Genomic DNA, 57671 nt, shown 5'->3' with positions numbered 1-57671 from the left:
AGACTGTTTCTCCTGATTCTGTTGTGTTTGGGCGTCCAGTCACTACGGGCGCAGACAGTTACAAAGGTCTTTAAAAATGAGCCGCTGAAGGCGGTATTGAAAGAAGTTGAGCGGCAGACGAAGTACTCCATTATCTATAAAACGGACGAAGTTAATGAAAATAAGAAGATAACGGCTTCCTTTCAGCAGGCAACTGTTAATAATGTACTTGCTGCTGTTTTGGATAAAGATGTAGAGTACAAACTACAGAACCGGATGATTATCATCACAAAGAAAACAGCACGCAATACTGCTGCCGTACCGTCGCAGTCTTTACACCGGGTTACGGGGAAGGTGGTTGATGTGAACGGTGACCCGGTAATCGGTGCCAGCGTGCAGGTGACGGGGCAGTCTATGGGAACGATTACGAATTTGGATGGTGAATTTACGTTGTCGGCAGTTTCGGTTAATGCAGTAGTTGTAGTGTCCTATATTGGATTTGAAAAGAAAGAAATCAAAGTCTCCGAGTTGCAGAAATCTCCGAGAGTGATGTTGCGGGAAGATACGGCTACGCTGGAAGAAGTAGTGGTGGTAGGCTATGGTACTCAAAAGAAAATAAACCTGACGGGAGCCGTTGCGGTAGTAGACAGTAAAGCGATGGAAGACAGACCCGTGCCGAGAGCTTCACAGATGCTGCAAGGAACGGTACCCAACATGAATGTGACTTTCGGGTCGGGATATCCGGGAGCTTCGGCAACTATCAATATCCGTGGTGTGAACTCTATCAGCGGCAATGCGTCGCCATTAGTACTGATTGACGGAATAGAAGGAGATATCGACCGCTTGAATCCGAATGACATCGCTTCCATCTCCGTATTGAAAGATGCTTCTTCGGCCGCTATTTACGGGGCTCGTGCTTCTTATGGTGTTATCCTCGTGACTACCAAGGAAGGTTCTGCCCGCAAGACTACCGTTTCGTATGATGGAAGATATTCGTGGAGCAATCAGACGACTTCCACTGATTTTGAAACCAGGGGATATTATTCGGCAGGTATCAACGATCTGTTTTATACCAATTACAACGGAAAGCCTTATACCAACTATACGGAAGAAGACTACCGCCAGCTTTGGTTGAGGCGGAATGATAAAACGGAGAATCCTGAACGCCCCTGGGTGGTCACTGACCAACGCGACGGAAGGGATACATACGTCTATTACGGCAACTTCGACTGGTATAATTATCTTTACCGTAAAAACAGGCCGATGTGGGAGCACAATATCAGTGTCAGCGGGGGAAATGAGAAGCTGAACTATTATTTATCAGGAAATACAGTCGATCAAACAGGTATCTTCAGACAAAACCCTGATAAATATAAGGTGTATAATTTCAGAAGTAAAATCTCGGCAAAAATTACCCCGCGGCTGACAATCAGCAATAACACGAAGTATCACTATAACAGCTATTCTTATCCGGGATTATCGGGTATTAATAACAACTTCAATACTGCGGTTAACCATGCGTTGGCAAGCTTCGTACCTGTCAATCCGGATGGCAGTGCTGTTTATCTGACTTCATTGAGTAATTCCAGCGTCCTGGATGGTATGGGAGCTATCCTTGCCTATGGCAAGCATAAGAATGAAGACCAGCGGTATGAGTTCTCCACAACTTTTGAAGCAAGTTTCAATGTGATGAAGAACCTGAATATCCGTGCAAATTACAGTTACCTGCACTATAACTATCAGACCATGAACAGAACGGTAAATGTGCCGTATTCCAAATATCCGGGTGAGATATCCTATCTGACTACCGGAAGCGGTGTGAATCAGTTGAAGGAAACACAGACCAACCATTGGTACCAGGCTTTCAATGTCTATGGTGACTATATGTTGGATATTGCCGACCATCAGATAAAAATCATGGCGGGTTACAACTATGAAACCAAGCGTTTGAAAGATATCAAAGTCTCCCGCCAGGGCTTGCTCTCCGATGACCTGAATGACTTGAACCTGGCTGTAGGAGATGCGATGACTATGTCTGGCGGACAGAATGAATACGCGCTTCTCGGAGCATTCTATCGTCTTAATTACTCCTACAAAGGCGGTCGTTATTTATTTGAGACGAGCGGCCGTTATGACGGAAGTTCCCGTTTCAGAAGCGGACATCGTTTCGGTTTCTTCCCCTCGGCTTCCGTAGGATGGAGAATCAGTGAAGAACCGTTTTTCGGAAACTTAAAGAAGAATATTGATAATGTGAAATTACGCCTATCATACGGTTCGTTGGGAAATCAGCAGGTAGGATATTACGATTATATCCAAACCATTAATACCAACGGCACGATGAACTACATCTTTGGCGACCAGAAGAAAGGCTCTTATGCAAGTGTCTCCGACCCGAATTCCGCCGACCTGACCTGGGAAACCGTTTCGACCTGGAACGTGGGACTGGACCTCGGATTCCTGAACAACCGCCTGAACTTGACCGCCGATGCCTATATCCGCGATACTAAAGGTATGCAAACTTCCGGTAAAAAGCTCCCCGGTGCTTATGGAGCTAATGAACCCAAGCAAAATGCAGCCAACCTGCGTACCAAAGGCTGGGAATTGATGCTGACCTGGAATGATGCGTTCAAACTGGCAAACAAACCTTTCCGCTATAACCTATCCGTAGGGCTGGCGGACAATACATCGGAAATAACGAAGTTCGATAATCCTTCGAAGATATTGAGTGATTACTATGTCGGTCAGAAGTTGGGTGATATTTGGGGATATGTAGTGGACGGACTTTTCAGGACAGACGAAGAAGCGGCAAGCTATAACGTCGACCAGACAGCAGTCAATTTCGTTATCAATACAGCACAGGTGAATCCGGGACTTCATGCCGGTGATATGAAATTTGTTGATTTGAACGGCGACCATAAAATCTCTTCCGGCTCGAACACAGCAGATGACCCGGGCGACCGTAAAATAATCGGAAACTCATTGCCTCGCTATACATACAGTATTCAAGGTGGTTTCGACTGGTATGGATTCGACTTCTCCATTTATCTTCAGGGAGTAGGACGCCAGGATTGGTATCCGGGCACTAACTCCGTATTCTTTTGGGGACCATACGCCCGTCCGTACTCGTCGTTCATTCCGCGCGATTTCTTGAGTCAGGTATGGAGCCCGGAAAATCCCGATGCTTATTTCCCGCGTCCGATAGGATATCTTGCCCTCGGCAATAACCGTTCTTTGGGAGTGGTGAACGACCGCTATTTGCAGAACCTGGCTTATTGCAGAGTGAAGAATATTACAGTAGGCTATACGATTCCCGCTGCATGGACGAAGAAAGTAAAGATAGAACGCCTGCATATCTATTTCAGTGGTGAGAACCTGTTTACCTTCTCTCCGCTAAAGAGTGATTACATTGACCCGGAACAGGCTTCGGCTGAGAATTCCATTCAATCGGCAAATGGTAACGCAAAACTGTATCCCTGGTCAAAGACCTATTCTTTTGGAGTGAACGTAACTTTTTAAACTAACTAATATTTGAATTATGAAACCTGTTTATATAGTATCTTGGTTGTTCGCATTGGCGGTATCTTTCGCATCTTGCGACGATTGGTTGGATAAGACCCCCAAAGACCGCCTGTATCCGGATGTATATTTCAAGACTGAAGATGAGTTGCGGTTATTTACGAATCAGTTTTATAACAATCTGGTTCCTTCTGCCGTCGATATTTATTCCGAGTCGTCCGATTTGATTGTCAAGTCCGACTTAATGCTTGAAATGTCAGGACAGCGCATCATACCCGATGAAGGAAACGGCTGGAACTTTACGGCACTCCGCGATATTAATTTCTATTTGCAGCATTCCCACAACTGCACGGAGGCGAATGCCCGTAACCGTTACGATGGTGTTGCCCGTTTTTTCAGAGCCTATTTCTACTTTGAGAAGGTGAAGAGATATGGTGATATTCCCTGGTATGACAAAGCACTCGATTCAGACGACCCCGATTTGTATAAAGCCCGTGACTCACGTGAATTTGTCATGCAGAAAATGTTGGAAGACCTGGATTTTGCGATTACCAATCTTCCGAAAACGAAGAATGCGTATATACTGACCCGGTGGACGGCATTAGCCCTGAAATCCCGTGTCTGCCTGTTTGAGGGTACTTTCCGCAAATATCACGGACTGGAAGATTATGAAAAATACCTGAATGCCTGCGTCTCGGCTTCCGAAACCTTTATGAACGAAAGCGGATATACGCTCTATAAATCGGGCAGCGCACCTTACAGGGATTTATTCGCTTCCATAAATCTACAGGCGGATGAAGTGATTTTCGGTCGTGACTACGAAGCTTCTCTTTCTGTTCTCCACAATGTGCAGAATTATGAGAACTCCACCACGATGGGACGTCCGGGAATGAACAAGAAGATTGTGAATTCTTATCTGATGGCAGACGGAAGCCGTTTCACGGATAAGGCCGGTTATGAAACGATGACATTCGACCAGGAATGTCAGAACCGGGACCCGCGACTGGCACAGACCATCCGTACCCCCGGATATACGAGAATAGGAAGCACAAAGAAAGAAGCCCCGAACTTGGCTTATACCATGACCGGATATCACCTGATAAAATATTCGATGACGGCCAACTACGATGAATACAATAAATCGTGCAACGATATTCCTTTGTTCCGCACGGCAGAAGTGTATCTGAACTTTGCCGAAGCGAAAGCCGAGCTGGGTATTTTGAAGCAAGCCGACATCAATAAATCCATCAAACTGCTTAGAGACAGGGTAGGTATGACTAACCTCGATATGGAACTGGCAAACTCAAAACCCGACCCGTATTTGATGAGTGCCGCCACAGGTTATCCGAATGTGAAAGGGGCCAATCAGGGAGTCATCCTTGAAATCCGTCGCGAACGAACCATCGAACTGGCAATGGAAGGTTTCCGCTATTACGACATCATGCGTTGGAAAGAAGGCAAACTATTCGAGAATGACCTGCTGGGAATCTATATTCCCGGTCCCGGCACCTACGATTTGGATAAAGACGGCACGGATGATGTCTGCTTCTATGTAGGAACAAAACCTGCCGGAAATGTACCTCTATATTTGGAGATTGGTGAACAGATTCGCTTGTCGAATGGTCAGAACGGCTATATTCTCAGTCATAGTCTGATTACCCGGAAGTGGAATGAAGACAGAGATTATCTATACCCTGTTCCTATCAATGAACGTACTTTGTCCAATGGTGTGGTAACACAGAACCCCGGTTGGAATGACGGATTGAACTTTAATTAATTAGATTCAGAAATATAAATTCTTATGAAAAATATGATTCCTTATATATGTCTTTTGGCAACCATGTTTGCCAACCTGTCCTGTGCTGACGACCTGGACAACTCCAAATTCGATAATATGATACCCTACGGTAAACAGGAAGTTTCCTACACTTATCCCAAAACAGAAGGTAACCTTAGGGTACTGACCTTTAATATAAGACATTGTGCCGGCAATGATGGCGTGATTAATTATGACAGGACAGCCGCTGTTATCAATGGAATGGAGCCTGATGTCGTTTGTTTGCAGGAAGTGGATTATATGACTACCCGCAGTAATAAAGTCGACCAACTGAAAACCCTGGCGGATAAAACAGGCATGAACCACTACTTCAGTAAGTCGATAGCCTATCAGGGTGGTGAATACGGCAACGGACTTTTATTCAAAGGAATACCAATCAGTACACGGACTTACCCCCTTCCCGGTACCGAACTCCGTTCTGCTGCCATAGCCGAATTTGAGAACTATGTCGTTATCTCCACCCACTTGGCTTTGGAAGAGAATAATAGAGTTGAATCTGCGAAACTGCTCACAGACCTTGCTAAAGAATATAATAAAGTGGTCTATATGGCGGGTGACTTTAACGAGGACTTGATGAATGGCACATTCTTTACGGAACTGAAGAAAGAATGGGAGGTTGTCAGTTCCACAGAGAACACTTTCCCTACCGGACAAGCGACCAAACGAATTGATTTTGTAGTTACTTTGAAAACTCCGCCTACCAGTGTGGTGAAATCGAATGTGATATACAACCTGGACGGTGTCAACGTAAGCATAACTTCCGACCATTATCCGCTTTATTGTGATTTTAAAAAACCGACCGGACTTGAGGAATATCCGAAAGCAGAAACTGACTTGCGCATAGGTAACTATTTCCTCACCTATTGTAAAGGAACGGATGGAGTGATTGATTACGACCGGGTAGGACGTATTGTCACCAAAATGAATGCGGATATTGTATGCTTGCAGGGACTGGATAAGGAAACGGAACGTTCGGAAGGCATCGACCAGTTGAACGTGCTGGCACAGAAATCGAATATGCATGATTACTTTGCCAAAGCTATCGACTACAAAGGCGGCGAATTCGGTGTCGGCATACTGACAAAAGAAGAACCTGTCAGTGTGGACAGATATCAAATGGCGGGAAAGAGTGAGATGCGTGCAGCTATGGTAGTGGAATATGAAAAGTTTGTCGTAGCCAGCACCAACTTCGATACGGATATGGCAAAACGTATAGAAGCCCTTCAAACGTTAGAAACAAAACTGTCTGCCTATAATAAACCGGCATTCCTGTTGGGATACTTCAATGAAGGGGATTTGGAAAGCGAGTTCTTCGAAATGGTGAAGAGTAACTGGAATCTTCTTAGCGCTGATAAATCCACTGAAGTCAGTGGTAAGAAACGTCGCCTTGATTTTATTATATCTTTGAAGAGTCATAATGTAAATGTGACACAAACCGACGTGATAGAGAGCCTGTCGGGGGTAGACGTGACCGTTGCTTCTACACATTATCCTCTTTTCTGTGATTTCTCCGGTTTAAAATAAAAACGTAGGGTAACAATGATTTTCTCCCGTCTTCTTGTCCGTTAGGACTGGAAGACGGGAATTTTTTTTGTCTTTATTCTTTATCTTCTCTCAAATTTACTTATATTTGTCCGCCCCTTCATTCCAAAAACTCAGCGAATGGATAAAAAGACAGACGACATGGATGCCCGTTTTGAGCAGTTTTATGCCGCCAATTTCCCAAGAGTCAAGAACTTTGCGAGGTTGTTGACCAAGTCGGAAGAGGATGCAGAAGATATTGCCCAAAACATATTTCTCAAATTATGGACTCGTCCTGAATTATGGGCGGGGGAAGAATCTATGAATAGCTATCTGTACACTGTCACCCGGAATGAAATCTTCAATCTGTTCAAACATCAGAAGATAGAACAGGAATATGAGAATAAGATTATCAAGGCACAACTGATTGGCGAGTTATGCGATGAAGATACCACCCTTTTAGAGGAAATCTATTACAAGGAAGCATTGATGCTCGTAGAACTGGCACTCACCCAATTGCCGCCGCGCCGGAAAGAAGTGTTCGAAATGAGCCGTCTTGAAGGACTTTCCCATAAAGAAATAGCAGAGAAACTGCAAATCCCCCTTCGTACGGTAGAAGACCACATCTATAAAACCTTGACAGAACTCCGAAAAGTGTTAATGTTTGTTATCCTTCACCTGATTCTTCCGTAGTTCGTCTTTCTGAATAGTGGTATTTATGTAAGCGTTTTTAAGAAACCAATAAATACTTTTATGAAGAATTATATTCACGACATTATCGACCGTTACATCAAGCACGACTATCCGAAAGAAGTCGACAGGGATTTCCGTGTTTGGCTGACCGACCAGGAACATGCAGATGAGAAAGAGAATCAACTGAACAAACTTTGGGAATCTACAGAATCAGTAAGCACGCCCGGTTATGACCGCTCGCTGGAACGGATGCACGAATTTACCGGAATGGGAGCAAGACGCAAGATGCGTGCTTTGCGTAGCCGCTTGATTATTTGGAGAGTAGCAGCTACCTTATTAATCGCTTTGTCTTCTGTCTCTATATATTTGGCTTTGCAGAACCGCCAAGCGCCGGACTTGTTGCAGGCTTATATTCCTACTGCCGAAACACGGAATATTACTTTGCCGGACGGCACACAAGTGATGATAAACTCACAGAGCACGCTGCTATATCCACAGCAATTTACGGGTGACACACGTTGTGTCTATTTGGTTGGCGAAGCCGATTTCAAAGTAAAGCGGGACGCGAAACATCCGTTCATCGTGAAAACTTCTGATTTTCAAGTTACTGCCTTAGGAACGGAATTTAATGTGACAGCCTATCCGAATGAGGAGGAAGTGACGGCAACACTGATTTCAGGGAGCGTATTGGTAGAATATAATAATCAGCAGGAACAAAAAATGCTGGAACCGAACGAACAGTTGGCTTACAATAAAAGTACCTGTTCCGGCAACGTGCTTCGTCCGGATATGCAGGATGTGACAGCTTGGCAACGGGGAGAAATTGTATTCCGTAGCATGACGATGGAAGAGATATTCACCCGTCTCGAACGAAAATATCCATATACATTCGTTTACAGCTTCCGTAGCTTGAAGAAAGACCGTTTCAATCTTAGCTTCGACCCGAATGCTTCGATAGAAGATATAATGGATATCATTGCCCGTGTGACGGGAACGATAGATTATAAAATCGTGGAAGATAAATGTTATCTAACCCATCGGTGAAAAGAAGAAATCTGTCGGATATATTCGGGATGAAAGTCTCATCCCAACCTTCTCCCAGTGAGAGAAGATAAGAAATATTATATATAAGTATTTAACCTTGAAAACCGAAAAGCCTATGTAGAAAAAATATCCGGAAGAAGGTTGCAGCTTCTCCCGGATGTGAAATCGAAATTCTTACTATTAGCGTTGGACAGACGCTACTAAATTCGAGAATCTAACTTTATCTGTATAAACTAATACTAAGAAGATGCAGCAAATTTATGAAAATCTAGCCAATAAGCAGGCAATGAGCCGAGTATTTATGCTTTTTTTGTGCTGCCTGCTCTATTCGACACCTCTTTTCTCACAAAGCAGCAATGCCCGGATAACGATTCATCAGAAGAATATTTCGGTCATCGAAGCTCTGAAAGAAGTAGAGAAGCAGACGAAATTATCCGTCGGCTACAATGAATCGCAGCTAATCAGCAAGCCTTCCCTCAATCTCGCCCTGGAGAAGGCAACGTTGGCAACCTCTCTCAATGAGATTCTGAAAGGTACGGGCTATACCTACCAACTGAAAGGAAAATATATAATCATCGTCCCGCAGGAAAAGAAAGAAGCGGAAACGTCTCCTGCCAAACGTATCACCGGACGTGTGCTGGACGAACAGGGAGAACCCCTGATTGGTGTAAACGTTCTTGTGAAAGGCACGACTATTGGTTCCATTACCGATATGGACGGTAACTTCGCGCTTGAAGCTCCTGCTGGCAGTACGTTGAGTATCACCTATGTGGGATACACATCGCAGACAATACAGGTAACTGCCCAAAATAACTATCATGTGCAGCTAGCTTCGGATGCAAAGCTGTTGAGCGAGGTAGTAGTAACCGCACTCGGTATCAAGCGTGAACAAAAGGCATTGAGCTACAACGTGCAACAAGTGAAATCCGACGAACTGACACAAATCAAGGATGCCAATTTCGTGAACAGCCTGAACGGTAAAGTGGCGGGTGTTACTATCAATACCAGTTCTTCTGGAGTCGGCGGCGCGAGTAGGGTAGTGATGCGTGGAACGAAATCCATCGAGCAGAGCAGTAACGCCTTGTACGTAATAGATGGTATTCCCATGTACAACTTCGGTGGTGGAGGCGATACGGAATTTGGCTCGAAAGGAGCTTCTGAAGCGATTGCCGATATAAACCCTGAAGATATTGAAAGCATTTCCGTATTGACGGGAGCGGCTGCCGCTGCCCTTTATGGTAGTAACGCTGCCAACGGAGCGATTGTGATTACCACCAAGAAAGGAGAAACAGGAAAACTGCAAGTAGGCGTATCCAGTGGCTTCGAATGGCTGAAACCTTTTAAAATGGCCGACTTCCAGGGACGTTACGGCACGGGAAGCAATGGTAAAACAGGAAACTCCAGTATTTACAGTTGGGGTCCGAAGCTGAACTCTGCCGCGCAGACAGGCTACGAGCCTTCCGATTTCTTCGATACGGGCGCTGTATATACCAACTCTGTCACGCTGTCCACAGGTACGGACAAGAATCAGACTTTCTTTTCGGCGGCTGCCGTCAATTCGGCGGGAATGGTTCCAAATAACAGATACAACAGATATAACTTTACTTTCCGCAACACAACCAGTTTCCTGAACGATAAAATGAGACTGGACGTAAGTGCCAGCTATATCCTTCAGAACGACCGGAATATGACAAACCAGGGACAATATTCCAATCCGTTGGTTTCCGCCTATCTTTTCCCGAGAGGGGACGATTTCTCTTTGATAAAGAACTTCGAGCGTTGGGATGAGGCACGTAAGATCAGTGTTCAGTTCTGGCCGCAGGGAGAAGGTGACCTTCGTATGCAGAATCCTTACTGGATTGCTTACCGCAATCTCCGGCTCAACAATAAGAAACGCTATATGGCATCGGCAGGATTGAGCTATCAAATCCTCGACTGGCTGAACGTAGCGGGACGTGTACGCATTGACAATACGAATAGCGAATATGAAGGCAAACTATATGCGAGTACCAGCAGTACGCTGACCGACGGTAGTTCACAAGGACACTATACCGTCAACAACGGACAGTACTCGCAGACCTATGCCGACGTACTGGTGAATATCAACAAACGTATTCAGGACTTTACGATTGTCGCCAATATCGGAGCCAGTTATAGCGGAGTGACGAGTAAGGAACTGGGCTACGCAGGGCCGATACGTGACACCGGCATTCCTAACCTGTTCAATGTCTATGACTTGGATAACGCTAAGAAACGGGCTACGCAAGTCGGCTGGCGCGAAGCGACGGAATCCGTTTTCGCCAGTGTGGAAGTCGGATGGAAGAGTATGCTCTACCTCACTCTGACGGGGCGTAACGACTGGGCTTCCCAGTTAACCCATTCCCCGCAGGCTTCTTTCTTCTATCCTTCCGTAGGACTTTCGGCGGTTATCTCCGAAATGGTGAAACTGCCGTCGTGGGTGGATTATCTGAAGGTACGCGGCTCTTTCAGCTCGGTAGGTACGCCCTATCCGCGTTTCCTCACTTACCCCACGTATGCCTATGACCCTACCAAGCAGGACTGGAAGTCACAGACGCATTATCCTATCGGAAAATTATATCCGGAGCGCACTGACTCCTGGGAAATCGGTCTGGACGCTACCCTGTTCAAAGACTTCAAGTTGAGCGGCTCGTTCTACTACGCCAATACGTACAATCAGACCTTCGACCCTCAACTCCCCGTATCGTCAGGATATGACAAGCTCTATGTGCAAACCGGATACGTGCGCAACTATGGTTTCGAAGCAATGCTCTCCTACGGGCATCGTTGGGGTGACTTCGGTTGGGACAGCAGTTTCACATTCTCAACCAATAAGAATGAAATCGTAGAACTGGTAAAAGACTACATCCATCCGGAAAGCGGAAAAACCTACAATGTCGATAAACTCGAACTGAAAACGTCCGATGGACGCGGTTTCGGTAAAGCGAAATTCATCCTGAAAGAAGGCGGCACACTGGGCGACCTCTACACGCACGCCGACTTGAAGCGTGACATCAACGGTAAAATACTGATTGACGACAACGGAAGCGTAACAGCTATTGACAACGCCGGCGACATAAAACTAGGCAGCGTATTGCCGAAAGCCAACCTGGCGTGGAACAACAGCTTCTCCTATAAAGGTATCCATGCAGGCTTCCTGCTGACAGCGCGTTTGGGCGGCATCGTCTATTCCGCCACGCAAGCCTACCTCGATTTATACGGAGTATCCGAAACTTCCGCCGCCGCACGTGATGCCGGAGGAGTATTGGTAAACGGACGCAGCCACGTCAACCCGCAACGATTCTATGAAGTGGTCGCCTCGCAAAGCGGATTGCCCACCTATTACACATACAGTGCCACTAACCTGCGCTTGCAGGAAGCACATATCGGATACACGATTCCCCGGCGTTGGTTGGGCAATGTGTGTGATGTTAATGTATCCCTTGTCGGGAGAAATCTTTGGATGCTCTACTGCAAGGCTCCTTTCGACCCGGAAGCGGTAGCTACTACGAACAACTATTACCAGGGAATCGACTACTTTATGATGCCGAGTTCCCGGAATATAGGATTCAACATTAAGATTAACTTCTAAATACTATGATGGACATGAAACGAATATACTACCTTCAACTAATGCTCCTTTCGGTATTTCTGCTACCCCTAAGCAGTTGTTTCGACAGTGACATCAACCGCAGCATGTACGAAGCGGACGCCGGAGAGATGCAGCGTGAAAATCATATTGTCGGCGCTACGTTAAGAGGAATGCAAGGTTTGGTTATCCCCACGCGCGAACACCTTTACCAATTTATGGACGCCATGGCAGGAGGAGCCTACGGCGGTTACCTGGAAGGTATCGTAGACACCTGGGTAATGAAATTCTCAACCTTCAACCCCGAACAGGGCTGGCTCAAATCACCCTTTGCCGACCCCATCACCGAGATGTATCCGCAATACCGTGATATGCTCAACAAAACGGAAGACCCCGTAGCATTGGCTTTCGGGAAAATACTCCGTGTATGCATCATGCACCGTGTGACCGATATGTACGGCCCTATCCCTTACTCCAAAATGATGAGTGGCGATAATACGGGAGAAGACCTGGCCGTACCCTACGACTCACAGGAACAAGTGTACACCCAAATGCTGAAAGAGCTCGAAGAAGCCGACCGGGTACTGGAAGAAAACAAAGACCTTTCATCCGAAGCCTTCCGCAAACTGGAAGACCTATATTACGGCAATATCTCCAAATGGCGCAAATTCGTACATTCCATGCAACTACGTATCGCCATGCGGATGAGCTACGTGCAACCGACCGAAGCGAAACGTGTCGCCGAAGCCGCTGTTGCAGCCGGAGTCATCGAGTCGAATGAAGACAACGCACTGCTGCACGTAGCAGAGAACCGTTCCGAACTTTTGTTCAACAACTGGAGTGACTACCGCATCAGTGCCGACCTTGTCTCCGTAATGAAAGGATATGACGACCCCCGCCTGGATAAAATGCTGGTCAAAGGTATGCAGACAGTAGACCAGAACGGTGAAAAAGTAGACGTATATGATTACTATGGAGTACGTATCGGCATCTTCACCAAAAAGAAAGATGACATGATAAACCTCTTTTCCAAGCAAGTAATCAGCAGTACCGACCCTTATCTTTGGATGAATGCTGCCGAAGTGGCTTTCCTTCGTGCCGAAGGCGCGTTGCGTGGCTGGACAATGGGAGGAGACGCACAAGCTTTGTATGAGAAAGCCATCGCTCTGTCATTTGATGAACGCAAAGCATCGGGAGCCGACGCCTACGCGAAGGATTCAAAAAAAGTGCCTGCCGACTACGTAGACCCGATGGGTGAATATAGCCATCCCGCCATAAGTACGATTACTATCGCCTGGGAACCGGGAGCAGAGAACTTCGAGAAGAACCTGGAACGAATCATCACCCAAAAGTGGATTGCCATCTTCCCGCTGGGTATCGAAGCCTGGGCAGAACATCGCCGCACGGGTTATCCCAAATTGCTGCCTGCCGTGGAAAATAAAGACCCCAACAATAGTGTCAACGTGAATATCGGTCCCCGCCGCCTGCCTTATCCGGCCGACGAGTACAACACGAATCCGGTCTATATCGGACAGGCCGTACAAATGCTGAATGGCCCCGATGTTGCCGGAACCAAGCTTTGGTGGGATGTAAAGAACCATACCAACTAATGAAGAACTTTATAGACTATCTTAAATCAATGAGATTATGAAATATCAATCCATATTCAATTTATGTCTGCTGACTGTTTTTCTGTTAGTCGTCTCCGCTGGTTGCAGCGACTGGACGGACATGGAAATTCATGACAGCGAGGTGAAAGAGGCAAAAGAACAGAACCCGGCGCAGTATGCCGCCTATACGCAAAATCTCCGCGCTTATAAAGCAACGAAGCACGCATTGGTCTATGCCCGGTTCGATAATGCTCCCGAAACGTATGTCAGTGAGAAAAATTACCTGCGTTCCCTGCCGGATAGTGTAGACATAGTGACGATGTGCAATGCAAGCCGCCTTTCCGACTACGACCGGGAAGATATGAAACTGGTACGTACAGACTATGGTACCCGAATACTATACGAAGTAAATGCCGATGCAGGTGAAGAGGCTATGGCAGCTGCCGTAATAGCAGTTAAAAATGGAGAATTTGACGGAATAACATTGACAGCACAGACCTCTGTCAATGAATCTTCTATCGCATTTCTCCATAATGCTTTGGGACAGGTGGACTGCCTGATGATATTCAATGGAAAAGTAGGATTCGTTCCCGCGACATTCCGTAGCTTGTTCGACTATTACGTGACCGAAATCCCTGCGGAAGCCGATGAATTTGATGTAGAAACAGCTTTGATGTATGCCCAAAGTTTTGGAATCAGTGACCGCTTGTTGCTGGCAGTCGAGCCACAGTATACGATAACCGATAAGACGCAGAAAACTTTCGATGCAATGGGATGGATAGCCGCTTATCTGCATAATTATGTCGCTTCGCCCGGTGGAATCGCTGTACACAATATTTCTGCTGATTACTACAATACAGAGATTATTTATAAACAGACCCGTGGGGTGATACAGATACTCAACCCCGCTTCGGGCAACTAAAAACTTGGAGTGCTATGAAAAGAATATATAACTTATGGATGGTAATTGCGGCTTTAGCATTGGCAAGCTGTGATAACACCGATTATAGTAATCGTTCTCCGTTCGATAACTCCGCTTATCTTAGTGTGGCAGAAGTGAAAAATGTGGAAGGTTTTACTTTCAATCGCTTGGTGACTAAACAGGATAAGAAATTCAACGTGAAATTATCCTATCCGTCGGGAAGTGATGTTGCAGTGAATATAAAGGTAGACCCGTCATTGACATCCGCTTACAATATGAAGAATGACACTGATTATCTGCCATTGGATGCCCGACATTATGAATTTTCCACTACTTCAGTGGTGATTCCTGCGGGAAAGACCACCTCCGAAGAGGTCGTTATCCATTTTTCCAAACTGGATGAACTGGAGATTGACGCAACCTATGTCTGTCCGCTTGCTATTGAAGCTGATAAGGTGGGAGTGATGAACGGCTCGCATGTCATGTATTATTTGGTGAAAAGGTCGAGTGCCATTACCACAGCGGCAAATCTACAGAAAGTTTACGTGGCCGTACCGGGATTTGACAAGGGGAGTCCTACGGCCGATGTAGTGAATAATCTGACAGCGTTAACGATGGAAGCTATCATACGTATCAACCAGTTTGATGCAGAAACCAACATTACCACTATTATGGGCATTGAACAATATCTCTGTGTACGTTTGGGAGATGTAGGTTACCCACGTCAGCAGTTGCAAGTCCAGACACCTGTCGGAAAATTCCCCGGCAACAGTGACAACAATCTGCAACTTCAGGTCGGAGAATGGTATCACATCGCACTGACATGGGACATTGAAACACAGGTTATCGCTTTCTATGTGAACGGAAAACTGCAAAGGCGTGAAAGCGGTCATGGAAGTAGTGAACTTACAGCCATTAACCTGGGAGATAAATTGGCAGATGATGAAGTAGGCAATGGAGGTGATTTCAATTTCTATTTCGGGCGTTCATACGGTCAGTCTAACGATATATCTCGTCAGTTGAACGGAGAAATTTGTGAGGGGCGTATATGGAGCGTAGCTCGTACCGAACAACAGATTTTCGAGAATATGTATAATATCCTTGAACCTGCTGCGGAACCGAACCTGCGTGCTTACTGGAAATTTGACGAAGGAACCGGAATGACCATCACAGACCAGACTGGCAACCGGAATGATGCAAAGGTTATTCCATACTGGACAGACGCTACGTATACACAGCCACGTGATAAAACGGATGCAGAACTGTGGCCTGCCGGTATTGAAGTTCCTATATTGAATAAATAAGCGGGTGATTAATTAACTTAAAACGAATGATAATATGAGACAAATATTAAAATATACCGGACTTTGTTTCTTGCTCTTGCTGGCAGTAACTGCTTGCGAGGAAGATGCTGCCGTGCTGAATCCCGATGTCTCGCACGATAAATCGACAGAATTAAATATAGGTGAACTGCCGAAAAGATTGTGCAGCGATTTGGAAAAGAACAATCAGCAAGTGTTTCTTGTTGTGACCGACCAGGAAGATGCAGTAGTGACCGACCAAGTATCCATAGTACTGAAGGAAGCTGCTACCGAAACTCAGAATCTGACTGTAACCGTAGATGAAGAATTTGATGTGGAAGCTTTTCAGTTGGAGTATACAAACTCGAACTATCTATTGTTGCCGGCTTACGCTTACGAGATAGCAAACGGAGGAAAAATAACCTTGGCAGCCGGAGCTACACAGTCAGGCAAAGCAGCATTGACCCTTAAAGGATGGCTTTTACCAAAAGCTGAGAATGATATGGGCTCTCAAAAAGATACGCAATATCTGCTTCCTCTCATTTTAAAAGATGAGAGTGGATACCAAAGCCTGCTTTATCGTATCAACTGGACAAATGGTAAAATGCGTTTGACAGCTCCCGATAAAGGGCATACCTGTATTGGCTATGTCGATACGGAGAAAATGAGTCCTTTGGTATCTTCCGTATATTGGTTTCAGGATAGTTATATGACTCCGGGTTATGAGTCCTCACAATTATTTGATGTCGTTAATTTATTGCGGGCCACTGTGAGTACAGGTGGTGAATTGAAACTGAATTCTGATATTTCTTATGTACTGAAACATGCGGATAAATATATCCGTCCGTTACAGTTGATGGGAATAAAAGTGTGCCTTACCATAAAGAGCAGTCCGGCAGTTGGCTTTTGCCATTTAGCTGAGGGAGACATTGAAAACTTTGTAATGCTGGCAAAGACAGTGGTGGAACTTTATAAACTGGATGGTATTGACCTTTGGGATGATGGAGATGAATATGGCGTAGAAGGTGTGAAGAATATGACTGTTTATCCCAAACTCATAAAAGCGCTACGTGAAGCACTGCCTAAAGAGAAAATGCTGACAGTAGCCGATAAGGGGGATGCTACTTCTTATTTTTCAGATAAAGAGAAGTGTGGCGGCATCGAAGTGGGTAAATATATTGATTATGCATACAATGGCTATCTGAATAAATACTCACTTCCACACTGGACAGCTTTTCAGATACCTGGAGCTGAATGGATGGTAAGCGGGCGGAAACCTTTTGCCGGATTAGAGAAAGAAAGGTTTGTATGCTTCTCATTCGATTTTACAGAAAGTATGTCTGAAATTTGGGGAGATGATATGGACTTTCTCTATTTTATACTGGACATGGATGGAACGGGTGAAGATCCGAATGGGGTAATTGCTTTCCAAGAGAGCTCCAAAGCTTATATTGCTTATGATATACCGGATAATGTGCGGGGAAGAGAAATGCTAACAACAGCTCCCATGAATGAGATGCAATTTTTCTATGACCCGTTTTATGAAAGTCAGGTTATGCTGGCTCCACACCAGGCCGGAGTAGTTGGCAATGACCCGAATAATACTTATTTCAGGAAAGACTGGTAAGATTCATTACCTTGGCAGACTGGCTGTCGGTTCTTTGAAGTCAGATGTACCATAGGAGTCGGAATACGTGACTTTTGTTCTACTGCTATGGTACTTCTGCCATTCTGCCAAACTGCTTTTTATAAGTAGGAGGGAGGACAGGTAGAATATCAAATTCTATTTAAGGTACTATATATATTAGCGCAATTTTTGTTTAAGGTACTAATTTATTTGTAACTTTGTCCTCATCGAAAGAAAAACAGATATTATGGCAAGAATAACCATTCCTTATGCAGTAGCTGACTTCGCAGATCTTCGCGAACGTGGCTTTTATTATGTTGATAAGACAGATTATATTCCGGGACTTGAAGATTATAATGCTCCTGTCTTTCTTCGTCCCCGTCGTTTTGGGAAAAGCCTGTTAATATCTATGTTGGCTCATTATTACGACCGTACAAAAGCAAGCCGTTTTGAAGAACTTTTCGGTGGTACATGGATTGGTGAACATCCAACGCAAGAACATAACCGATATCTGGTTATCCGCTATGACTTCTCCGCAATGGTGATGGCGAATGATATGAAAGGGTTATCGCAAAACTTCGATGACTTGAATTGTGGTCCTGTAGAGTTAATGGTGGAGCATAATCGAGATTTGTTTGGTGACTTTCAATTTATAGCTCGGGGAAGCGCAGCTAAAATGCTTGAAGAAGCTCTTCTTTATGCCCGTTCTCACGGACTTCCTAAAGCCTACATTTTGATTGATGAATACGATAACTTCACCAACCAACTGCTTACCTCCTATAACGATCCGCTTTATGAAAAAGTGACCACCAGCGATAGTTTCCTTCGTACCTTTTTCAAAGTAATAAAGAAAGGTATAGGTGAAGGCAGTATTCGTACCTGCTTCTGTACGGGCGTATTACCTGTCACCATGGACGATCTGACCAGCGGATACAACATAGCGGAAATTCTTACATTAGAACCGGCTTTCTTGAATATGCTTGGCTTCACCTACGAAGAAGCGAAAATATATCTGAGCTATGTTCTCGATAAATATACTCCTGATGAGGGACAGGAACGTTTTGAAGAAATCTGGCAGCTTATAGTGAGCAACTATGACGGCTACCGTTTCAGTCCCACCGGTCAACATCTTTTCAATTCGACCATTCTGACTTATTTCCTCAAGAAATTTGCGGCTAATGCCGGGAGTATTCCGTCTGAACTGATTGATGAGAATCTGCGTACGGACATCAACTGGATTCGTCGACTGACTCTTACACTAAACAATGCCAAAGAAATGCTGGACGCTTTGGTTATAGACGACGAACTGTCCTACAACGTAACAGACTTGTCCAGTAAGTTCAACAAGAAAAAGTTTTTTGAAAAGGAATTCTACCCGGTCAGTCTGTTCTATTTAGGAATGACAACCTTAAAGAATGCTTATCGTATGGTTCTACCTAATATGACTATGCGGAGCATTTACATGGACTACTACAACCAATTGAACAATATTGAAGGCAACGCCAGCCGATATGTTCCGGTTTACGAACTTTATGATGCCAATCGTAGTCTCGAACCTCTGGTACAGAACTATTTTGAACAATATCTGGGGCAATTCCCCGCTCAAGTATTCGATAAAATCAACGAGAATTTCATCCGCTGTTCTTTCTACGAACTTGTATCCCGCTATTTAAGCCATTGCTATACCTTTGCCATCGAACAGAATAACTCCGCAGGGCGTTCGGATTTTGAGATGACAGGTATTCCCGGCACGGATTATTACACGGACGATCGCGTTGTGGAATTCAAATACTATCATGCCAAAGAAGCCGACCGGATACTATCACTTACCGAACCGCTTGCTGAACACGTAGAGCAGGTGAAAGGGTATGCTGAAGATACGAAAAGGAAATTTCCCAATTACAATGTCCGTTCGTATGTGGTATATATCTGTGCCAATAAAGGATGGAAGTGCTGGGAGGTATAATGGACTTTTTTCCCTCTTCATGCGGTCAATGAGAAATAATCGTGTAACTTTGTAAGCTGTTAGTATAAAAACAAGAAGAGTAAAAATGATAGTTTGCATAGCCGAAAAGCCATCTGTAGCACGCGATATAGCCGAAGTACTCGGCGCTCATACAAGAAAAGAAGGATATATAGAAGGGAACGGATACCAGGTGACCTGGACATTCGGGCATCTCTGTACCCTGAAAGAGCCGCATGAATACACGCCCAACTGGAAGTCATGGAGTCTGAGCAGTCTGCCGATGATTCCACCCCGTTTCGGTATCAAGCTGATTGAAAACCCTACCTACGAAAAGCAATTCCATACAATCGAATGGCTGATGCAGAATGCAGACGAGATTATCAACTGCGGTGATGCCGGCCAGGAAGGAGAATTGATTCAGCGTTGGGTAATGCAGAAAGCAGGCGCACGCTGTCCGGTGAAACGTCTATGGATTTCTTCATTGACCGAAGAAGCCATCCGCGAAGGATTTGCCAAACTGAAAGACCAATCGGACTTTCAGTCATTATACGAAGCAGGACTCTCCCGTGCCATGGGCGACTGGTTGCTGGGTATGAATGCCACCCGTCTTTATACGATTAAATACGGTCAGAATAAGCAAGTACTCTCCATCGGACGTGTGCAAACGCCTACCTTGGCATTGATTGTCAACCGCCAACTGGAAATAGCCAACTTCCAGCCCAAGCAATACTGGGAGCTGAAAACCAACTATCGTGATACCACATTCTCCGCCCTTATCCGCAAAAGTGATGAAGAAATCGCCGCGGAAGAAGAAAAGAACGGTGGAAAAAAGAAAATAGATAATCCGGGCATCGACCCCATTGCCAATCGGGAAGAGGGCGAAGCACTGGTAGAACGTATCAAAGACCTGCCGCTTATAGTCACCAGCGTCGGGAAGAAAGACGGAAAGGAATACGCTCCGCGTTTGTTCGACTTGACTTCCCTTCAGGTAGAATGTAATAAGAAATTCGCCTACTCTGCCGATGAGACACTGAAACTTATCCAGTCTCTTTATGAAAAGAAAGTAACCACTTATCCGCGTGTCGATACTACTTTCCTGAGCGATGATATTTATCCGAAATGTCCCGGCATATTGAAAGGACTCCGTGACTACGAAGTACTGACTGCCCCTTTGAACGGCTCTACACTGCCTAAATCGAAGAAAGTATTCGATAACTCGAAAGTGACGGACCACCATGCCATCATCCCTACCGGAGTATACGCTCAAAACCTGACCGATATGGAACGTCGTGTCTACGACCTGATAGCGCGTCGTTTTATAGCCGTATTCTACCCTGACTGTAAGATTTCTACCACCACCGTGATGGGTGAAGTAGACAAAATAGAATTTAAAGTAACCGGTAAGCAAATCTTAGAACCGGGCTGGCGTGTCGTATTCGCCAAAGACGTGAAGGACTCCACCGAAGAGAAAGAGGACGAGGACGAAAATGTTCTTCCTGCCTTTGTGAAAGGGGAGAGCGGTCCTCACATCCCTGACTTGAACGAGAAATGGACGCAACCGCCAAGACCTTTCACGGAAGCAACCCTGCTTCGTGCGATGGAAACCGCCGGAAAACTGGTGGATAATGACGAACTCCGCGATGCCTTGAAAGAGAACGGTATCGGCCGACCGTCTACCCGTGCCGCTATCATCGAAACTCTGTTCAAACGGAATTATATCCGTAAGGAAAGAAAGAACCTGATTGCCACGCCGACAGGAGTGGAACTGGTGCAAATTATCCACGAAGAACTTTTGAAATCTGCCGAACTGACAGGTATTTGGGAAAAGAAGCTCCGCGAAATAGAAAAGAAAACCTACGATGCCCGTCAGTTCCTGGAAGAGCTGAAGCAAATGGTTTCGGAAGTAGTAATGAGTGTATTGTCGGATAATACAAACCGCCGTATCACTATTCAGGACGCAGTAGCCGCCCAAGCCGAAGAAAAAGCGAAGAAAGAAACGAAGAAGCGCGAACGGAAACCGAGTGCCCCAAAAGAAAAGAAGCCAAGTGCCCCGAAAGATAGTAAACCGAAGGCTACACCTACTGCAATCCCTTCAGTAGCGGATAACGCGGATGCACTTGTCGGACAACCCTGCCCGCTTTGTGGCAAAGGAACCATCATCAAAGGCAAGACAGCTTACGGATGTTCGGAATGGAGAAACGGATGTGCTTACCGGAAGAATTTTGAATAAAATTCCTTTGTTCCTTTCTCGGCTATTCTTATCCATGTGTTTAAATATCAATCTCTTATAGTTTCCTGTAATTTCCATTGCAGGAAACGCCCGTTTCTCGCCGTAGAAACTCCAGTTTCCCTACGAGGACACTGCAGTTTCCTGCCTTGGATACTGGCGTTTCCCTATGGGGAAACTGTGCTATCATCAGGGCTTCCTGAAATTAAGTCTTTATCTCGAACGTATTGGCAGAAATGAACGGGGTGGAGCAATCGTAGGACCGCCGCTGTAATCCCCACCACCGTGTTTGTCAAAGAAGACATTGCGTAGAACTTCGTACAGGACTCCGCCTACATCAAAACCCAGTTTGAAATTATTGTTGAAGCGATAGGTGGGAATTACAACAGGAACTGTCTCCCAGCGTCCTCTCATAGCATCGTAATAACGTTGTACCCCCATCTCCATATTGAAGCGATCGGACATATCAATGGACATGGTAGCTCCATAACTGTGAGTACTCATTCCGTAAGAATTGCCCATGTCATAGGAACCGAATACCTTGAAAGCAACGCGGTCCGAAGCATGATAGAGCAAAGCACCCGAAGTGCTGAACGTATGTCCGGTGGAATGCATCATATTTATTTTCATAGCGTTAGCCTGAAGCTGTAATTCAAACCTGTCATTGAAAATGTGCTGATAACCCAGCGAAGCATTATTGAAAAGTCCGATGCCCGGCACACTCGTTTGCTTGCCTGAACCGAATACTGCTCCGTGAGGAAATTGCATTAATATACCGCTTGTGCTGTAATCACCTTTGAAGAGTGGAGAAGGATTAACTTGATAAGGCAGATAGATTTCTCCTTTATGTGAAAAATCGGGTGGAAAGTAAAATAACTGTTTGGACAAATTCGGAGAAGGAATATCCTTGAACTTTGAAGGCGGGAACAAATCAGGCGTGGCATACTGAAACAAATCAGGTGTAGCATGTTGAAACAATATACCTTCCGGTTGTTTTAGCAAATCATTACGAACAATGCGGGGACTGTCAATCCCTTCCTGTGCAGAGAGCAACTGCGGAATGGAAGACAGCAGAAGGAGCAAACCCAGGAAAATTGGAAACCGTGAAATGCTAATCTTTTGTTTCATACGCATTTGTCCTCTCCTTATAGTTTAGTAAATTCTTCTACCCACAAAAATAACGAAAGGAGAGTGGAATAACAAATAGTAAACAGCATTTCCTTTCAACGACAAGTTTTTTTAACTTGATGAACCTTGGAATAACCAAAGAAGTCCTCGGATAAATCCTTTATTTTCATTAAATTCGTCTTTCTTTCAGGCAATATTCACCAGGCAGTTGTTATTTATAGATAAGAGTATCAATTATTTAAACCGAAAAGAAAAATGAAGAAAAATCTAGCGGGAGTTGTATTATTGTTGGCTGCTGTCTCTTTAGGGAGCATGCAGCAGGTAGAAGCGTGTACACGTGCAGTGTATATCGGACCGGACCAAATGGTGGTAACCGGTCGTACGATGGACTGGAAGGAAGACCTCCACTCGAATCTCTATGTATTTCCACGTGGCATTCAGCGCACGGGACACAATAAGGAGAAAACGCTGAACTGGACATCCAAGTATGGAAGTGTCATTGCAGCAGGTTATGATATAGGAACTTGTGATGGAATGAATGAGAAAGGACTGGTAGCAAGTCTGCTGTTCCTGCCTGAAACAATTTATTCACTGCCGGGAGATACCCGTCCTGCGATGGGAATAAGTATTTGGACTCAGTATGTGCTTGATAATTTTGCAACAGTGCGTGAAGCTGTGGACGAACTGAAAAAGGAAACCTTCCGTATCGACGCTCCCCGTCTGCCGAATGGTTCGGAATCGACTCTTCACCTTGCTATTACCGATGAAACGGGAAATACTGCCATATTGGAATATTTAGATGGAAAACTAAGCATCCATGAAGGGAAAGAATATCAAGTAATGACAAACTCTCCCCGCTATGAATACCAGTTGGCTATCAACGACTACTGGAAAGAAGTAGGCGGCCTGCAAATGCTTCCGGGCACAAACCGTTCCACCGACCGCTTTGTACGTGCTTCTTTCTATATTCATGCCATTCCCCAAACCTCGGATGCAAAAATCGCCATCCCAAGTGTATTGAGTGTAATGCGTAATGTCTCCGTTCCGTTCGGAATCTCTACTCCCGATAAACCTCATATTTCTTCTACCCGTTGGCGTACCGTCTCCGACCAAAAGAATAAGGTCTATTATTTTGAATCGACTTTAACTCCGAATTTGTTTTGGCTGGATTTGAAGAAGATTGATTTCAGCCCGAAAGCAAGTATCAAGAAATTGTCTTTGGCGAATGGTGAGATTTATGCAGGTGACGCTGTGAAGGATTTGAAAGACAGCAAGTCGTTTACTTTCCTTTTTCAGACTCCGGTGATGTGATTTATCTAGGGTGGTTGAGCATCGCACACTGAAAAAGACTCGATGCATACCATATTTAAACAATTAATTATATAGAAAAGGCAAGCACTGGCTTGCCTTTTCTATATAATTAATTATCTGCACTTAATAACAATTACTGCAAGAATATAATTGACATCTGTTGACGATATGGATAATGAATATAAAATGAATTTTGTAGAAATAGATTCTCGTTCGATTTATACCACTAAGTTCCAATAGAACTTAGCGCTTGAAATGTAGCAAACATACTTTCCTTCTTCTTTTCCAGCCAGTCGCACAGACTTACAGTTTTCCGATAAAACTCAATAAATCGGCAGCAAATATACTAATAAATTCAAAATTACCTACATATAAACTAATTTATTTAGAATAAAACTGCATGAAACAAAATTATATTCTTTTCTATACCTACCGAAAACAGGTAGAAAATAGGTACGTATATACGCTTATTCTTCCGGAAAAATAGACTTTTCACACTAGCTAATTCATCTGTTGACGATAATTCTTCCTCATTTAAGTTCTATTGGAACTAAACCTATAATTTTTCTTTTTTTGAAACATTAAATCAGCACAGTTCAGCACACAAGAGAACAAGAGTTTTTAATTAATCAATTTAATGCCTATGAGAAAGAAATGAATTATTATTACTCCTAAAGTATCAAAAGTATCAGTAGATACTTTTTACTTGCTTTTTACACCTTTTTTACCTTTAATAAAACTATTATCAATTATGAAAAAATGCCTTGAGTTAACATCGTGCTTGTTAGCGTGCTTATGCATTACCGGGTGTGTAGAAGATGTTGATAACGGACGTTCCGTCGGAATGTTTTCAGCATCACAAAACGGGTTTACCACCCTTGAAGTTTATGATTTGGGTTCTCTCAACAAGATAGAGTTGTCTGTTGCCAAAGCCGGGCTGCAAGATGCCGGCGGAACAGTGACTTTCTCGGTAGAGCAATCTTTGTTGGATTCTTTGAATAATGCTGATGGAACTGATTATCAGTTATTACCTTCCGAATGTTACACTATTGAAAACGCAACCTATGCGGTTACTTCCGGTGGCGACAGATATGTAAAAGGAAGCAACCTGGTTTATGACCCTCACAAGATTTACAATCTTTCCGGCTTCGACAAATTAAAATATGTACTTCCTCTACGGGTATCGTCCACAGGAACCCCCATGAATCCTGAACGTACGGAAGTTATTTACGGATTTGTAGTGAAAGAAGCTATTGTCAGACTCACCTCTTCAGGAGGAGATTTTGTTGTAGAAGGCGAAACCACCACTTCTCCTATGAAACTTAACACACAAGTGAGTTTTGACAATGAATGGGAGTTAACTACCTCATTTGCTGTTGAAGGAACCGATTATGTAGACAGTTATAATTCAAAAAATTCGACCTACTTTATATTATTACCCTCTGATTACTATACGCTTCCTGATGCGACTATTGCTAAAGGAAAAACTACAGGAAGCTCTACTATCAACCTGCAAGGTGCGACAGTTCCCCCCGGAAATTATCTTCTTCCGGTTTCACTAGGCGGACTGAGCGGACAGGGTGATGCCAGTATTAATTTGGATAATCAGACGGTGGCTACATTTTGTATAATCAAACAGGGTGAACTTATAAACCGGGAACATTGGACAGTTACCGCCAACACAGAAGAAGAGACAGGTGAGACATCCAATGACTACCCTCATAACGGTCAGGCCATATCCTTGATTGACGGAGATATAAACACTTTCTGGCATAGTCATTGGTCGCAACCGACAGGAGAAGCGGCTCCCCCGTACGAAATCAAACTCGATATGGGAAAAGAAAACAGTATCAGTCAGTTAGGAGTTGTTGCAAGACAAAATGCACTCACTTCCATGAACCTGGAAATCTATGCAGGAGATGACGGTGAAACATGGAATCTGATTGGAAAATATTTCTTCGACGGCAGCATAAAGACAGAACAAATGGTTCCTGTAAAGGCTTGTGACGCACGTTGGATTCGTATTTATATCCCGACTTTGGGTAGTGGGGCATCCGTAGGGCACATGGCAGAATTGTATGTTTACGGTACGGATAAGTAGCCTTAATTATTTTCTAATTCTTACTTAAAAGACACATTTATGAATAGGATATTAAAAATAACATGTCTCGTCCTGTTTGCCATCTTTGCAGGAGTGAACATGATGTATGCACAAGAGCAAAGCCCGACAGGACTTGTAGTCGATGAGAACGGTCAGCCGATGATTGGAGTACAGATAAAGATAGAAGGCGCGACCGTTGGCGCAATCACTGATGTGGACGGAAATTTTACGATAAAAACGAAGAAGGGTGACGTACTCCTTTTCTCTTACGTAGGCTATGAACCCCAAAAACTGGTTTATAAAGGCGAAAAGGTACTGGCTATCAAGATGCTACCCAGTACGGAGATGCTGGAAGACGTCGTTGTTATCGGTTATGGCAAACAAAAGAAGAATAGTGTAGTCAGTTCTATCACAGCCATTGGCCCCAAAGAACTATCGGTTTCTTCCAGCCGTAATATGACGAATAATCTGGCAGGTCAGATTCCGGGACTTATTGCTGTGCAGCGTTCCGGTGAACCGGGATATGACAATGCCGACTTTTGGATTCGCGGACAAAGTTCTTTCAAGGGTGGTACTAACCCGCTTGTATTGGTAGATGGTGTCCCCCGTCAGATGCAGGACATAGAAGCTGATGAAATCGAATCTTTCACATTGCTGAAAGATGCTGCCGCTACAGCCGTATATGGTGCCGAAGGTGCAAACGGAGTTATCCTGATTACTTCTAAACGGGGTAATTCACAGAAACCGAAAATATCTTTCCGTGCCGAAGGAACCATTTTGGAACCGACTCGCCTGCCGAAGTTTATGAATTCCGTAGAGACACTGGAACTTTACAACGAAGCATTGAACAATGAAGGAACCGCCAGCATACGTACGGCAGAGGAAATCGCAAAATACGGTCCCGGTGCCGACCGTGATTTATATCCGGACACGGACTGGCTGGGTGTCATGTTGAGAAACCATACGTACAATATGCGATATACCCTTAATGTGAGAGGTGGAACGGAACGTGCCCGCTACTTTGTTTCCGGCGCTTTCTATCAGGAAAATGGTATTTTCAAGGAATTCAGCAATGACTATGACAATAATATCGGTCTGAAACGTTATAACCTGCGTAGTAATATCGACTTTGATGCCACCAAAACCACAACGGTGAAGGTCGATATCAGTGGACAATATCTGCAAACAAACTATCCGGGTACGGGAACCAGTACTATTTTTAATACGATGTGCCGCACTCCGTCTTATATTATGCCTGCCGTATATTCTGACGGTACCATAGCCGGGCATCCCCGTCCTTCGGGCAATCGCGTCAATCCGTATAACCAGCTCGTGAACTCAGGATACTCAAAAGAATGGAGAACTTCTATCCAGTCCAAAGTTGAAGTAAACCAAAAATTGGATTTCCTGACAAAAGGGCTGACCTGGAAGGGACTGATTAGTTTCGACGCCGATATGTCTTATGTGGCAAAGCGTACGAAAAATCCGACTCAATACTTGGCGACAGGACGTGATGAAAATGGTATGTTGCATTATAAGACTGTATCAGAGGGCAGTGATGTTTTGTCTGAAACTTTGTCGAATACCTCGAACAAAAAGATTTATTTTGAGACTGCCTTTAATTATAACCGGACTTTTGCCGAAAAGCATGATGTAGGTGCTATGTTCCTGTATATGCAGAAAGATACCCAGTATCATAACAATGCCTTGCCTTATAGGAAACAGGGCTTGGTTGGCCGTGTGACGTATGGATATGACGGACGCTATTTCATAGAAGGAAACTTTGGTTATACAGGTTCCGAAACTTTTGCCAAAGGTTTCCGTTTCGGATTTTTTCCCGCAATGGGGTTGGCATGGTATATCAGTAACGAACCTTATTACCCGGAAACGATAAAAAAGGTTCTAAATAAACTGAAGTTGAGATTTTCTGTTGGACGTACCGGTAACGATGATACGGGTGGTGACCGTTTCCTGTATCGTGGAACGATGAATCAGGGCGCTGGTGGCTATGACATCGGATTCAGTAATAGTAATGCAACAGGTGGAGTGGGTAATGGAATTACTCAGGCGCAATTTGAATCTCCTTTCCTTTCCTGGGAAATCGAAGATAAGCGCAATTATGGTATTGACTTGGGATTGTTCGATAATTGTATCGATATACAGGTTGACTATTTCAATAACCAGCGTAAGGACATTCTTCTGCAACGTAATACTGTATCTAACGTGACAGGTTTCCAAAAAATGCCCTGGCAGAATTTCGGTATTGTGAAGAATCATGGTATAGACGCCAGTTTGAGTTTGAATCACAAAATAGGTGAAGTGAATTTGAGTGCCCGTGGTAATTTTACTTTTGCACGTAATGAGATTATAGAATATGACCAAGTGCCGCAGGTTTATCCGTGGCTCGAAAAGAAAGGTACCCGTCTTAACTCGTGGAAATTGTATATTGCAGATGGACTGTATACGCCCGATGATTTCATCATCACAGGAGAAGGACTGGAACGCAGTTATGCATTGAAACCGGGAGTTGTGTCAGGTTTGTCAAGCGGGGTACGTCCGGGGGATATAAAATATAAGGATTTGAATGGCGATGGAAAGATTGACAGTAATGACCAAATGGAAGATGTAGGCAATCCTTCTGTTCCTGAAATTGTATACGGATTTGGTCTTAATGTCGAATGGAGAGGATTCTATGCCGGTATATTCTTTCAAGGAGCGGGAAACACTTCAACGGTGTTGGGCAATGGTTCTAACGGAACATTCTTTCCATTCCAATGGGGAATTGAAGAGTCTGCTGTGCGTGCCGAAGTTGCCAATCGCTGGACGGAGAACAATCCCAGTCAGAATGTAATGTTTCCACGTGCTCATTCTACTGCATTCACCAATAATGAAGCTGCCAGTACATGGTGGTTGCGTGATGCTAGTTTTCTGCGTCTGAAGAATATAGAACTCGGCTATAATTTCAAGGAGAAATTACTGAAAAAGATTGGGGTACAGTCTTTGCGAATTTACTTGCAAGGGAATAACCTCTGTGTGTGGGACAATATCAAAATGTGGGACCCCGAACTTGGAAACGCTAATGGCGGGTTCTCATATCCTCTTAGCCGGACTTTCACTTTTGGTCTTGACTTTACTTTCTAATCATCTATAACACATCGATTTATATGAAAACATTGAAAAAATTATCAATCCTGTTATTTATAGGACTAAGCACGATATTCTTTTCGGGTTGTAGCGACTATTTGGACGTATCGGATGACTTGGCTGCGGAACTGACGATGGACGAGGTATTCAATAATACGGGTTATACACGCCGTTTCCACCGTTATATCTATTCAGGGATTCCTGATGTATCGAATATTATTATAACTAGCGCATATGCAGCCTTAACGGGGCTTGATAATCCGTGGCCTGCCGTTTCGGACGAGCTGAAAAGTGCGCAGAATAATGTGAAAACTATTCCTACGGTAGGTTATCATGCCGGTTCGGCAGATTTGTCGCGGTGGAGCCTTTATAAGCAAATCCGTCAGGCTAATGAATTTCTTGAATATGCTCACACGATTCCGCAACAGGGTGATGTGACGGACTTTATAGATGATGAAGAGTTGGCGAGGTTGAAGAACGAAGCCCGTTTCCTGCGTGCTTATTATCATTACCTGCTTTTTGAATTGTATGGGCCTGTTCCTGTTATGACAGAAATTTCAGACCCTTCAGCTGCGGATTTGGATTTTTATCGTAATTCGGTGGATGAGGTAGTGAGTTTCATTGACGGAGAATTGAATGCGTGCTATGACTTATTGCCCGAAAAAGAACTGAATGATGATGGAAGTGCCAATGAAAACCGTGCTGCTGCTCCTACAAAGGGTGCTGCATTGGCTATATTGGCTAAACTTCATGTATATGCTGCAAGTCCGTTGCTGAATGGCGGTTATGCAGAAGCAGTCGCTTTAAGGGATAAGCAGGATAAACAATTGTTCCCTGGCAAAGATGATGGAAAATGGCAGACGGCTTTGAATGCTTTACAGCGTTTCATTGATTATGCAAAGACGCACTATTACTTGTATAAAGTGATGAATGATGAGAACGAAGTCAATGCAGGAGAATCTTTGTATCAACTCTTTCAGGTGAGTTTGAACAATCCGGAAGCAATTTGGCAGACCAGTAAGAACTCCTGGGGAGGTGTTGGCGGAGAAGGAAGAGAGCGCAGATGTACTCCGCGTGCTATTTATAGTGGCTTTGGTTGTGTTGGCGTATTGCAAGAAGCTATTGATGATTTTCTTATGAGTGATGGTAAGAGTATTCATGAGTCCGGTCTTTATATTGATGAAAAGGGTATCGGTGATGACGGTGTTCCTAATATGTATAAAAATCGTGAACCACGCTTCTATCAGGCAATCACTTATTCCGGCAAAGTATGGCAAAAGACGACTAAACAGATTTATTTCTATAAAGGTACAGGGGATGACAACTCTAAAGCAGACATGAGTTATTCGGGTTATCTGCTATATAAAGGTATGAATCGCGACCTTTTAAATCAAGGTAGTAACTCGAAGTCGAAATACAGGGCTGGTATGTTGTTCCGCCTGGCAGATTTTTATTTGTTGTATGCAGAAGCCTTGAATCATGTGAATCCTGCTGATGAGCGTATTATTGCGCATATCGACAGTGTCCGTTACCGGGCAGGTATACCTTTGTTGAAAGATATCAAACCTGGAATAAAAGGTAATCAGGCATTGCAGGAAGAAGCGATTCGTATGGAACGCCGCATTGAGTTGTTTGCTGAAGGACAACGTTATTTCGATGTACGTCGATGGATGTGTGCCGACGAGGAAGGGTATAAGCAAGGCGGACCAGTACATGGTATGAATATGAATGCCGATAATTTGGAAGGCTTTATGGAACGTACTGCTTTTGAGACTCGTATCTTCGAGAGACGTATGTACTTGTATCCAATCCCACTTAATGAAATTCAGAAATCAAACAAACTGGTGCAGAATCCGGGTTGGTAGTTAGTTACTTTTATAACACAAATGCAATAGAGTGATAATAAGCTTTTCGTTAGATTGGCAGTAACAAAGAAGGGGAATCAAATCAGATTCTCCTTCTTTTCTTTTGGTTCGATTTTAGTTCTGAATTAGTTGTGGTTGGATTTGAAGAAGAGTGATTTAAGAAATAAAGAGTAGGCTTGTATTACTTGTTATATTAATTTCGTACATTTGTAAATGTACCGGCAAAAGGTGTACTATAAACTGTTTCGTGAATATCAGGAATAGAAGACATTCAGAGAGATACAAGTGGATACAGAATCCGCTTTCTAGTTGTAGAAATTAAAAAAACAATCGAATCATGATAGAAATAAAAGAATATATCCAATCGGATAGAGATGAAATAATAGCTCTTGTTCTGCATTGCCAAAACGATGGTACACGTCCGCTTGTGGGTGTTGATGACCAGCCGGAGTTACTTTGCATCAAAGAAAAGTACATTGACGGCGGGGGAAACTTTTGGGTGGCAAAGGAAAATGGAAAAGTAGCAGGAAGCATTGGTTTGATGAATGTAGGAGATGGTTTGGGTATTTTAAAGAAGTTTTTCGTGTATGAGGCTTACAGAGGTAATCCCCATTATCTCGGAAGCCAGCTATATGCTCAACTTTTGGACTTTGCTCGAAAGTATGGTTTCAAGCAAATCATTCTCGATACGCCTAAAAATACAGACAGGGCGCATAAGTTTTATGAAAAGGCGGGCTTCAGAAAAATAGAAAAAGAAGAATTGCCTATCGCTTATGATTATCCGTATGATGACTCGGATTTCTTTTGCCTGGAACTTAGCTGAAAATTAACCAATAGATTGTGGAGGAAAAATGAATAGTAATTATAAAGTTGGAGATTTGATATATGATGCGAATATTTATGATGGAATGAATACCCACATAGATGATTTGCAATTCTACAAGCGGTGGCTGCCAGGAAATAAGGCTGCCGATATACTTGAGCTTTGTTGTGGCACAGGTCGGCTTACTATTCCAATAGCACAGGATGGATATAATATCAGTGGAGTAGACTATACTTCTTCCATGCTTGAGCAGGCGAGATTAAAAGCTACCGAAGCAGGATTGGAAATAGAGTTTATAGAAGCTGATATTCGGACATTGGATTTGCAGAAGAAATATGACCTTGTTTTTATTCCTTTTAATTCAATCCATCATATCTATCAAAATGAAGATTTGTTTAAGGCATTGGATGTTGTTAAAAGTCATCTCAAAGACGGAGGATTATTTCTGCTGGATTGTTTTAATCCGAATATTCAATATATAGTAGAACATGAAAAGAAACAAGTAGAAGTTGCTGAATACACAACCAAAGATGGAAGGGAAATCTTGATAAAACAACTCATGCGATATGAAAGAAAAACTCAGATTAATTGCATAGAATGGCATTATTTCATTAATGGTGAGTTTGATTCGATTCAAAATTTGGATATGCGGTTATTTTTCCCTCAAGAACTGGACGCATACTTGGAATGGAATGGTTTTAAGATTATTCATAAGTTGGGGAGTTTTGACGAAGAAGCATTTTGTGATGATTCGGAGAAACAGATATTTGTTTGCCAAAAAGCCTGAATGTATGAAATAGCCAGGTTCCCACATTTAGGTTGGATTTTAAATAACACATAAAGGCGATAATAGAAAAACCCCCGGCAAGAAAAACTTTGCCGGGGGTTTTTATCCTTTTTACATATTTACTTAGAGCCTTGCATATTCCTTATGGAACTCAACCACCGCTTCTATTCCCTTACGGAAAATATCCAGTGAAAAGTTCTCATTTGGCGAATGAATAGCATCTGATTCAAGTCCGAATCCCATCAATACGGTTTTGATACCCAACACTTGTTCAAAAGTGGAAATGATAGGAATACTGCCACCGCGACGCACTGCCAACGGTTTCTTTCCGAAAGCTATTTCGAAACCTTTCTCCGCCGCCTGATAAGCAGGAAGAGAGATAGGGCATACATATCCCTGTCCGCCATGCATCGGAGTAACTTTCACCTGCACCGTGTCGGGAGCAATGCCAAGAATATAATCCGCAAACATTTGAGAAATCTTATGGTAGTCCTGATGCGGAACTAACCGGCAGGAAACTTTGGCATAAGCCTTTGAAGGAAGAACCGTCTTTGAGCCTTCTCCCGTATATCCGCCCCATATGCCGCACACATCAAAAGACGGACGGCAACTGTTACGTTCCAGTGTGCTATATCCTTTCTCTCCGAACACTTCTTTCACACCGATTGCTTCCTTATATTTCTTTTCGTCGAAAGGAATATGTGCAATCATTTCCCGTTCGGCTTGCGGAACTTCTTCCACGTCGTCATAGAAACCGGGAACAGTAATCCGTCCGTCGGCATCTGTCACTTTGCTGATAAGTTGGCAAAGCGTATTGATGGGGTTGGCTACCGCGCCGCCGAAGTGTCCTGAATGTAAGTCACGATTCGGGCCGGTCACTTCTATTTCCCAGTAAGCCAGTCCGCGCAGACCAGTGGTCAGCGAAGGAAGTTCAGCTCCCAGCATACTCGTGTCCGAGACAAGGATTACATCTGCTTTCAACAGTTCTTTGTGTTCTTCGCAGAAGGCTTCCAAACTCGGAGAACCGATTTCTTCTTCCCCCTCAAAGATAAACTTCACATTATTCTTTAATAACTCGTTTTTGAGAAGATATTCGAAAGCCTTCACCTGAATGAAAGATTGTCCTTTATCATCATCTGCGCCACGTGCCCAAATATGTCCGTCACGTATTTCCGGTTCGAATGGCTGGCTTTTCCAAAGATCCAATGGTTCGGCAGGCATTACGTCATAGTGGGCGTAGACTAAAACAGTCTTGGCATCCGGGTCTACAATTTTCTGTGCAAAGACAATCGGATTACCTTTGGAAGGCATTACCAATGCTTCATCCACTCCGGCTTCCAGTAATAGTTGTGCCCAACGCTCTGCGCATGCCAACATATCGTCATGGTGTTCGGGCAGTGCACTGATACTCGGAATACGGATAAGGCTGAACAAGTCCTCCATTATCTTTGGCTCGTTCGCTGCAATATATTTCTGAATTTCGTTCATATTGAATAATTTGCTGATATTAAAGCTGCGTGGTCTTATCCAGCAGATAATAATCAAGTATCGTCATGGCAGCCATCGCTTCTACGATAGGCACGGCACGCGGCAGTACACAAGCATCATGACGTCCGCGGGCTTTCAGCGTCGTGTCCACTCCGTCGATGTTGACTGTTTCCTGTTCCATCAATATAGTAGCAATCGGTTTGAAAACTACCCGGAAGTAAATATCCTGTCCGTTGCTCAGTCCGCCCTGGATACCACCGGAGTGGTTGGTATGCGTCTCGATTCGTCCGTTGTTGTTGAAGAAAACATCGTTCTGTTCCGAACCTTTCATCTTCAGTCCCTTGAATCCTTCGCCGTATTCGAATGCTTTGGCAGCGTTGATACTTAGCATGGCATTGCCCAAGGCAGCATGAAGTTTGCCGAAAACAGGTTGTCCCAGTCCGATGGGGCATCCCTTGATGACACAGGTCAACGTACCACCGATAGTATCGCCTTCACCTTTCATCTTATAGATAAGGTCGGCCATTTCCTTTGCCTTTTCAGGGTCCGGACAGCGTACGTCGTTGCTTTCTATCAAGTCGAGGTCATAATCAGAATAGCTGCCTTCCAGTTTGATAGCGCCTACCTGCGAGGTATAAGCGGTGATGCTGACTCCCAACTGGCGGAGTGCCAATTTCGCCAAAGCACCGGCTACAACGCGTGAAATCGTCTCGCGTGCCGAAGAACGTCCGCCACCGCGGTAGTCACGGATTCCATACTTCACGGTGTAAGTATAGTCAGCGTGTGAAGGACGATATACATTTCTCAAATTGTTGTAGTCACTAGAATGCTGATTTTCGTTCCATACGATAAATCCGATAGGGCATCCGGTGGATTTGCCTTCGAAAATACCGGAGAGAAACTCCACTTTATCAGCTTCTTTACGTGGTGTGGTAAGGATAGATTGTCCCGGACGGCGGCGATTCAGTTCTTGTTGTACAAATTCTTCGTCGATGGTTATTCCTGCGGGAAAACCGTCAATCACTCCCCCAACTCCTTTTCCATGAGACTCACCGAAACTTGTGAGCCGAAAGATATTGCCAAATGAATTAAACATAGTCGTGGCTTTTTTAAAATTACTGTATGCAAATATAACAAAGTTTTCGGTAAGATTGTTGTGAACTCAAAATATCTTCAAAAAAGGAAGCATATTGAACCTTTTTTCTTCAATTCGGTTTATAAATGGCGATTTTATATAATAACTTAACTGAAGACGTATGAAAAAGAATCTATTGTATTTATTGGCATTTGTATGTTCCGTCGCTCTCTTTTCTGCTTGTAGCAGCGATGACGACGACGATAGCAAGAAGAACAACGGTAACGAACCCGGTGAAGAAGCGGTAATAACAGCTCCCGATGTAGTAGGGACTTACTGGGGAAACCTGAACATTTCCATGATAGCGGATGGTTCCGACCAGGAGATTGTCATCGCTGACGGACTGCCTAAGTTTATCACATTCTCGCAAGTCAGCGATACGGAAATAAAAATAGAACTGAAGGATTTTGAACTGTTCCTGAACGGGCAGATATTGAAATTCGGGGATATTGTGATAGATAAATGTGCGGTGAAGAAGGAAGAAGGTGTTTCCAGTTTTACGGGACAGCAAGACCTTACCTTTCAGGGAGATGCCGCTGCTCTAGGAACTTGCAACGTTACCGTAGCAGGAACGGTGGAAGATATGGACGCGAATATGACTATCAACGTGAAAGTGCCTGCATTGCAACAGACAGTGAAAGTAACTTTCCTGGGTGTGAAACAGGTAGAGAACCCTGAGAAAAACTAATCTTGTAGAATTAAAAAGCGGGGCTGCCTGAAGAAGAAATATCGTTCAGGCAGCTCGGCTTTTTTTATTTAAAACATATATCTTTCCTTAGAATGCATACCCGAAACCGATATTCAAATAGATAGGATACATGGCGAAAGTAATCGTGTGAAAATCATCTTTGAAAATATTATTCAGTCCCCAGGTGAGGTCTGCATACACATTGAGATGTTTGAATGCTCTCCATCCGGCTCCTACCTGCAATCCCCACTGGAAATGTCGCAAGTCGTCGGAGAAATCATAAGTCGCAATCTTTCCATCCGTAAATTCAACTTTAGGCCCGGTAGGGTCGTCCTCACGCAAATACCCTTCGTACACATGTCCCGAAAACTCTCTTGAAAGAATATAGGAGAAGTAGGGGCCTGCCTTTATATTCCATCGGTTAGTCAGCTTGTAAGTCGCCATTAAAGGAATAGTTAGACCCGCGGTATGTACTTTGGTTTTTACTCCGCCCGTCCATACGCCGCTGATTCTTTCACCGCCTTGCCCGAGAATCTCCATATTGTAATTCTTTACGGTCGCTTCGGTTGTCATCGCTTTGTTCTCAAGACGCAACCCGACAATGATACCCAACTTGTTTTGAACAGCCACCCATTTGGTGACTTCGCCGCCGATAGTAATGGCAAGCGTCGGGTTATAACCGTCGATTGAACGGATTTCCACCGGCAAGGGAAGCGGCGCCGTGCCACCGATGCTGAATCCTGCCTTTATTTCATATTCCAGTCCACGAAGGGCGGAACGAATAAGCGTTTCATTTCTGTCTACTTGTGAATACCCCGGCAAGGCTATTCCCATACAAGTGAGAAAACTGAATATATAAGGATAAATTTTCATCTTTCTGTCTATTATAAAATTAATTTTTTCGGGTAATGGATTAATTCTCCGAGTGATAGGTTAATTCTCCGAGTGATAGATTAATTCGACTTCATCAATCAGTAGAGTGCTTCCGATAGCTCCGTTGAAGTATGCCCCTTCCAGACTTGATGTAAATACGATGGCAACATTATATTTTCCATTCTTCAACTTCTCCTTATCGATAAACTTACCGGGCAGGGTAGTGAAGGGAAGTTTGAAATATGTCCATTCATTTGTCTCCTTAGCGTTGTCAATACGAGCTATTGAAACCAAATTCGGACTGGTGAACGCGTTGCTTCCATCCAGGGTAGGGACAGATTCGGTCGTTTCGTACATGATGGCATATATATCGCATATGTCACGTTTTCCATCCACTTCCTTACCTCCTTCCGTGAATTTATTTCCCGCCTTGTACTTATAGTATCCGGCTAGGTAAGTCGGCACATACCGGAAAGGAAGCCCGAACTTCGTAGCTTGCAACGGATTGCTCATTGCATTGCCCACATCGAAGGAACCGATGAACAAATTCCCGGCAGCAATGGGCATACCCATCATTCCTCCGAAGAATCCCGTACTGCGTGTCACCAAAGAAAGGCATTTTCCTTCTTTACCTTCCGTCACTTGGAAGGTGGGGTAGTCATCTGCTGTCTTGGGGACTCCGGTCAGAGCATAACCGGCATTTCCGCTTGCCCATTCCATTACTACTTTATCTCCCTCACGTTCCACGAAGATATAATACTTCTTTCCGCCCAAAGTATCCTCGAATTGATAATTGGTGGCAAGCTCCGTATCAATGACAGACACCGTATATGTCTTTTTCCAAACGCCATCGGCGGCTGTGACGATATATTTCTGCGGAGAATTAAAATCATGTACCGTTCCGCTTTGCGGACTGATTGTCGCTCCCGGCGTCAGAATAAACTCCGGCGCAAGTGCCGAAACATTCGTTCCCGGACCGACAAAGAGAGTTACTGAGTTATTATTGATGATGGGACTGGTAGTCATTGCTACTTCCGGCAGTTTGCAACTGAGAATATCTGCCTCTGCATTGGGAGCTTCGTCGCGAATACAAGAAGACGAAATAATAGCTAATAACAAATAGAAAATCACGTGTTTTGCTTTCATTTTTCTTTATTCTTGCTGTTAAAGTTGGGTTATCAGAAGGATTTATAACAAAATGCAATTTTATTTGTTCACTAAGGCGTGTAGGATAGAAAAGAATTTTCTATTTTTGTGGAAACATTCATAGAAACAAAACTTATATGTTCATGACTGAGTCAGAAAGAAGGCAAATTATAGAGCTGGTTAAAAGAGAGGTGATTCCTGCCATCGGATGCACGGAGCCTATTGCGGTGGCACTTTGTGTTGCGAAAGCAGCCGAAACGCTGGGTGAGAAACCGGAGAAAATCGAAGTATTGTTGAGCGCTAATATACTCAAGAATGCCATGGGAGTAGGAATCCCCGGCACAGGTATGGTAGGACTTCCGATAGCCGTTGCCTTGGGTGCGTTAATCGGTAAGTCTGATTATCAACTGGAAGTATTGAGAGACTGTACGCCTGAAGCCGTAGCGCAAGGGGAACAGTTTATCGCAGAAAAGAGAATCTGTATCTCCTTGAAAGACAATATCACCGAAAAGCTCTACATCGAAGTCATTTGCAAAGTTGCAGGCAAAACAGCTAAAACCATCATTGCCGGCGGACATACCACCTTTATATATATAGCCAAAGACGAGCAAGTATTGCTCGACAAGCAACATACAGCCAGTGAAGAGGAAGAAGACGCTTCTCCCGAACTGAACCTGCGTAAAGTCTACGACTTCGCCCTGACAGCTCCGCTGGATGAAATCAGTTTCATCCTCGACACCGCCCGCCTGAACAAAGCAGCCGCCGAACAAGCCTTCAAAGGCAACTACGGACATTGCTTGGGTAAAATGCTCCGCGGCACTTACGAACATAAAGTGATGGGCGATAGCGTATTCTGCCATATCCTCTCTTATACTTCAGCCGCCTGTGACGCCCGAATGGCAGGAGCGATGATTCCGGTCATGAGCAACTCCGGCAGCGGTAATCAGGGAATATCCGCTACGCTTCCGGTAGTAGTCTTTGCCGAAGAAAACAACAAGAGCGAAGAAGAACTGATTCGTGCCCTGATGTTGAGCCATCTTACAGTTATCTATATAAAACAAAGCCTGGGACGATTGTCTGCCCTGTGTGGTTGTGTGGTAGCCGCCACAGGTTCCAGTTGCGGAATCACTTGGTTGATGGGTGGCAACTACGACCAAGTTGCCTTTGCCGTTCAAAATATGATTGCGAACCTGACGGGAATGATTTGCGATGGTGCCAAACCGAGTTGTGCCCTGAAAGTAACTACCGGAGTATCAACAGCCGTTCTGTCTGCGATGATGGCGATGGAAGACCGCTGTGTGACTTCCGTAGAAGGAATTATTGATGAAGATGTAGACCAAAGTATCCGTAACCTGACAAGAATCGGCTCACAAGCCATGAATGAGACGGATAAAATGGTACTCGATATTATGACGCACAAAGGATGCTGAAACAAGAATAGTTGAATTAAAGAGAATCTGCATTAAAGAGTAGTCAAGATAAAGAACAGTCAAGCTAAAGACTAAGCTAAGGAACAACCAAGTTAAAGAACAGTCAAGCTAAGGAACAGCCAAGCTGCTAAAGAATAACCAATAAAAAAATGGATAATGAAACCAAGAAGTTCATTATCCATTTTATCTTTATTGGCTGTTGTTATCAACAACAGCCATATTTCAATTAATGGCAGTGTCCGCCTTCGCAACCGCAATCGTCGCCGCATTCACCGTCGCCACAACTGTCGCATCCGCAACCGCAGCCACCTTCGCCACTCATCATTTTTACCAAGTCCTGAATTTCTTCGTTAGTAGCAGGACGGCTTTCGAGCACTTCGCCTTCAAAGATAAGGTCAGCGCCTGCCAACGGGTGATTGAGGTCAACTACTACCACGTCCGGTTTAACTTCTACTACGCTTGCGTTCACACGCTGACCGTCACCAGTCATCAAAGGAACGATATTATCTTTTTTGATACGTTCGCTATCGAACTTACCGTCGATTTCGAAGATATTTTTAGGAAGGTCAATCACGTGTTGTTCGTCATATTGACCGTATGCTTTATCTGCTTCGATGGTAAACTCAAATTTATCACCTTTAGAAAGAGCGGTCATTTGATTTTCGAAATCCTCGAGTGTTGTTCCTAAACCTGAAATGAATTGAAAAGGGTGTTCTGCTCCTGCTTCTTCGAACAACTCTTTTTTACCATCTTCCATTGTATATAGTTTGTATGCAACGGTAATGTACTTGTTTTCTACTGTTTCCATCTGATATTTTATATTTCTAATTAATAAATCCCGGGATACGGGTTGACAAAGATACGAATTATTTGCTTGTACACGGACATCGGGAATGTAAATTTCAGATTATTAAGTGCTTTTGTTAGAAAGGTTCGGTGGGGACGATACTTGTATAATAGTTGTAAATTCAACCTTTAAGTGATAAAATAGAGAAATAATACCGCAGTTGTCTTACAATTATTAGTTTTTATGTGATTTTTTTCTTCGATTTGTTTGGAGATAATAAAAAAGCCCTTACCTTTGCAGCACGAAAATAAAGAAAAGAAGATATGAATATGTTACATACATCTCTAAACCTAGCAGTCCTGCATATTATTCGCGTCGTGGTGATTCCATCAAGAGCGTGAGGAAGGTTTTTGTGTTGTATGTGTTCGTACCATAAAAGATAAAATTTAGAGCCTTTCTCACTTGTGAGAGAGGCTCTTTAATTAAAAGACAGATTGAAATGAAAAAGCAATTACGCAGTTCGTTTAGTACACAAGGCCGTCGGATGGCGGGAGCCCGTGCATTGTGGGCAGCCAACGGCATGAAGAAAGAACAGATGGGCAAGCCCATTATCGCTATCGTCAATTCCTTTACGCAGTTTGTGCCGGGGCATGTACACCTACATGAAATCGGTCAACTGGTGAAGGCGGAGATTGAAAAGCTGGGATGCTTCGCTGCGGAATTCAACACCATAGCCATCGACGACGGTATAGCCATGGGACACGACGGAATGCTCTACTCGCTTCCTTCCCGTGACATCATTGCCGACAGTGTAGAATACATGGTCAACGCCCACAAGGCAGATGCAATGGTATGTATCAGCAACTGCGATAAAATCACCCCGGGAATGTTGATGGCATCCATGCGCCTGAACATCCCTACCGTATTCGTATCGGGCGGACCGATGGAAGCCGGAGAGTGGAACGGTCAGCATCTCGACTTGATCGACGCTATGATTAAGTCTGCCGACCAAAGCGTAAGCGACGAAGAAGTGGCCAATATCGAGCAGAACGCTTGTCCTACCTGTGGATGCTGCTCCGGTATGTTCACGGCCAACTCTATGAACTGCCTGAATGAAGCTATCGGACTGGCTCTTCCCGGAAACGGAACCATCGTAGCTACCCACGAAAACCGTACGCAACTCTTCAAGGACGCTGCCAAACTGATTGTCGAGAATGCCATGAAATATTACAACGAAGGAGACGAAAGCGTACTGCCGCGCAGCATCGCTACCCGCGAAGCCTTCCTGAACGCAATGACACTCGATATTGCGATGGGTGGTTCTACCAATACGGTTCTGCATTTGTTGGCCGTTGCCCACGAAGCGGAAGTAGACTTCAAGATGGATGACATCGACCTGCTTTCCCGCAAAGCTCCCTGTCTCTGCAAAGTTGCCCCGAATACACAGAAATATCATATCCAGGACGTAAACCGTGCCGGGGGTATCATCGCCATCATGGACGAACTGGCAAAAGCCGGACTGATAGACACTTCCGTTCGCCGCGTAGACGGAATGTCACTCGCGGAAGCAATCAACGAATATTCAATCACCAGTCCGAATGTCAGCGAGAAAGCTATCAAGAAATATTCCAGCGCAGCCGCCAATCGTTTCAACCTCGTACTCGGCTCGCAAGGAATGTACTATAAAGAACTGGACAAAGACCGTGCCACCGGATGTATCCGTGATTTTGAACACGCATACAGTAAGGACGGCGGACTGGCCGTACTGAAAGGTAACATCGCCAAGGACGGTTGTGTAGTAAAAACGGCAGGTGTAGACGAAAGTATCTGGAAGTTTACCGGCCCTGCCAAAGTATTTGATTCGCAAGAAGCAGCCTGTGAAGGCATCCTCGGAGGCCGAGTCGTCAGTGGCGACGTCGTCGTCATCACGCACGAAGGTCCGAAGGGTGGCCCCGGTATGCAGGAAATGCTTTATCCTACCTCTTATATTAAATCCCGTCATCTCGGAAAAGAATGTGCTTTGATTACCGACGGACGTTTCAGTGGTGGAACTTCCGGCTTGAGTATCGGACACGTGTCTCCCGAAGCGGCAGCAGGAGGTAATATCGGGAAAATTGTTGATGGAGATATTATCGAAATCGATATTCCGGCCCGGACGATTAACGTGCGACTAACGGATGAAGAACTGGCTGCCCGCTCGATGACACCCGTCACCCGTGACCGTTACGTGCCGAAGAGTCTGAAGGCATACGCCAGCATGGTAAGCTCCGCCGATAAGGGAGCAGTGAGAATAATCGATTGATACACATCCTTCAATACTAAAAAAGAATGAGTAAAGACTTAATAACAGGTGGAGAGGCGTTGATGCGCGCTCTGGAACATCAGGGAGTAAATACCATCTTTGGATACCCTGGCGGTTCTATTATGCCGGTATTTGATGCCTTATTCGACCATCAAGATACATTGAACCACATCTTGGTTCGCCACGAACAGGGAGCTGCCCATGCAGCACAAGGATATGCCCGCGTATCGGGTGAAGTCGGTGTTTGCCTGGTGACAAGCGGTCCCGGTGCTACGAACACGATTACCGGTATTGCCGATGCCATGATAGACAGTACGCCTATCGTTGTGATTGCCGGACAGGTAGGAACAGCTTTTCTCGGAACAGATGCTTTTCAGGAAGTTGACTTGGTGGGCATCACCCAGCCAATCGCCAAATGGAGCTATCAGATTCGTCGTGCCGAAGACGTAGCCTGGGCGGTAGCACGCGCTTTCTATATTGCCCGTAGCGGTCGTCCCGGCCCGGTAGTGCTGGACTTTGCCAAGAACGCTCAAGTAGAGAAAACGAAATACGAACCGACGAAAGTCGATTTCATACGCAGCTATGTTCCCGTGCCCGATACGGACGCGGACTCTGTAAAAGCGGCTGCCGAACTGATTAACAATGCCGAACGTCCGCTTGTACTGGTAGGACAGGGCGTTGAACTCGGCAATGCGCAAAGCGAACTGCGTGCTTTTATCGAGAAGGCAGACATGCCGGCTGGCTGTACGCTGCTCGGACTTTCGGCCTTGCCGACGGAACACCCGTTAAATAAAGGTATGTTGGGTATGCACGGCAACTTAGGCCCGAACATCAACACCAACAAATGCGATGTCCTGATTGCTGTCGGTATGCGTTTCGACGACCGTGTGACAGGAAACCTCGCCACTTACGCCAAGCAAGCGAAAGTAATCCACTTCGACATCGACCCTGCCGAAGTAAACAAGAATGTAAAAGTAGATATCGCCGTCTTAGGAGATTGCAAGAATACACTGGCTTCTGTTACGGAACTTCTGAAGAAGAACACGCATACCGAATGGGTAGGCAGCTTCGAGGAATACGAAAAGGTAGAAGAAGAAAAGGTAATCCGCCCCGAACTTCATCCCGCTACGGACTCATTAAGCATGGGTGAAGTAGCACGTGCAGTAAGCGACGCTACCCACCACGAAGCCGTTTTAGTAACGGACGTAGGACAGAATCAGATGATTTCCGCCCGCTATTTTAAATATTCGAAAGAACGCAGCATCATCACTTCCGGCGGACTCGGAACGATGGGCTTCGGACTTCCCGCCGCTATCGGCGCCACTTTCGGCGCACCGGAACGTACCGTATGTGTATTCATGGGTGACGGCGGACTCCAAATGAACATCCAGGAGCTGGGAACCATTATGGAACAGAAAGCTCCGGTGAAAATTATCTGTCTGAACAACAATTACCTCGGCAACGTGCGCCAATGGCAAGCCATGTTCTTCAACCGTCGCTATTCATTCACGCCGATGTTGAATCCGGATTACATGAAGATAGCTTCGGCCTACGACATCCCTTCCAAACGTGTCTTCACCCGTGAAGAACTGAAGGAAGCCATTCGTGAAATGTTGGCAACGGACGGACCGTTCCTGCTCGAAGCCTGTGTGGTGGAAGAAGGCAATGTCTTGCCGATGACTCCTCCGGGTGGCTCAGTGAATCAAATGTTGCTGGAGTGCTAGGAAAAGTTGAGAGTTGAGAATGGAGAGCTGAGAGTTCACAATTTAAATTAAGAATTATGAGTGATAAGACATTATATACCATCATCGTTCATTCGGAGAATATCGCCGGATTGCTGAATCAGGTAACGGCCGTATTTACCCGCAGGCAGATTAATATCGAAAGCCTGAATGTATCTGCGTCCTCAATCAAAGGCGTACATAAATATACTATCACCGCATGGACGGATAAAGATACGATAGAAAAAGTAGTGAAGCAGATTGAAAAGAAGATTGACGTCATCCAGGCTCACTACTTCACAGAAGATGAAATCTACTTCCATGAGATTGCATTATATAAGGTGTCCACTCCCGAATTTCAGGAGACGCCGGAAGCATCCAAGGTGATACGTAGATACAACGCCCGTGTGGTAGAAGTGAATCCCGTATTCTCCATTGTCGAAAAGAACGGCATGAGTGAGGATATCACTTCGCTCTACGGTGAACTGAAGGCTTTGAATTGTGTTTTGCAATTTGTCCGTTCGGGACGTGTAGCCATCACTACCAGTTGTTTTGAACGGGTGAACGAGTTTCTCGACGGACGGGAAGCCAGCTATAACCAAAGTAAAAACCTGCAAGAATAATGAGTGAATCAAATAAAATAGGAACTTACAAGTTTGTGGCAGAACCCTTTCACGTGGACTTCAACGGACGCTTGACAATGGGAGTACTGGGCAACCATCTGCTGAATTGCGCAGGTTTCCATGCCAGTGACCGTGGTTTTGGCATCGCAACGCTCAACGAGGACAACTACACTTGGGTACTTTCCCGACTGGCTATCGAACTGGACGAAATGCCCTACCAATACGAGGACTTCTCGGTTCAGACTTGGGTGGAAAATGTATATCGCCTGTTCACTGACCGTAACTTTGCCGTCATCAATAAAGATGGCAAGAAGATAGGTTACGCCCGTTCGGTATGGGCTATGATTAACCTGAACACCCGCAAGCCTGCGGACCTCCTGACGCTGCATGGCGGTAGCATCGTAGACTATGTATGCGATGAACCCTGCCCGATAGAAAAGCCCTCACGCATCAAGGTGACCAGCGACCAGCCATTGGCTACGCTGACGGCAAAATACAGCGACATTGACATCAACGGTCATGTGAACAGCATCCGATACATAGAACATATCCTTGATTTGTTCCCGATAGAGTTGTACAAGACCAAGCGTATCCGCCGTTTCGAAATGGCCTACGTAGCCGAGAGTTATTTCGGAGACGAACTTTCGTTCTTCTGTGACGAAGTCAACGATAACGAATTTCATGTCGAAGTGAAGAAAAACGGCAGCGAAGTAGTCTGCCGCTCGAAAGTGGTATTTGAATAACTTGAAAGTAGTATTTGAATAACTCGGAAATAGTATTTGAATAATATAGAATATAAAATCAATTAATAACGGATGGCGTAAGCCATCAAAACTAAAAACAAAAAAGAAAATGGCACAGTTGAATTTTGGCGGAACTGTTGAGACAGTAGTAATCCGTGACGAATTTCCATTAGAAAAAGCTCGTGAAGTATTGAAGAATGAAACAATTGCAGTAATCGGTTATGGCGTACAGGGTCCCGGACAGGCACTGAACCTGCGTGATAACGGTTTCAATGTAATCGTTGGACAACGTGAAGGAAAAACATACGATAAGGCAGTAGCAGACGGATGGGTTCCGGGTGAAACGTTGTTCGGAATCGAAGAAGCTTGCGAGAAAGGTACTATCGTTATGTGCCTCTTGTCTGACGCAGCAGTAATGTCTGTATGGCCTACTATCAAGCCTTACCTGACTGCCGGAAAAGCTCTTTATTTCTCTCACGGTTTTGCTATCACTTGGAACGACCGCACAGGTGTAGTTCCTCCTGCTGACATCGACGTCATCATGGTTGCTCCTAAAGGTTCGGGTACTTCATTGCGTACTATGTTCCTTGAAGGTCGTGGCTTGAACTCTTCTTATGCTATCTACCAGGATGCTACGGGCAAAGCTTACGAAAAAACAATCGCTTTGGGTATCGGTATCGGTTCAGGTTATCTGTTCGAAACAACTTTCACTCGCGAAGCTACTTCCGACCTGACAGGTGAACGCGGTTCATTGATGGGTGCTATCCAAGGTCTGTTGCTCGCACAATACGAAGTGTTGCGTGAAAACGGTCACACTCCTTCCGAAGCATTCAACGAAACAGTGGAAGAACTGACTCAGTCACTGATGCCGTTGTTCGCAAAGAACGGTATGGACTGGATGTACGCAAACTGCTCTACTACTGCTCAACGTGGTGCTCTTGACTGGATGGGCCCCTTCCACGACGCTATCAAACCGGTAGTTGAAAAGTTGTATCACAGCGTTAAGACTGGTAACGAAGCTCAAATTTCTATCGACAGCAACTCAAAAGTGGACTATCGTGAGAAACTGGAAGAAGAACTGAAAGCATTGCGCGAAAGCGAAATGTGGCAGACAGCTGTTACAGTACGTAAACTTCGTCCTGAAAACAATTAATCGGACTAGATGATATAAATTGAATAAAAGGGAGAACTGAAAAAATAGTTCTCCCTTTTTATTTTGTCTGTAAATTGGCTAAAAATCAACCTTATAAAGCCTATGAAAGTTTTTTTTGAAAAATATATCACTATAATGGGCAGAAAATGCAACTTTATGTTTATATTTGTGCCATCAAACTGAAGCAAATAATACCGTATGAGAAGTTTTTAAGTTATTTCCAGGCATATGTCTGCATTTGCAGATTGCTTTTGGATAATTATGTGGTAATAAATTGTATAGATAAAGATATTGATTATTCCTGGCCTGTCAATGGCTGTATTACTCCCTTTTAGTTTGATGTTTTTTTCGAAAATCCAAAACAAGAACGATTCAGATGTTGCTGGGATTGGATGCTTTCGATATACATAAGTCTTTAGTTTACTTTGCCGGTAAATTAATGAGATAGAAATAATGATACCTAAAATAAATATTGTTTGTTTTGTTTGTGTTAAATTAAAGAGTTCGGTTTCGTGAGAAAGTGGCTCTTATAAAACAAAAAAGAGGATTAAATCTAATCCTCTTTTTTAATGAATAACATCAATCTTCTGTAAAACGGATGCTTTGTCAGAGTGGCTGCGTCTCCTAGTATGACGAGCTTCATTCGTGCTCTTGTAATCGCTACGTTCATTCTTCGCAAATCATTTAAGAATCCTATTTGCCCGTCCTCGTTGGCACGGACAAGACTGATAAAGATAACATCCCGTTCCTGTCCCTGAAAGCCGTCCACTGTATTCACGGTGATGAGGCTGCGGAAAGGGCGGAGAAAACTGCTCCCCTTGATTTTGCTTCTCAAATATTGCACCTGTGCTTTATATGGAGAAATCAGACCGAAATCAATCCTTTCTTCCAGTATCCGGTCTTTGCCGATTCGGTTGATATATGCTTCCAGTTCCTGCAAAAGCAGGTTCGCTTCCTGTTTGTTGATTCTCCCGAAACTCTCGCCTACAAATTCTTCGCGGAAATCCATTTCCGAAGTGTCTATCCAGTTCATCGGCGTATCGAAATCGAGAATCCCCCGGTAGCGCACTTCGGGGGCAGCTTCCAGTTCGCCATGGTAGAACCAGTCAGAAGGAAACTGCATGATGGCTTCGTGCATCCGGTACTGTACTTTCAGTAAAGAAACGGCAGACGGCTTTTGTTGGACTACTTTCTCCATCAATGTTTGGTCCAGTCCGCCGCGGGCTGCCTCTATACATTTAATAGTGGGCGGTAGCTGACAATGGTCGCCGGCAAGAATAACCCGGTCGGCTTTGCGAATAGCAATCCAGCACGCCGCTTCGAGTGCCTGGGCGGCTTCGTCAATAAATAAGGTAGGAAACCGCCGTCCATTAAGCAGGCGGTGATTGCTACTCACTAAAGTAGAGGCAATCACACGGGCACTGTCGAAAAGGTCGGCATTGATGACTATCTCCAGTTCCGTGGCACGGTCGCGCAAGCGGCTCATGCGGCTGCGCATACCCTCCCGTTCGGCGTAACTTCCCCGGCGCATCCGGCCGTTCATTTCGCGGATAGACTTGCGGATGCCCCATAGCTCCGGATAGGCCGGATGGCTCTCGAACCGCCGCTCGTAAGTGGAAGACAACATTTTGTCATTGACCCGCGTAGGATTTCCGATGCGAAGTACAGGCACACCCCGGTCTACAAGTTTCTCACAAATCCAGTCGACAGCCGTATTACTCTGCGCGCAGACCAGCACTTGCGGCTCCCGGTGCAACGTTTCATAAATCGCTTCAACCAGTGTCGTCGTCTTTCCCGTTCCCGGCGGGCCGTGAACGATAGAGACATCACGCGTGCAGAGCACCTTGTTGACTGCCGTCTCCTGTGTACTGTTCAGCCACGGAAAACGTACCGGATACAACTCACGAAATCCCGGCTTTAGTGTTCCTAGCAGCGTGTCACGCAGTTCTGCCAACCGGTTGTCTTTGGCGCGGACTACATCTTCCAGTGCTTCGAACATCGCCCGGTAAGACGTTTCATCAAAATAAAGTTGCACACCAAGCAGTATATTAGGAGTTTGTAGCTCCATCAAAGCGCCCGCCCCGGGCAACACGACCACCATCCGTTCCTCGTCCGCATAACTGACGGTAGCAATGAAATTCATATACTTCATTTTCCCCTCGAGCGACTGATGGAAAAAGCAGACGGGACGCCCGAACTCGAAAGAATGTTCTATCTCTTTATTTTCGGTACGTGTAATATCTATTACAAGCTGATTCAGCGAATTGTAGTAACTTCGGCCGAGAGAGACGGGATACCAGCAGAGACCGCGTTTCACTTTCCGGGCAACGCCCATCGTTTCGGTCTGCCGTTTAAATTCCTCTTTCTCGTATTCGTACTCCATCCGTAAGAGGAGTTGCTGTTGCTGAAGATTGGCTATCGGACTTTTCGAATTATTATTCATTATGGATGCAAAGGTAACAATTCTTCTCCCTGAGTCGAAAAAATATTTCATTTTGTTAAACATTACTCGAACGTCGTTCGTTATTTTTATAGATAGACTAAAAAAACAAAAAGCGATATGGTATACGATGTGACTATGTTAGAAGCCTTCTACGCTGCTTATAAAGGAAAGGTAGAACATGTGCGGGCTGTATTGAAACGCCCTTTGACGTTGGCCGAGAAAATTTTGTATGCTCATCTGTATGATGCGGCTGATGTAAAAGATTACAAACGAGGAGAAGACTATGTGAATTTCCGCCCCGACCGGGTGGCTATGCAGGATGCGACTGCCCAAATGGCTCTGCTTCAGTTTATGAACGCAGGCAAAGACCGGGCGGCAGTACCTTCGACGGTGCATTGCGACCACCTGATACAAGCCTATAAAGGAGCTAAGGAAGACATCGCCACGGCGAGAATGACCAACGAAGAAGTTTACGATTTCCTCCGCGACGTATCTTCCCGCTACGGCATCGGCTTTTGGAAACCGGGCGCAGGCATCATCCACCAGGTAGTGCTCGAGAACTATGCGTTCCCCGGCGGAATGATGGTGGGAACGGACTCGCACACTCCGAACGCAGGCGGTCTTGGCATGGTGGCTATCGGTGTCGGTGGCGCGGATGCCGTGGATGTAATGACTGGTATGGAATGGGAATTGAAGATGCCAAAGATTATCGGTGTCCGCCTGACCGGAAAACTGAACGGCTGGGCATCCCCCAAAGACGTGATTCTGAAACTGGCGGGTATCCTCACTGTAAAAGGCGGAACGAATGCCATCATCGAATACTTCGGTCCCGGCACCGAATCTCTTTCCGCCACCGGAAAAGCGACCATCTGTAACATGGGTGCCGAAGTAGGAGCTACCACCTCGCTTTTCCCGTTTGATAAGCGCATGGCTACTTACCTGAGAGCCACGGGAAGAGAATGTGTTGTCGATTTGGCCGAATCCATTGGCGCTGACCTTCGGGCAGACGAAGTGGTGACGGATGAACCTACGAAATATTACGACCGTGTCATTGAAATAGACCTGTCGGAACTCGAACCTTATATAAACGGCCCTTTCACGCCGGATGCCGCCACGCCTATCTCCGAATTTGCGGAGAAAGTATTATTGAACGGTTATCCCCGCAAGATGGAAGTCGGGCTTATCGGTTCGTGCACCAACTCTTCTTATCAGGACTTGAGCCGTGCCGCTTCTTTGGCAAAGCAGGTAGCTGAAAAGAATTTGAGCGTAGCCGCCCCGCTGATTGTGAATCCGGGTTCGGAACAGATTCGCGCCACTGCCGAGAGAGACGGAATGATTGGTGCTTTTGAGCAAATCGGGGCGACAATAATGGCGAACGCCTGCGGTCCTTGTATCGGCCAGTGGAAACGTGAGACGGACGACCCGACACGGAAGAACTCCATCGTCACCTCTTTCAACCGTAACTTTGCGAAGCGTGCCGACGGCAATCCCAACACCTACGCTTTCGTCGCTTCTCCCGAACTGACTATGGCGCTGACCATCGCAGGCGACCTCTGCTTCAACCCCTTGAAAGACAGATTGGTGAACCATGACGGCGAAAAAGTAAAATTGGCGGAACCTGTCGGAGACGAACTTCCCTTGAAGGGCTTTACGCAGGGCAACGAAGGCTATATCGCCCCGCATGGAGCAAAAACGGAAATCAAAGTGAAACCGGATTCCCAACGTCTGCAACTGCTGACTCCTTTCCCTGCCTGGGACGGTCAGGACTTGCTGAATATGCCCCTGCTAATCAAGGCGCAAGGCAAATGTACCACCGACCATATTTCTATGGCAGGCCCGTGGCTCCGTTTCCGTGGACATTTGGAGAATATTTCCGACAATATGTTGATGGGAGCTGTCAATGCCTTTAACGGTGAAACGAACAGCGTTTGGAACCGTTCGACAAATACCTACGGAACAGTTTCCGGTACAGCGAAATTGTATAAGACACAGGGGATTCCTTCTATTGTCGTTGCCGAAGAAAACTACGGCGAAGGCTCCAGCCGCGAGCACGCAGCTATGGAACCTCGTTTCCTGAATGTCCGTGTGATTCTCGCCAAGAGTTTTGCCCGTATACACGAGACGAACCTGAAGAAACAAGGAATGCTTGCCCTGACATTTGTCGATAAAGCCGACTACGACAAGATTCGCGAACACGATGTTCTCTCCGTGCTTGGTTTGGTGCATTTCGCGCCGGGACGTAATCTCACCATCGTTCTCCACCACGAAGACGGAACGAAAGAGAGTTTTGAAGTACAGCACACATACAATGAACAGCAGATTGCCTGGTTCCGTGCCGGCTCTGCCTTAAATGCAAGATAACCATGAATAAAATAACCATGAAAGCAGATGGTACGCTGCTGGTGCCCGATGTGCCTACCGTACCTTATATTACCGGAGACGGAGTGGGAGCCGAAGTAACTCCTTCCATGCAGGCCGTAGTGAATGCGGCCGTTCAGAAAGCCTATGGCGGCAAGCGCCGCATCGAATGGAAAGAGGTGCTGGCAGGCGAACGTGCCTTCAATGAGACAGGTTCCTGGTTGCCGGACGAAACGATGAAGACCTTTCAGGAATATCTGATAGGAATCAAAGGCCCGTTGACAACTCCCGTCGGTGGCGGCATCCGTTCGTTGAATGTAGCCTTGCGCCAGACGCTCGACTTATACGTTTGCCTCCGTCCCGTCCGCTGGTATCAGGGAGTGCAGTCGCCTGTGAAGGCACCTGAGAAAGTGGATATGTGCGTATTCCGTGAAAATACGGAAGATATTTATGCAGGTATCGAGTGGGAAGCCGGTACTCCGGAAGCTGAAAAGTTCTACAAATTCCTGAAAGACGAGATGGGCGTGACGAAAGTCCGTTTCCCGGAAACGTCCTCTTTCGGCGTGAAACCCGTCTCCCGTGAAGGTACGGAACGTCTTGTACGTGCTGCCTGCCAGTATGCGCTCGACCATCATCTGCCTTCCGTGACATTGGTGCACAAGGGAAATATAATGAAATTCACTGAAGGCGGTTTCAAGAAGTGGGGCTACGAACTGGCACAGCGTGAATTTGCTGATGCCCTGGCGGATGGCAGACTGGTGATAAAGGACTGCATCGCCGACGCTTTCCTGCAAAACACCTTACTGATTCCCGAAGAATATTCCGTAATAGCCACCCTGAACCTGAACGGGGACTACGTTTCCGACCAACTGGCGGCGATGGTAGGCGGTATCGGCATTGCTCCGGGAGCGAATATCAACTACAAGACAGGTCACGCCATCTTTGAAGCCACCCACGGAACTGCCCCGAACATTGCGGGAAAAGACGTCGTGAACCCTTGCTCCATCATACTTTCAGCAGTGATGATGCTCGAATATTTTGACTGGAAAGAAGCGGCGACTCTTATAGAGAAAGCCTTGGAACAAAGTTTCCTTGAAGCTCGCGCTACACATGATTTAGCACGTTTTATGCCGAACGGAACCTCCCTCTCAACTTCCGCTTTCACACGTGAAATAGTGGAACGAATTGAAAAATAAAAGCAACGAATAAAAACAAAGAAAAATGAAGAAAGAGTACTTGATTTACAAGCTTTCCGAAGATATGAAGGAAGCAACCCGGATTGATAATGAATTGTTCCCTAAGTTTGACGTGAAACGCGGACTGCGTAATGAAGACGGCACAGGTGTATTGGTAGGTCTGACTAAAATCGGTAATGTAGTTGGCTACGAACGTATTCCGGGCGGCGGCCTGAAACCCATACCGGGCAAATTGTTCTATCGTGGCTATGACGTGGAAGATATCTCGCACGCTATCATCAAGGAGAAACGTTTCGGCTTCGAAGAAGTGGCTTACCTGTTGCTCTCCGGTCGTCTGCCGGATAAAGAAGAGCTGATCTCTTTCCGTGACCTGATTAACGACAATATGCCGTTGGAACAGAAAACGAAAATGAATATTATCGAGTTGGAAGGAAACAACATTATGAATATCCTTTCGCGCAGCGTACTCGAAATGTATCGTTTTGACGCTAACGCGGATGATACTTCCCGTGATAACCTGATGCGTCAGAGTATCGAACTTATCTCGAAGTTTCCGACCATCATCGCTTATGCTTACAATATGCTTCGCCACGCCACTTTCGGTCGTTCGCTGCATATCCGCCACCCGCAGGAAAAACTGTCTATCGCCGAAAACTTCCTGTATATGCTGAAAAGAGACTATACCGAACTGGATGCACGCACTCTCGACCTGCTGCTGATTCTTCAGGCAGAACATGGTGGTGGTAACAACTCCACATTCACCGTCCGCGTCACTTCCTCTACCGGAACGGATACGTATTCGGCCATCGCCGCAGGTATCGGTTCGCTGAAAGGTCCGCTTCACGGTGGTGCGAATATCCAGGTTGCCGACATGTTCCAGCACTTGAAAGAAAATATCAAAGACTGGACCAGTGTAGACGAAATTGACACTTACTTCACCCGTATGCTCAACAAAGAAGTGTACAACAAAACAGGATTGATTTATGGTATCGGCCATGCCGTTTACACCATCTCCGACCCTCGTGCGCTCTTGCTGAAGGAACTTGCCCGCGACCTTGCCCGTGAAAAAGGTAGAGAAAGCGAATTTGCTTTTCTCGAACTGTTGGAAGAACGTGCCATCACTACCTTCGGTCGTATAAAGAACAACGGAAAGACCGTCTCCAGCAACATCGACTTCTATTCGGGCTTCGTTTATGAAATGATCGGATTGCCGCAGGAAATTTTCACTCCTCTGTTTGCTATGGCACGTATCGTAGGCTGGTGTGCGCATCGCAATGAAGAACTGACTTTCGAAGGCAAGCGTATCATCCGTCCTGCTTACAAGAATGTTCTCGAAGATTTGGCTTACATACCCATCAAAAAGCGCTGACAAAGACAAATCCTTTTGTTGAATATATAAAAGCACTCCCCGAACGAAGATTGAATTTCAACTTTGTTCGGGGAGTTGTAATGAAAAAACATTCCGCTCGTAGAGAGTTTTTTATTTAAAGGGGATTTTGTGTTGTTATTCCTTTCATTTTTGTTATTTTTGCGCATTACAAAAGACTTTTAATATGAGTTTAGCAGCTTTTAATCTGTTCCTGGGTGTGATGAGCTTGATTGCCCTGGTGGTTTTTATAGCACTCTATTTTGTGAAAGCGGGATACGGTATTTTTCGCACGGCGTCGTGGGGAATAGCTATATCTAATAAAGTAGCTTGGGTACTGATGGAAGCTCCGGTTTTTTTGGTGATGTGTGGTATGTGGATGTATTCCGAACGTCGTTTTGAGCCGGTAATATTGACTTTCTTTTTATTTTTTCAAATTCATTATTTCCAGCGTGCCTTCATTTTCCCCCTGTTATTGACCGGAAAAAGTAAAATGCCACTGGCAATTATGTCAATGGGGATTCTCTTTAATCTGCTGAATGGCTATATGCAAGGTGAATGGATATTTTACCTTGCTCCCGAAACGATGTATCAGCCCGACTGGTTTACGTCTCCGTGGTTTATAGTGGGTACTCTGCTGTTTTTTGTGGGAATGCTGATAAATTGGCATTCGGATTATATCATCCGCCACCTGCGCAAACCGGGAGATACACGCCATTATCTGCCGCAAAAGGGAATGTATCGCTACGTCACGTCCGCCAATTATTTCGGTGAAATAATAGAATGGGCAGGCTGGGCAATACTCACTTGTTCGCTTTCCGGGCTTGTCTTTCTTTGGTGGACGATTGCCAATCTTGTTCCGCGTGCCCATGCACTGTGGTGCCGTTATCGCGAAGAATTCGGTGACGCGGTAGGAGAGAAGAAGCGGGTATTTCCTTTCCTTTATTAAAAATGATTGTTATCACAAATTAAATAAGACTTGAATAATTTTCAACTACTATGAAATCTAAGCTTTTTACTCCGGTCACTTTCGGACCTCTGACACTGCGGAATCGGACGATTCGTTCGGCAGCTTTCGAAAGTATGTGTCCGGAGAATACTCCTTCACAAATGCTATTGGATTACCATCGCTCGGTAGCTGCGGGCGGGGTAGGCATGACGACAGTGGCTTACGCTGCCGTGACACAAAGCGGACTTTCTTTCGACCGCCAGTTGTGGCTGCGTCCATCCATCATTCCCCGTTTGCATGAATTGACCAAAGCAGTGCACGACGAAGGCGCCGCCGTAGGCATTCAGATAGGACATTGCGGAAATATGTCCCACAAAAATATTTGTGGTGTCACCCCCGTGTCCGCTTCTTCGGGATTCAATCTCTATTCTCCTACATTCGTCCGCGGACTGGAAAAAGAAGAGCTCCCGGAACTGGCACAAGCCTATGGAGAAGCTGTGAACCTGGCAAGAGAAGCCGGATTTGACGCTGTGGAAGTCCATGCCGGACATGGCTATCTGATTAGCCAATTCCTGTCCCCCTACACGAATCATCGGAAAGATGAATTTGGTGGTTCACTGGAAAACCGGATGCGATTTATGGAGTTGGTGATGGAAGAAGTCATGAAAGCGGCAGGCAGTGACATGGCTGTTTTTGTGAAAATGAATATGCGTGATGGCTTCAAAGGCGGAATGGAAATAGACGAATCCATACAGGTAGCCAAACGCTTGTTGGAACTTGGCGCTCATGGATTGGTGTTGAGCGGCGGTTTCGTAAGCAAAGCGCCGATGTATGTGATGCGGGGCGCGATGCCTGTCCGTTCGATGTCTTACTATATGAATTGCTGGTGGCTGAAGTATGGAGTGAAGATGTTTGGAAAATGGATGATTCCATCAGTCCCTTTCAAAGAAGCTTATTTTCTCGAAGATGCGTTGAAGTTTCGGGAAGCTCTTCCGGGAGCTCCGTTGGTTTATGTCGGCGGCCTTGTCGCCCGTCAAAAGATAGATGAAGTGTTGGATGCGGGTTTTGACGCTGTGCAGATGGCGCGTGCTTTGCTCAACGAACCAGGATTTGTCAACCGGATGGCGCAGGAAGAGCAGGCACGTTGTAACTGCGGACACAGTAATTACTGCATCGGACGTATGTACACCATAGAAATGGCTTGTCATCAACATTTGAAAGAACCATTGCCTTCTTGTTTACAGAAGGAGATTGAAAAACTTGAAAAGCGATGAATGAAGTGAAATGGGCAATCATCACCGGTGCCGACGGAGGAATGGGACGGGAAATAACACGTGCCGTAGCCAAAGCCGGTTATCAGATAATAATGGCCTGTTATAATCCGTCAAAAGCAGAAAAAGTCCGTCAGAGCTTAATCGAAGAAACCGGAAATCCGAACCTGGAAGTGATGGCTATTGATTTATCTTCCATGCGCTCGGTAGCTTCTTTTGCCGGACAGATTTTGGAACGTAATATTCCGGTTTCCTTGTTGATGAATAATGCAGGAACGATGGAAACAGGATTTCATGTTACTCCCGATGGATTTGAACGGACGGTGAGTGTGAATTATGTAGGGCCTTATCTGCTTACACGGAAATTGGTTCCTGCAATGGTGCGGGGCGCGCGTATTGTGAACATGGTTTCTTGTACTTACACAATCGGACACATCGACCTGCCTGACTTTTTCCATCGGGGAAAGGTGGGAAAGTTTTGGAGAATCCCTATCTACAGTAATACGAAACTGGCTTTATTATTGTTTACCCTCGAATTGGCTGAACAACTTCGTGACAAGGGCATCACTGTCAATGCGGCTGACCCGGGAATTGTTTCTACCAATATTATTACGATGCATCAATGGTTTGATCCATTGACCGATATCTTTTTCCGTCCTTTTATCCGCAAACCGAAGAAAGGGGCTTCTACAGCCATCGCTCTGCTGCTGGATGAAAAAGAGGCAGGAGTGACGGGACAGCTATATGCAAGCAATCGCTGGAAAAAACTGCCTGACAAGTATGCTCACCATGTGCAACAGGAGCAGCTTTGGGAAAGTACGGAGCGGACGGTAGCGCAGTGGTTGGAATAAAAAGAAGAAACGAAGGCGTATCAAAGCCTTTATAAATAGTAAACACCCGCGTTGCAAATAGATGCAACGCGGGTGATTTTGTGTATGCTCGGCATGAGTATTATCTAACGGGTGCAAGTCCCTCGTGAGCCCTAATAGC

38 protein-coding genes (1 of these 38 running past the window's edge) are annotated in these 57671 nt (G+C 45.1%); 31 read left to right on the top strand and 7 right to left on the bottom strand.

Features of this window, described 5'->3' with window-relative positions:
- From HC965_RS24425 to HC965_RS24370, 12 genes are all read left to right on the top strand, one after another.
- On the top strand, nt 1–3495 hold the 3' portion of the coding sequence (locus tag HC965_RS24425; protein ID WP_191033940.1) for a SusC/RagA family TonB-linked outer membrane protein. It extends 27 nt beyond the left edge of the window; only the last 3495 of its 3522 coding nucleotides appear in the window; its start codon lies off the left edge, out of view; it ends in the stop codon at nt 3493–3495.
- Nucleotides 3496–3514: 19 nt separating this feature from the next.
- Nucleotides 3515–5272 (top strand): RagB/SusD family nutrient uptake outer membrane protein, encoded by a 1758-nt coding sequence (locus HC965_RS24420; protein WP_191033939.1) that lies wholly within the window; start codon nt 3515–3517, stop codon nt 5270–5272.
- Nucleotides 5273–5296: 24 nt separating this feature from the next.
- The gene (locus tag HC965_RS24415; protein ID WP_191033938.1) at nt 5297–6856 is read left to right on the top strand and encodes an endonuclease/exonuclease/phosphatase family protein; all 1560 of its coding nucleotides are present in this window, start codon (nt 5297–5299) and stop codon (nt 6854–6856) included.
- 138 nt (nt 6857–6994) lie between these two features.
- A complete protein-coding gene (locus HC965_RS24410) occupies nt 6995–7546 on the top strand; it encodes an RNA polymerase sigma-70 factor (protein ID WP_191033937.1) in 552 nt (183 codons plus the stop codon).
- A 60-nt stretch (nt 7547–7606) separates the two neighbouring features.
- Nucleotides 7607–8590, top strand: a complete 984-nt coding sequence (locus tag HC965_RS24405) for a FecR family protein (RefSeq protein ID WP_191033936.1) — start codon at nt 7607–7609, stop codon at nt 8588–8590.
- 247 nt (nt 8591–8837) lie between these two features.
- A complete protein-coding gene (locus tag HC965_RS24400; protein WP_191033935.1) occupies nt 8838–12200 on the top strand; it encodes a TonB-dependent receptor in 3363 nt (1120 codons plus the stop codon).
- Nucleotides 12201–12205: 5 nt separating this feature from the next.
- A complete protein-coding gene (locus HC965_RS24395; RefSeq protein WP_191033934.1) occupies nt 12206–13807 on the top strand; it encodes a SusD/RagB family nutrient-binding outer membrane lipoprotein in 1602 nt (533 codons plus the stop codon).
- Between the two features lie 37 nt (nt 13808–13844).
- A complete protein-coding gene (locus tag HC965_RS24390; protein WP_191033933.1) occupies nt 13845–14729 on the top strand; it encodes a glycoside hydrolase family 18 in 885 nt (294 codons plus the stop codon).
- Between the two features lie 14 nt (nt 14730–14743).
- Complete coding sequence (locus HC965_RS24385; protein WP_191033932.1) at nt 14744–16033, top strand: DUF1735 and LamG domain-containing protein; 1290 nt, start codon at nt 14744–14746, stop codon at nt 16031–16033.
- Between the two features lie 34 nt (nt 16034–16067).
- Nucleotides 16068–17657: a BT_3987 domain-containing protein gene (locus tag HC965_RS24380; RefSeq protein ID WP_191033931.1), complete on the top strand. Its 1590-nt coding sequence runs from the start codon at nt 16068–16070 to the stop codon at nt 17655–17657.
- A 247-nt stretch (nt 17658–17904) separates the two neighbouring features.
- The gene (locus HC965_RS24375) at nt 17905–19623 is read left to right on the top strand and encodes an ATP-binding protein (RefSeq protein WP_191033930.1); all 1719 of its coding nucleotides are present in this window, start codon (nt 17905–17907) and stop codon (nt 19621–19623) included.
- A gap of 85 nt (nt 19624–19708) precedes the next feature.
- Nucleotides 19709–21853, top strand: coding sequence for a DNA topoisomerase 3 (locus tag HC965_RS24370; RefSeq protein ID WP_191033929.1), 2145 nt, complete (start codon nt 19709–19711; stop codon nt 21851–21853).
- Between the two features lie 210 nt (nt 21854–22063).
- On the opposite strand, the gene HC965_RS24365 is transcribed toward HC965_RS24370, so the two are convergent.
- Nucleotides 22064–22984, bottom strand: a complete 921-nt coding sequence (locus HC965_RS24365; protein WP_191033928.1) for a hypothetical protein — start codon at nt 22982–22984, stop codon at nt 22064–22066.
- 249 nt (nt 22985–23233) lie between these two features.
- Here HC965_RS24365 and HC965_RS24360 point away from each other — a divergent pair, with 249 nt between their 5' ends.
- The 6 genes from HC965_RS24360 to HC965_RS24335 all read left to right on the top strand — a co-directional run bounded on the left by HC965_RS24360 (nt 23234) and on the right by HC965_RS24335 (nt 33009).
- Nucleotides 23234–24289: a linear amide C-N hydrolase gene (locus HC965_RS24360; RefSeq protein WP_191033927.1), complete on the top strand. Its 1056-nt coding sequence runs from the start codon at nt 23234–23236 to the stop codon at nt 24287–24289.
- Nucleotides 24290–25040: 751 nt separating this feature from the next.
- Nucleotides 25041–26390 carry a BT_3987 domain-containing protein gene (locus tag HC965_RS24355; protein WP_191033926.1) on the top strand — a complete coding sequence of 450 codons (1350 nt, stop codon included), beginning with the start codon at nt 25041–25043 and terminating at the stop codon, nt 26388–26390.
- A gap of 39 nt (nt 26391–26429) precedes the next feature.
- Nucleotides 26430–29531, top strand: coding sequence for a TonB-dependent receptor (locus tag HC965_RS24350; RefSeq protein WP_191033925.1), 3102 nt, complete (start codon nt 26430–26432; stop codon nt 29529–29531).
- 23 nt (nt 29532–29554) lie between these two features.
- Nucleotides 29555–31399, top strand: coding sequence for a RagB/SusD family nutrient uptake outer membrane protein (locus HC965_RS24345; protein WP_191033924.1), 1845 nt, complete (start codon nt 29555–29557; stop codon nt 31397–31399).
- Nucleotides 31400–31736: 337 nt separating this feature from the next.
- Nucleotides 31737–32222: a GNAT family N-acetyltransferase gene (locus HC965_RS24340; protein WP_191033923.1), complete on the top strand. Its 486-nt coding sequence runs from the start codon at nt 31737–31739 to the stop codon at nt 32220–32222.
- Nucleotides 32223–32250: 28 nt separating this feature from the next.
- Nucleotides 32251–33009: a class I SAM-dependent methyltransferase gene (locus HC965_RS24335; RefSeq protein ID WP_191033922.1), complete on the top strand. Its 759-nt coding sequence runs from the start codon at nt 32251–32253 to the stop codon at nt 33007–33009.
- A gap of 123 nt (nt 33010–33132) precedes the next feature.
- Here HC965_RS24335 and HC965_RS24330 read toward each other — a convergent pair whose 3' ends face one another.
- Both HC965_RS24330 and aroC read right to left on the bottom strand, forming a co-directional pair.
- Nucleotides 33133–34497, bottom strand: a complete 1365-nt coding sequence (locus tag HC965_RS24330) for a dipeptidase (protein ID WP_191033921.1) — start codon at nt 34495–34497, stop codon at nt 33133–33135.
- A 19-nt stretch (nt 34498–34516) separates the two neighbouring features.
- On the bottom strand, nt 34517–35593 hold the full coding sequence (gene aroC, locus HC965_RS24325; RefSeq protein ID WP_191033920.1) for a chorismate synthase: 1077 nt from the start codon (nt 35591–35593) through the stop codon (nt 34517–34519).
- A 160-nt stretch (nt 35594–35753) separates the two neighbouring features.
- Here aroC and HC965_RS24320 point away from each other — a divergent pair, with 160 nt between their 5' ends.
- The gene (locus tag HC965_RS24320) at nt 35754–36320 is read left to right on the top strand and encodes a calycin-like domain-containing protein (protein WP_191033919.1); all 567 of its coding nucleotides are present in this window, start codon (nt 35754–35756) and stop codon (nt 36318–36320) included.
- A gap of 87 nt (nt 36321–36407) precedes the next feature.
- Here HC965_RS24320 and HC965_RS24315 read toward each other — a convergent pair whose 3' ends face one another.
- Nucleotides 36408–37193 carry a porin family protein gene (locus tag HC965_RS24315; protein WP_191033918.1) on the bottom strand — a complete coding sequence of 262 codons (786 nt, stop codon included), beginning with the start codon at nt 37191–37193 and terminating at the stop codon, nt 36408–36410.
- A 60-nt stretch (nt 37194–37253) separates the two neighbouring features.
- On the bottom strand, nt 37254–38339 hold the full coding sequence (locus HC965_RS24310) for a PCMD domain-containing protein (RefSeq protein WP_191033917.1): 1086 nt from the start codon (nt 38337–38339) through the stop codon (nt 37254–37256).
- A 143-nt stretch (nt 38340–38482) separates the two neighbouring features.
- On the opposite strand from HC965_RS24310, the gene HC965_RS24305 reads away from it, so the two are divergent.
- Nucleotides 38483–39769 (top strand): serine dehydratase subunit alpha family protein, encoded by a 1287-nt coding sequence (locus tag HC965_RS24305; RefSeq protein ID WP_191033916.1) that lies wholly within the window; start codon nt 38483–38485, stop codon nt 39767–39769.
- A 226-nt stretch (nt 39770–39995) separates the two neighbouring features.
- On the opposite strand, the gene HC965_RS24300 is transcribed toward HC965_RS24305, so the two are convergent.
- Entirely contained in the window at nt 39996–40577 is a 582-nt protein-coding gene (locus tag HC965_RS24300; protein ID WP_191033915.1) for a peptidylprolyl isomerase, read from the bottom strand.
- A gap of 478 nt (nt 40578–41055) precedes the next feature.
- On the opposite strand from HC965_RS24300, the gene ilvD reads away from it, so the two are divergent.
- The 5 genes from ilvD (at nt 41056) to ilvC (ending at nt 47098) form a co-directional block, all read left to right on the top strand.
- Nucleotides 41056–42858, top strand: coding sequence for a dihydroxy-acid dehydratase (ilvD, locus tag HC965_RS24295; RefSeq protein ID WP_191033914.1), 1803 nt, complete (start codon nt 41056–41058; stop codon nt 42856–42858).
- Nucleotides 42859–42884: 26 nt separating this feature from the next.
- Complete coding sequence (ilvB, locus tag HC965_RS24290) at nt 42885–44582, top strand: biosynthetic-type acetolactate synthase large subunit (RefSeq protein WP_191033913.1); 1698 nt, start codon at nt 42885–42887, stop codon at nt 44580–44582.
- Nucleotides 44583–44638: 56 nt separating this feature from the next.
- Nucleotides 44639–45202, top strand: a complete 564-nt coding sequence (ilvN, locus tag HC965_RS24285) for an acetolactate synthase small subunit (RefSeq protein WP_191033912.1) — start codon at nt 44639–44641, stop codon at nt 45200–45202.
- Entirely contained in the window at nt 45202–45945 is a 744-nt protein-coding gene (locus HC965_RS24280) for an acyl-[acyl-carrier-protein] thioesterase (RefSeq protein WP_191033911.1), read from the top strand. The genes ilvN and HC965_RS24280 overlap by 1 nt, the downstream gene beginning before the upstream one ends.
- A 109-nt stretch (nt 45946–46054) precedes the next feature.
- On the top strand, nt 46055–47098 hold the full coding sequence (ilvC, locus tag HC965_RS24275; protein WP_191033910.1) for a ketol-acid reductoisomerase: 1044 nt from the start codon (nt 46055–46057) through the stop codon (nt 47096–47098).
- Nucleotides 47099–47651: 553 nt separating this feature from the next.
- Here the strand turns inward: ilvC and HC965_RS24270 are convergent.
- A complete protein-coding gene (locus tag HC965_RS24270; RefSeq protein ID WP_191033909.1) occupies nt 47652–49592 on the bottom strand; it encodes an AAA domain-containing protein in 1941 nt (646 codons plus the stop codon).
- Nucleotides 49593–49658: 66 nt separating this feature from the next.
- On the opposite strand from HC965_RS24270, the gene HC965_RS24265 reads away from it, so the two are divergent.
- The 6 genes from HC965_RS24265 to HC965_RS24240 all read left to right on the top strand — a co-directional run bounded on the left by HC965_RS24265 (nt 49659) and on the right by HC965_RS24240 (nt 57532).
- A complete protein-coding gene (locus tag HC965_RS24265) occupies nt 49659–51902 on the top strand; it encodes an aconitate hydratase (protein WP_191033908.1) in 2244 nt (747 codons plus the stop codon).
- A gap of 2 nt (nt 51903–51904) precedes the next feature.
- Nucleotides 51905–53095 carry an NADP-dependent isocitrate dehydrogenase gene (gene icd, locus HC965_RS24260; RefSeq protein ID WP_191033907.1) on the top strand — a complete coding sequence of 397 codons (1191 nt, stop codon included), beginning with the start codon at nt 51905–51907 and terminating at the stop codon, nt 53093–53095.
- A gap of 25 nt (nt 53096–53120) precedes the next feature.
- Nucleotides 53121–54464: a citrate/2-methylcitrate synthase gene (locus HC965_RS24255; protein ID WP_191033906.1), complete on the top strand. Its 1344-nt coding sequence runs from the start codon at nt 53121–53123 to the stop codon at nt 54462–54464.
- 184 nt (nt 54465–54648) lie between these two features.
- Nucleotides 54649–55410 (top strand): DUF1295 domain-containing protein, encoded by a 762-nt coding sequence (locus HC965_RS24250; RefSeq protein ID WP_191033905.1) that lies wholly within the window; start codon nt 54649–54651, stop codon nt 55408–55410.
- A gap of 50 nt (nt 55411–55460) precedes the next feature.
- Complete coding sequence (locus HC965_RS24245) at nt 55461–56684, top strand: NADH:flavin oxidoreductase (protein WP_191033904.1); 1224 nt, start codon at nt 55461–55463, stop codon at nt 56682–56684.
- The gene (locus HC965_RS24240) at nt 56681–57532 is read left to right on the top strand and encodes an SDR family oxidoreductase (protein ID WP_191033903.1); all 852 of its coding nucleotides are present in this window, start codon (nt 56681–56683) and stop codon (nt 57530–57532) included. Before HC965_RS24245 ends, HC965_RS24240 begins: the two co-directional genes overlap by 4 nt.
- The last annotated feature ends 139 nt before the right edge of the window (nt 57533–57671 follow it).

The sequence above is a fragment of the Bacteroides sp. GM023 genome (assembly GCF_014750685.1).
Lineage (GTDB): Bacteria > Bacteroidota > Bacteroidia > Bacteroidales > Bacteroidaceae > Bacteroides.
This window is presented reverse-complemented; position numbering and strand designations above follow the sequence as displayed.

Bases quoted from the DNA above. Each gene is read 5' to 3' on its own strand.
- ilvC (WP_191033910.1), top strand. From the start codon at position 46,055: ATGGCACAGTTGAATTTTGGCGGAACTGTTGAGACAGTAGTAATCCGT.
- HC965_RS24405 (WP_191033936.1), top strand. From the start codon at position 7,607: ATGAAGAATTATATTCACGACATTATCGACCGTTACATCAAGCACGAC.
- HC965_RS24385 (WP_191033932.1), top strand. From the start codon at position 14,744: ATGAAAAGAATATATAACTTATGGATGGTAATTGCGGCTTTAGCATTG.
- HC965_RS24300 (WP_191033915.1), bottom strand. From the start codon at position 40,577: ATGGAAACAGTAGAAAACAAGTACATTACCGTTGCATACAAACTATAT.
- HC965_RS24420 (WP_191033939.1), top strand. From the start codon at position 3,515: ATGAAACCTGTTTATATAGTATCTTGGTTGTTCGCATTGGCGGTATCT.
- HC965_RS24370 (WP_191033929.1), top strand. From the start codon at position 19,709: ATGATAGTTTGCATAGCCGAAAAGCCATCTGTAGCACGCGATATAGCC.
- HC965_RS24280 (WP_191033911.1), top strand. From the start codon at position 45,202: ATGAGTGAATCAAATAAAATAGGAACTTACAAGTTTGTGGCAGAACCC.
- HC965_RS24305 (WP_191033916.1), top strand. From the start codon at position 38,483: ATGACTGAGTCAGAAAGAAGGCAAATTATAGAGCTGGTTAAAAGAGAG.
- HC965_RS24340 (WP_191033923.1), top strand. From the start codon at position 31,737: ATGATAGAAATAAAAGAATATATCCAATCGGATAGAGATGAAATAATA.
- HC965_RS24310 (WP_191033917.1), bottom strand. From the start codon at position 38,339: ATGAAAGCAAAACACGTGATTTTCTATTTGTTATTAGCTATTATTTCG.
- HC965_RS24245 (WP_191033904.1), top strand. From the start codon at position 55,461: ATGAAATCTAAGCTTTTTACTCCGGTCACTTTCGGACCTCTGACACTG.
- HC965_RS24330 (WP_191033921.1), bottom strand. From the start codon at position 34,497: ATGAACGAAATTCAGAAATATATTGCAGCGAACGAGCCAAAGATAATG.
- HC965_RS24250 (WP_191033905.1), top strand. From the start codon at position 54,649: ATGAGTTTAGCAGCTTTTAATCTGTTCCTGGGTGTGATGAGCTTGATT.
- HC965_RS24270 (WP_191033909.1), bottom strand. From the start codon at position 49,592: ATGAAATATTTTTTCGACTCAGGGAGAAGAATTGTTACCTTTGCATCC.
- HC965_RS24400 (WP_191033935.1), top strand. From the start codon at position 8,838: ATGCAGCAAATTTATGAAAATCTAGCCAATAAGCAGGCAATGAGCCGA.
- HC965_RS24265 (WP_191033908.1), top strand. From the start codon at position 49,659: ATGGTATACGATGTGACTATGTTAGAAGCCTTCTACGCTGCTTATAAA.
- HC965_RS24320 (WP_191033919.1), top strand. From the start codon at position 35,754: ATGAAAAAGAATCTATTGTATTTATTGGCATTTGTATGTTCCGTCGCT.
- HC965_RS24415 (WP_191033938.1), top strand. From the start codon at position 5,297: ATGAAAAATATGATTCCTTATATATGTCTTTTGGCAACCATGTTTGCC.
- icd (WP_191033907.1), top strand. From the start codon at position 51,905: ATGAATAAAATAACCATGAAAGCAGATGGTACGCTGCTGGTGCCCGAT.
- ilvD (WP_191033914.1), top strand. From the start codon at position 41,056: ATGAAAAAGCAATTACGCAGTTCGTTTAGTACACAAGGCCGTCGGATG.
- HC965_RS24375 (WP_191033930.1), top strand. From the start codon at position 17,905: ATGGCAAGAATAACCATTCCTTATGCAGTAGCTGACTTCGCAGATCTT.
- HC965_RS24395 (WP_191033934.1), top strand. From the start codon at position 12,206: ATGATGGACATGAAACGAATATACTACCTTCAACTAATGCTCCTTTCG.
- HC965_RS24255 (WP_191033906.1), top strand. From the start codon at position 53,121: ATGAAGAAAGAGTACTTGATTTACAAGCTTTCCGAAGATATGAAGGAA.
- HC965_RS24350 (WP_191033925.1), top strand. From the start codon at position 26,430: ATGAATAGGATATTAAAAATAACATGTCTCGTCCTGTTTGCCATCTTT.
- ilvN (WP_191033912.1), top strand. From the start codon at position 44,639: ATGAGTGATAAGACATTATATACCATCATCGTTCATTCGGAGAATATC.
- HC965_RS24315 (WP_191033918.1), bottom strand. From the start codon at position 37,193: ATGAAAATTTATCCTTATATATTCAGTTTTCTCACTTGTATGGGAATA.
- HC965_RS24365 (WP_191033928.1), bottom strand. From the start codon at position 22,984: ATGCGTATGAAACAAAAGATTAGCATTTCACGGTTTCCAATTTTCCTG.
- HC965_RS24240 (WP_191033903.1), top strand. From the start codon at position 56,681: ATGAATGAAGTGAAATGGGCAATCATCACCGGTGCCGACGGAGGAATG.
- ilvB (WP_191033913.1), top strand. From the start codon at position 42,885: ATGAGTAAAGACTTAATAACAGGTGGAGAGGCGTTGATGCGCGCTCTG.
- HC965_RS24380 (WP_191033931.1), top strand. From the start codon at position 16,068: ATGAGACAAATATTAAAATATACCGGACTTTGTTTCTTGCTCTTGCTG.
- HC965_RS24355 (WP_191033926.1), top strand. From the start codon at position 25,041: ATGAAAAAATGCCTTGAGTTAACATCGTGCTTGTTAGCGTGCTTATGC.
- HC965_RS24390 (WP_191033933.1), top strand. From the start codon at position 13,845: ATGAAATATCAATCCATATTCAATTTATGTCTGCTGACTGTTTTTCTG.
- HC965_RS24410 (WP_191033937.1), top strand. From the start codon at position 6,995: ATGGATAAAAAGACAGACGACATGGATGCCCGTTTTGAGCAGTTTTAT.
- HC965_RS24345 (WP_191033924.1), top strand. From the start codon at position 29,555: ATGAAAACATTGAAAAAATTATCAATCCTGTTATTTATAGGACTAAGC.
- aroC (WP_191033920.1), bottom strand. From the start codon at position 35,593: ATGTTTAATTCATTTGGCAATATCTTTCGGCTCACAAGTTTCGGTGAG.
- HC965_RS24335 (WP_191033922.1), top strand. From the start codon at position 32,251: ATGAATAGTAATTATAAAGTTGGAGATTTGATATATGATGCGAATATT.
- HC965_RS24360 (WP_191033927.1), top strand. From the start codon at position 23,234: ATGAAGAAAAATCTAGCGGGAGTTGTATTATTGTTGGCTGCTGTCTCT.